This is a genomic window from Delftia sp. BGA-UO-ETr-SB1 (assembly GCF_059567865.1).
In genome coordinates this window covers 614453-669172 of the sequence record NZ_JCAQOW010000005.1, presented here as the reverse complement: position 1 = coordinate 669172, position 54720 = coordinate 614453, and the positions used below count along the sequence as shown (strand labels likewise).

Genomic DNA, 54720 nt, shown 5'->3' with positions numbered 1-54720 from the left:
CGGTGCAGACCAGGCTGCTCCATTTGTGCAACCAGGCCCAGGTCTTGATCGTGTGGCTTTGCATGGGGTGTTTTTTCTCTGACAGAAGGGGGCCTGCGGCCCCCGCCATCACCCCGCCCCCGGCGCCATGCCGGGGGCGGGGCGGTTGCCGGTGGCCGGGGGCTTAGAAGTCCACTTGTGCCGACAGCATCAGCGTGCGCGGCGCGCCCGTGGTGGTGTAGCCGGCGGCAGTCACCCAGTAGCTCTTGTTGCTGACGTTCTCCAGGCTGGCGCGCAGCACCACCGGCTTGCCGGCCACGTGGGTGCGCAGGCGTGCGCCCAGGTCCAGGCGTGTCCAGCCGGGCATGCGCAAGATGTTGGCCGCGTCGTAGTACATGGACGAGGTGTGGATCACGCGGCCGTTCAGGCTCAGGCCCTCCACCCAGGGCGTATCCCAGTCCAGGCCCAGGTTGAAGGTGCGCTCGGGCACGCCATTGGCATCGTTGCCCTGGTTCACGCCGCCTGCCGTGCGCGAGAGCTTGGCGTTGTTGAAGGCCGCGCTGGCCAGCAGGCGCAGGCCCTTGTGGATCTCGCCGTAGGCGGTCAGCTCCAGGCCGCGGTTGCGCGTCTCGCCGCCGAAGCTGTAGACATTGGTCACCGGGTCGGTCATGGAGCCCGGGCGCTGGATCTGGTAGAGCGCGGCCTGCGTGGTCATGCGGCCCCAGTCCACCTTCACGCCCACTTCGTACTGCTTGGACTTCTGCGGCGCGAACACCTGGCCGGCATTGGCCGTGTTGGGCCCGGCCGTGCCGCCTGCCGACAGGCCAGCCGTGTAGTTGGCGTAGACCGAGACATTGTTCTGCGGCTTGAACACCACGCCGGCCAGCGGCGTCACGGCGCTGGCCTTGTACAGCGTGGTGCCGCTGGCGTTCTTCTGGTCGATGGTCTGGTCGCGCAGGCCCACGGTCACCAGCACGCGGTCGCTGAACAGCGCCATGGTGTCGGCCAGCGCCAGGCTGTGCTGCGTCAGCTCGGCGTTCTTCGTGGGCGCGCCGCGCACGAAGTCGATGGCCGGCAGGGGCGCGGGGTTGTAGATGTTGGAGGGGACGGCTTTGGTGGTCAGCTGGTAGAAGTAGCCGCTCTCGCGGTCCATGTAGTTGGCCGCGGCCACCACGGTGTGGCCGATGGCGCCGGTCTTGAAGCGCGTGCGCAGGCCCACGTCGGCCGAGGTGGTCTTGTTGAACTCGTCGTAGAAGCCGTTGCGCACCGTGAAGTTGCCCAGCGAGTCGATGCGCTGCACGGCCGTGGGAAAGCTCTGGTCGCTGGACACATCGCTGTAGCCCACGCCGCCGTAGACGGAGGTGTTGGCGTTGATGTCGTATTCCACGCGCGAGATCACGGTCTTGGCCTTGTCCAGCAGCTCCGTGCCCGGGTTGAAGTTGGTGCGGCTGTCGGGCACGGCGGGCACCTGGGTGATGCCGGCCAGGAAGGCGCTTTGCGGGCGGAATTCCGTGGTCTTGCCGCTGGTGGTCAGCGCGTCCAGCGACCAGCGCAGGCCCTGGCCTTCGTAGTCCAGGCCGACCGATGCCAGGCCCAGGCGCTGGCGGCCGCCGTCGATATTGCCTTCGCCGTTGCGCCACACGCCATTCACGCGCACGCCCCACTGGTTGTCTTCGCCAAAGCGGCGGCCCACGTCCAGGTGGGTGCCGAACTGGGCCTTGCCCATGTAGGTGGCGGTCAGGCGGTTCAGCGGCACGTCGCCCGCGCGCTTGGTCACCACGTTGATGCTGCCGCCGATGCTGCCGCTGGGACCCACGCCATTGGTCAGCGAGCCGGGGCCCTTGAGCACTTCCACGCGCTCGATCACCTCCAGCGGCAGGCGCGTGGAGGGCGACAGGCCGTACAGGCCGTTCACCGACACATCGCGCATGGACAGGGAAAAGCCCCGCACCTGGAAGTCGTCGCCATAGCCGCCGCGCGCCTGCAGGGTGCGCACCGAGGCGTCGTTCATCACCACGTCGGCGATGGTCAGCGCCTGCTGGTTCTCGATCAGCTCCGAGGTGTAGTTGGTCGTGCTGAAGGGCACGTTCATCTGGTCGGTCTTGCCCAGGATGCCCAGGTCGCCGCCGCGCGCGATCTGGCCGCCGGCATAGGTCTTTTGCAGTCCGCCAATGGCCTCGGCCTGGTCGCTCACCGTCACCTCCTTGAGGGCCGGGCCCTCGGCCGTCTGGGCCGCCACGCCCACGGCGGCCAGGGCCAGGCCGGCGCCCAGGCATTGGCGGATCAGGCGCGTGAGGGGATGGGGAGCGAAGCGGAAGTCCGCAGGAGTGCTGTGGTGCGTCATGGCAGTCATGTGCAAAGGTTGGAAAAGGCGGGAGGAAAAACCGTGAAGAAAAACCGGGAAGAAAAGCCGGGAGGAAAAGTCGGGATAAGAGGGCAGGCCGGCCGTGGCCCTAGAAGCGCGCGCGCAGCGACACCGTGACGTTGCGCGGATCGCCGTAGTAGTTGTTGAAGTAGGTGGTGTTGGGCGAGAACTTGGCGTAGTAGCGCTTGTCCAGCAGGTTGCTCACGTTCAGCTGCAGCGAGTAGGTGTCGTCCAGGCGGTAGGCCAGCAGCGCGTCAAAAAGCGCATAGCCACCCTGGCGGGTGGTGACATCGCCCACGCTGGCGTAGGCATCGCTTTGCAGCCGCACGCCGGCGCCTGCGGTCCATCCCTGCAAGGGCCCCTTGAAGCGGTGGCTGGCAAACAGGCGCAGCGCATGGCGCGGGTCCACGGGCCGCAGCGGCTGGCCCACGTTGGCCTCGGAGGCGTCGCGCAGGTACCTGGCCTGGGTGTAGGTGTAGCCGGCCAGCACCTGCCAGCCTGGCGCGGGCTCGCCGGACAGCTCCAGCTCCCAGCCCTGGCTGCGGCTCTTGCCGCCGGCCATGAAGCAGTGGCTGGTCGGGTAGTACGGCAGGCAGGGCATGGCCGATGCCGTGTCCTGCATGGCGCTGCCCACGCGCTGGATGCGGAACACCGACACGCTGGCCTGCAGCCGGCCGTCCATGAAACTGCCCTTGAGCCCGGCCTCCAGGTCCTCGCCCCGGGCGGGCGCCAGGATGCTGCCGTTGGCGGCCTTCTTGTCCTGGGGGCTGAAGATCTCGCTGTAGCTGGCATAGGCGTCGAGCGTGTCCGACAGCGCATGCACCAGGCCCGCATAGGGCGTCAGCTCGCGGCGCACGCTGTAGCCGCTTTGGGCATTGCCGGGTTCGAGATAGCTCCACCAGCTCAGGCGCGCGCCGGCAATGGCGGTGAGCGAGTCGGTCAGCGACAGCCGGGCCCGCGCGAATCCGCCGTACTGGTGGATGTGGGACACGGGCGATGAATAGGCGTTGCCGTTGCCCTCGCTGTAGAACGGCTCGGGGTAGCTGGTGTACGGATTCCAGCCGCGGATATCCACATTGCGCAGCGGGCTCACGCCCCAGTAGCCCGTGGCGCCCGTGCTGCGGATGCGCTGCAAGTCGGCGCCCAGCGACAGCTCGTGCCTGCGGCCCAGGGCCTCGAAGGGGCCGCTGGCCAGCAGGCTCAGCGCGTTCTGCGTGCTGCCGTCGCCGCCATAGATGGAGGTGCTCACGTCGAACAGGTAGGGATTGCTGTCGCTGGCCCTGGAAAACGAAGTCTGCTTGAACCCGTCCGACCGAAAGCGCGTGTGCGCCGCCTGGGCCTTCAGTTGCCAGCCGCTGTCCAGCCGGTGCTCCAGCTCGGCAAAGGCCTGCTGGTTGTGGCGATTCCAGGTATTCCAGGGCGTGCCCAGGTAGGTGCTGCGCGGCAGGCCGAGCTGGCTGCCATCGGCGGCGGCGGGCAGGCCGCCCCAGGAGCCCGTGGCCTGCAGGTCCGTGTGCTGCAGGCCGGCCGTGAGCGTGGTGCGCGGCCCCAGGTCCGCCTCCAGCACGCCGTACAGGCCCAGGCGCTTTTCCTTGCGCGCGGTCTGGAACGATGCCTTGTCGTCCGCCAGCGCCACCAGCCGGCCGCGCAGCGTGCCGGCTGCGTTCAGAGTACCGGACAGGTCGGCCTCCATGCGCTGGCGTTCCCAGGAGCCCAGCGTCAGCGCGGCCGAGCCCTGCCATTGCGCCGTGGGCCGCTTGCGCACCATGTTCACCATGGCCGAGGGCGAGCCCGCGCCACGCAGCAGGCCCGTGGCGCCGCGCAGCACCTCAACGCGGTCCAGCATGGCCGTATCGGGCTGGATGAAGGTGGAGGCCGAGGCCACCTGGTTCACATTGAGCCCGTCCACCTGCAGCGAATCGATCTGGTAGCCGCGCGAGTAATAGGCGATGCGCTCGCTGTCGATGTACTCCACCGTCACGCCCGGCGTGTGCTGCAGCACGGCATGCAGGTCGGGCAGGGCCTGCTCGTCCAGCCACTGGCGCGTGAGCACGGTCACGGGCTGCGGGATGTCGCGCACCGACTGAAGCCCCTTGTAGCCCGTGACCAGGCTGGCCGCGTAGCTGTCCGATGCCTCGGTCGTGGCACTGGCCGGCGCCGTGGCCCGGACCGTGACCGTGCCCAGCGTCTGCCCGCCGATGCCCGAGGCCGCCGCTGGCAGCGGCCGCAGCGTATAGACGCCGCTGGACTCGCGCACGGCCTGCAGCGCCGTGCCCTGCAGCAGCCTGGCAAAACCGTCTTCCACGCCATAGCTGCCCTGCAGCCCCGGGGACTGCAGCCGGCCCAGCTGCGCGGCATCAAACGACAGCGCAACGCCAGCCTGGTTGGCGTACTGCGCGATCACATGCGTGAGCGGGCCGGCCGCAATCGAAAAGCTGCGCTGGGCTGCCTGGCCGGCCTGGGCGGACGGCGCCGCATGGACGCAGTCCGTTGCCGTGGCAACCAGCATCGCCACCCCCAGCACCGCTGCCACCCCAGCCACCCCCATGGACGCAGGCCAGCCCCGGGCGGCTGCAAGGCCGTCCTGGGGCTGGTGGGGGTGGGGGCAGGGCATGGGGCTGGGAAAAGTGGTGTGACTCCCCGTATGCCGAACAAGCCTTGCCGATCCTGCAAGTTCGGCTGGATTTTTTTTGCGCCTTGGCCTGGATTCAGACCTTGTTTTTGCCTTCATCGTTAGATAAGGCAAAGACTGGCTGCTATGTTTTTATTTTTCTCTGCCCGGGATTTCGGGGGCCGCGCCCTGGTGACGCCGGTACATGGCTGGAGAAATGCCCAGGTGCTTGGAAAAACTGCGGCGCAGGGTGTCCGCGTTGGCAAAGCCGCACTGCGCCGCGATCTGCTTGGGCGCGTCATGGCCGGCCTCCAGCAGTTCACGGGCTGCGGACACGCGCATGGTTTCCACCCAGGCGGCTGGTGTCACGCCGACTTCCGCCTGGAACAGCCGCGCGAAATGCCGCGCGCTGAGACCGGCGCGCTCAGCCAGCGCACGCACCGAGAGGTCCTGCGCGGGATGCGCCACGGCCCAGCGCTGTATTTCCTGCAGCGCAGAGCGGCCAGCCGGTCCCGCATGGCCCTTGCGGCTGAACTGCAGCTGGCCGCCGGGACGCTTGAAGAACATCACCAGCTGCGAAGCCACGCGGGCCGCCACTTCGCGCCCGCAGTCCTCCTCCACCAGCGAAAGGGCCAGGTCCAGGCCTGCCGTGACCCCGGCCGAGGTGCGCAGCTTGCCATCGCGCACATGCAGCGCGTCGTCCAGCACGGTGGTACGTGGATGGGCGTGCCTGAGCGTGTCGGCCACGGCCCAGTGCGTGGTCACCCGCCGGCCGTCGAGCAGGCCGGCGGCCGCCAGGAACAGCGCGCCCGAGCACACCGATCCGAAGCGCCTGGACTGCCTGGCCATGGTGCGCAGCCATTGCAGCGTGGGCTCGCCCAGCAGCATGTCCATGGCATGGGGGGCACCTGCGACCAGCAGCGTGTCCAGCCGGGGTAGCGCATCTCCCATGGCCCAGTCGGGCACCAGACGCACGCCCGACGAGCTGTGGATGGGCGCATGGTCGCGGCCCACCACCTTCAGCGCATAGAAGGGGCGGCCCAGTTCTGCGTTGGCCTGCGCGAACACGTCCAGCGGTCCCGAGACATCCAGCAGCTGGACGCCTTGCAGCGCAAGGATCGCAATCGTTCTTGTCATGGAAAAGCCCCGGTGTCCGCATCGCGCGTGAAATGGCAGAAATCGACGGTATGCGTCGATTGATGACGTGGCAGTGTATCCCCAGAATCGAATCGAGCACTTTGAAAGGAGCCACCCATGCGTCTCGATATCGACGGAATCCGCATCCCCGACAGCCGGCTTGCGCGCGAGGTCACGGAACTGGTCCGTGACACGGCATCGCCGCTGCTGTTCCACCATTCCAGCCGCGTCTACTACTTCGGCGCCCTCGCGGGCGCCAGGCGTGGCCTGGCGTTCGACCCCGAGCTGCTGTACTGCGGCTGCATGTTCCACGACATGGGCCTCACGCACCGGCACAGCAGCGATTGCTGCCGCTTCGAGGTGGATGGCGCCAACGCAGCCCGCGAATTTCTGCGGGGCCACGGAATCGCCGCGCAGGACATCGATCTGGTCTGGACGGCCATTGCCCTGCACACGACGCCCGGCATTCCCGAGTTCATGCATCCCGTCATCGCCCTGGTGACGGCCGGGGTGGAGATGGATGTGCTGGGACTGACCTACGGTGACTACGCCGATGCCCAGCGCGAGGCCATCGTGCAGGCCCATCCGCGCGGTCCGCGCTTCAAGGAGGAGATCATCCAGGCCTTCTACGACGGCATCCGGCACAAGCCCCAGACCACCTTCGGCAACGTGAAGGCCGATGTGCTGGCGGACAAGGAGCCGGCTTTCAGGCCGATGAACTTCTGCAGCGTGATCCGCCATTCGGCCTGGCCCGGCTGAGCAGGCGCAGGCTCCGCGTCACAAGCCATCGAGGTCTGCGGCCTGATCCAGCGTCCACAGCCGCTCGGTCACCTGCCGCAGCCGGTCCGCGCCCAGCACGGGTCCGGCCAGCTCGGCCAGCTTGGTCTGCAGATCGGCGTCGCTGAGCGGCATGTCGGGATCGCCCTTGCGCGTGGGCTGCAGCCAGGCATGCACACTGCCGTCGCGCAGGGTGATGCGGACCTGCGCGGCGCGTTGCGCCGGGAACTGGCGGTCCAGCTCGGGGTGCCGTTCCAGCGTGATGCGCTGCATCAGCGCGCGGGTCTGTGCATCGTCCAGATGGGTATCGTCGAAGGCCGCCAGCCGCACGCTGCCCCTGCGCAGCGCATGGGCCACCACGTAGGGAATGCTGAAGCGTGCCTCGGCGGCCGTGCGTGGTGCGCGGTTGCCGGCCACGGTGAGGGCCGGGCCATAGGTGGCAACCTGCAGTTGTGCGATGTCGTCGGCAGCGAAGCCATGCACCTGCTGCAGATGCAGGGCGCCGTCGATGGGCGCGAAGGTGTGGCCGCAGCAGGCGTGGTTCTTGAACGTCATGGCAGTGATGTTGAAGACCTGGCCCAGGTCCGCCAGCACGGGCTGCCAATCAGGCGCATCGCTCATGGCCGTGCCCAGGCCCATGGCGCCTTCGAAGACATCGAGTGATCCCGTCACGCCCTGGCCGGCCATCAGTGCTGCGGCGACGCCGGCCTCGGCCGCGCGACCGGCGTGCAGCGGCTTGGACATGGAGTCCATCTGGAAGGCCTGCTGCAGTCCCGCCGCAAAGGTGGCCGCCGTGCACAGCGCATGCGTGAAGCGCTGCGCATCCAGCCCCAGCAGACAGGCCGCCGCCGCAGCAGCGCCAAAGCTGCCCACCGTGCCCGTGTTGTGCCAGTAGCGGTAGTGCGCACGTCCCAGTACCTGGCCTATGCGGGTGGAGATCTCGTAGCCCGCAATCACGGCCTGCAGCAATTGCAGGCCGCTGGCCCTTTGCTGCTGCGCCACCGCCAGGGCCGCCGAGATGGTGGGTGCGCCCGGGTGGTAGATGGCGTGCTTGAAGATGTCGTCCACCTCGGCTGCATGCGAGGCCGTACCGTTGATCAGCGCCGCCGCCCGGGCGGTGGCGCGCCGGCCCAGGGCCAGCCGTGCGCCGCCCCGGTCCAGGTCTTCGGCCATGGCGCGTTCCAGCCGGGGCGTGGGGTCCATGCCGTAGCCGGCGATCAGCGCGGCATACCAGTCCACCACGGCGCGTCGGGCATGGTGGAGAACGCTGGCCTCGACAGGCGCTTGCTGGAATCGGGCGCCGAACTGGCCCAGGGTTTCGCTGACATACATGGCGTGGACTTGTTGGGAGTGAGGGTGGCGGGCGGGGCTGGGTGGGGCTGGTTGGTGCAAGGATGCAGGCTTTCACGATAGCGGTGCGCCGGCGCGATAGACATATCCTTTTGTCATGTCTTGAGGCGTGATTGGAAGAACTTGAGCGGCGGGCTGGAGCCAATGATCCAGGCCATCGTCAACCCGCTTTCCGATCACCATGGATTTCACCCTTTCCGAAGAACACCAGGCTTTCGCCGACAGCGTGGCCCGGTTCGCCCAGGACAAGCTGGCGGCCGGCGCACTGGAGCGTGCGCATTCCCCGCATTACCCCTGGGAGACTGCCAGCCTGCTGGCCGAGCAGGGCTTGCTGGGCATTGCCTTTCCCGAGGCCGACGGCGGGCAGGGCGGCTCGCTCATGCACGCCGTGCTTGCCATCGAGCAGGTGGCCCTGGTCTGCCCCAAGAGCGCCGACATCGTGCAGGCCGGCAACTTCGGCCCCATACGCACCTTCGTGGAGTACGCGGACGCCGCGCAGAAGGCGCGCTTCCTGCCGGATCTGCTGGCTGGAAAAAAGCTCATTTCTCTGGGCATGACCGAGCCCGATGCAGGCTCGGCCGTGACCGAGCTGAGGACCACGGCCACGCTGGAGGGCGATCACTATGTGATCAACGGCAGCAAGGTGTTCTCCACGCACAGCCCCGAAGCCGGCCTGTTCCTGGTCTACGTGCGCTTCGGGCCGGGCGTGGACGGCATAGGCTCGGTGCTGGTGGAGCGCGGCACGCCCGGCTTCGAGGTCGGCCAGCCTTCGGCCTTCATGAATGGCGAGCAATGGGCGCAGCTGTATTTCGAGAACTGCCGCATCCCGCGCGAGAACGTGCTGCTGGGCGCGGGTGGATTCAAGAAGCAGATATCGGGCTTCAACGTGGAGCGCCTGGGCAATGCCTCGCGCGCGCTGGCGCTGGGCCGGCATGCCTTCAACCTGGCGCGCGAGCACGCACGGGTGCGCCGCCAGTTCGGACGCGAGCTGTGCGAGTTCCAGGGCCTGCAGTGGAAGTTCGCCGACATGTGGATGAAGCTGGAGCAGGCCCAGCTGCTGCTCTACAAGGCCGCGCTCGAGGGTGAGCATGGCCTGCCCAGCGCGCAAAGCACGGCCATGGCCAAGCTGGCCTGCAATCTGGCGGGCTGGGAGGTGTCCAACGAGGCCATGCAGGTCATGGGGGGCCTGGGCTTCAGCCAGGAGGCCCTGGTGGAGTACTGCGTGCGCCGCACGCGCGGCTGGATGATCGCCGGCGGCTCCATCGAAGTGCTCAGGAACCGCATCGCCGAGGGCGTCTTTGGGCGGACCTTCTCCCAGAAAGCCTCCCAGCCCGCACCCCGGCAGTAAGACCGGCACCACCCGGCACCACTACAAAAGGAGACAAGGAATGCATCGTCGTACATGGATGGCCGCGCTCGCGGCGGCAGCGGCAATGGGCTGCGCAGGCATGGCAGCGGCCTCGGACAAATATCCGTCGCGGCCCGTGAAGATCATCGTGGGCTTTCAGGCCGGCGGACCCACGGACGTGGTGGCGCGCCTGGTGGCCAAGGCACTGCAGGATGAACTCAAGGGTGCCTTCATCGTGGAGAACAAGCCCGGTGCCACCAGCAACATCGCCTCGGAGACCGTGGCCGTGGCTGCGCCCGACGGCTATACGCTGCTGGTGGCGGCGGCGCCGCTGACCATGAACAGCTTTGTGTTTCCCAGGCAGAAGTTCGACCCGCTCAGGAGCTTCGAGCCCATCTCCAAGATCTCCTCGGCACCCGGCGTGCTGGCGGCCAGCCCCCAACTGCCCGTGCGCAGCTACAAGGAATTCGAGGCGCTGGCGCGGGCCCGGCCCGGTGCGCTCAGCTATGGCACCACGGGCGCGGGCGGCTCCCAGCACATGGCCACGCTGCGGCTGGAGCAACTGGCCGGCCTGCAGATGCTGCATGTGCCCTATTCGGGCGGCTCCAGCGTGCTCACCGACCTGATAGCGGGCGTGGTCGATGTCGCGTTCATGACATCCACTGGCGCCATGCCCAACCTGGAAGCAGGCAAAGTGCGTCCGCTGGCCGTGGCCGGCCCCGTGCGCCTGCCGGGCCTGCCCGCTGTGCCCACGTTTGCCGAGCTGGGCCTGCCGGGCATGGTCTCCGATTCGTGGAACGGGCTGCTGGCGCCAGCGGGCACGCCCAAACCCATCGTCGACCGGCTGGCCGCCGCCGTGGCCAGGGCCGTGAAGTCCCGCGAGTTCAAGGAGGCCCTGGTCCCGCAGGGCGCGGTGCTGATTGGCAATTCGCCCGCCGAATTCAAGGCGCAGTTGCAGGCCGAGGTGGTCCACTGGTCCGAGCAGTTCAAGAAAGTCAAGATAGAGAAGTAAGCCGAACCATGAACGCCTCCACTTCCATTGCCGCCGCCGCTGTCTCAGGCGCCACGCAGTCCTCCCGCCGGTCCTTGCGCCAGCTCCTGCTGGAGCCTGCAAGCATCGCCCTGGTGGGTGCCTCCGACGACGTCGGCAAGACCGGCGGGCGGCCGCTGCAGTTCCTGCGGCGCGCGGGCTTTGCCGGCACCATCTACCCCATCAATCCGCACCGCAGCCAGGTGCAGGGCGAGCCCGCCTGGCCCAGCCTGGCCGCCTTGCCCGAGGTGCCAGACCATGTCTTCGTGCTCTCGCCCACCGGGACCGTACTGGAGACCGTGCGCGAATGCGCGCGGCTGGGAGTGGGCGTGGTCACCATTTTGGCCAGCGGCTTTTCCGAGTCGGGCCCCGAAGGCGCGCAACGCGAGCAGCAACTGCGGCAGATCGCGCGTTCCACGGGCCTGCGCATCCTGGGGCCCAGCAGCCTGGGCGTGGTCCATCCGCGCAACGGCCTGGTGCTCACGGCCAACGCGGCCTTTGCCGAGCCCGATGTGCCCAGCGGCAAGGTCTTCGTGGCATCGCACAGCGGCAGCATGATCGGCGCTCTGGTCTCGCGCGGCAAGGCGCGCGGCGTGGGGTTCGCGGGCCTGGTCTCTGTGGGCAGCGAGGTGGACCTGAGCGTGGGCGAGATCTGCGCGGCCACGCTGGACGATCCAGGCATAGAAGGCTATGTGCTGTTCCTGGAGAGCCTGCGCCATGGCGATGCGCTGCAGGCCTTTGCGCGCGAGGCCGCGTTGCGCGGCAAGCCCGTCATCGCCTACAAGCTGGGCCGCTCCAGCGCCGCTGCCGAGATGGCAGCCACGCACACGGGCGCGCTGGCGGGCGAGGACGATATCGCCGATGCCTTCCTCAAGGGCCTGGGCGTGGCGCGCGTGGACATGCTGGAGACGCTGTTCGAGGTGTTCCCGCTGGCGCGCAAGCTGCCCCTGGCCGGCGCCAGCCCTGCCTGCGGCCAGCGCGTGGCCGTGGTCACCACCACGGGCGGCGGTGCGGCCATGGTGGTGGACCAGCTGGGCCTGCGCGGCATCACCGTGCAGCCCGTGGCCGGCGAGACGCTGGCCCGCCTCAAGGAGGCCGGCATCCCCGGCAGCGCAGGTCGCGTGCTGGACCTGACCCTGGCCGGCACGCGCTACGAAGTGATGAAGAAGGCGCTGGACATCCTGCTGCAGGCCCCCGAGATCGACATGGTGGTGGCCGTCGTCGGCTCGTCCGCCCGCTATCAGCCGGACCTGGCGGTGCGTCCCATCATGGACAGCGCCGACCATGCCAAGCCCCTGGTGGCCATGCTCGTGCCCGAAGCGCCGCAGGCCCTGGCCGCGCTGACCGAGGCACAGATTCCCTGCTTTCGCACGCCGGAGAGCTGCGCCGACGCCATTGCCAGCGTGCTGGCACGGCGCGTTCCGGGTCCGGTGGCCGCTGTCCCTGCGCTGCGGGGCGCGGGCCGTGCGCTCAGCGAGGCCCAGGCCTATGCGCTGTTCGACGCGCTGCAGATGCCGCATGCGCCCTTTGCCTGCCTGCCTTTGCAGGGGCCGGTCGGGGACCTGCCGTTTGACTACCCCGTGGTGGCCAAGCTGTGCTCGCCGGCCATCGCGCACAAGACCGAGGTCGGTGGCGTGGTACTGGGCGTTGGCACGGCGCAGGAGCTGGACGGTGCCCTTGCCACCCTGCGCTCCAACCTGGCGCGCAATGCGCCGGGCACGGCCTGCGACCAGGCGCTGGTGCAGCCCATGTGCAAGGGCCTGGCCGAGGTGCTGGTGGGCTACCGCATCGACCCCGATGCAGGCCCCGTCATCATGCTGGCCGCTGGCGGCATCTGGGCCGAGGTGTTGCGCGACCGCAGCATCCGCATGGCCCCCGTGTCGGTGGAAACCGCCCGGGAAATGGTCGCCGAGGTCCGGCTGCTGCAGACCGTCTCCGGCCTGCGCGGCAGGCCCCGGGGTGACCTGGAGGCGCTGGCACATGCCATCGCCGCCCTGTCCCGCCTCGCCCTGCGTCCCGAGCTGGGCGTGCTGGAGGCCGAGGCCAACCCGCTCATGGTCCTGCCCGAAGGGCAGGGCGTGGTGGCCGTCGATGCACTGGTGCTGCAGGCGTGCTGAACCCGCGCCACAGCCTCCTGCAGGCGCTGGACTCCACGGCGCGTCACTATGTGCTTGCCGCCACCTGGGGGGACGAGGGCGTGGACCTGCACTGGCGTGAATGGGGGCAGGGCCGCCCCCTGGTGCTGCTGCACGGGGGCCACGGGTCGTGGATGCACTGGGTGCGCAACATCGAAGCGCTGTCGCGCCAGTTCCGCGTGCTGGTGCCTGATCTGCCGGGCTTCGGTGATTCGCAGGACTTCGCGCTGCCCGCCCATGACCCCGCACGCCTGCCGGCCCTGGTGCAATCGCTGGAGCAATGCCTGGACCTGCTGGTGCCCGAGCAGGGCGTTCTCCTGGCGGGCTTTTCCTTCGGCGCAGCGATGGCAGCCCAGCTGGCAGCGCGCGTGCAGCGGGTGGAGCGCCTGGTGCTGCTGGGCACTGCCGGCCACGGCGGCAGGCGCCGCGAGATGGCCCCGCTGCTGGACTGGCGCGTGGACGACCTCGCCGCGCGCGAGGCCGCGTGGCGGCAGAACCTGGCGGCCTTCATGCTGTCGGGACCGGAGGCCGTGGATGCGCTGGCCCTGTGCGTGCATGGCCTGTCCTGCGAAGCCACGCGCTTTCGCAGCAAATCCATTTCGCGCGGCAGCGCGCTGCAGGCATTGCTGCAGGGCTACCGGCGCCCCGTGCTGCTGGTCTGGGGCGAGGCCGACGTCACGGCCGAGCCCATGGAGGCCGCCGAATCCCTGGCGCAGGGACGCGCCGAGCGCGACTGGACCATCGTGCCGCGTGCCGGCCACTGGGTGCAGTACGAATGCGCACCGGAGGTGAACCTGCTCATGGCCCGCTGGCTGCAGGCGCAATCCTAGAATCCGCGCATGCATGGAAGAATCCCGCCGCTCAACCCCCTGAAGGTCTTCGAAGTGGTGGCGCGCACCCGCAATCTCACCCAGGCGGCGCGGGAGCTGCACATCAGCCAGTCCGCCGTGAGCAAGCAGCTGAACGTGCTGCAGACCTATCTGGGCGTGGAACTGTTCCGGCGCGAGCGCCACGGCATCAACCTGACCCTGGCCGGCCAGCGCTATGGCGACGCCGTGGCCCCTGCCTTCGAGGGCATTGGCCGCGCCACGGACGAGATCATGCGCAGCGGCTCCGACAACACGCTGCGCCTGCAGACCTACACCACCTTCGCCGCCAAGTGGCTGATTCCGCGGCTGCAGGACTTCAACGCCCGCCATGGCGACATCGCCGTGGTCATCACCAACTCGGTCAAGGACGTGGACTTCGATCGCGACCATGTGGACCTGGCCATACAGATGGGCCATGGCGCCTGGCAGGGCGTGGACACTGAATTCCTGTTCGAGGACGTGATCGAGCCCGTGTGCAGCCCCGCCTTCCTGCATGCCAATGCCCCCGAGATCGCCTATCCCCAGGCCCTGCTGCGCAAGCGGCTGCTGGTCTCGCACTACCGCAAGGCCGACTGGCAGACCTGGGCCCGGCTGTGCCGTTACGAGGACGAGATCGACGGCGTGGAGACCATGCGTTTCAGCAGCTCGGTGCTGACCTGGCAGGCCGCCGCCGATGGCCTGGGCATCGCCATTGGCCAGACCGCGCTGCTGGTCGACGACATCAACGGCGGCCGCTTGGTCGCGCCCTTCGGACTGCCTGTGCGCACCGGCGCCTCCTACTACCTGGTCACGCCCAGGCTGCAGCGCCAGTCGAGGAAGGTGCAACTGTTCAGCGACTGGCTCAAGGAGCAGATCTAGGCCGTGCACAGGCCACCGGCCTGGGCTGGCGCGTCCCCGCCAGCGCCAGGCCCGCGAACAGCATCAGCATCAGGCCGTAGGCATAGGTGACCGGCAACAGGCCGAAGCGCGCGGCGGCCATGCCCGCCGCGATGGCCGGCACGCTGAACGCCAGGTAGCTGGCGATGTAGATGGCCGAGATCAGGGCGCCGCGCTCGTGCGGCTCGGCCAGCGGGATCACGCTGCGCAGCGCGCCCTGGAAGCCCACGCCAAAGCCCGCGCCCGCCACCACCGAGGCGCCCAGCACCAGGGGCAGGCTTTGCAGATGGGCGCCGACCAGCAGCAGGGCCACCCCGGCCAGCAGTCCGCTGCCGCCGAACTGCAGCATGGCGCGCGGCGCGCGGCTGCGCAGCGTCCAGATGGCGGCGGCGGCGCTCAGCGTGTTGATGCACACGGCAAAGCTGGCGGCGACCTCCGAGCCCGTGACCGAGCGGATCATCGACGGGCCCAGCGACAGGTAAAAGCCCCCCAGCGCCCACACCGTGATGCTCATGGGCAGCACGCGCATGAAGTCGGCCCGGGCCTGGCCCGGAATCCGCACGCGCGGGCGCATGGCGGCCAGTGCGCCGGGGCGGCGCGCGCCCGTCTCGGGCAGCACGGCCATGGCGGCGGCCACGGCCACGAAGATCAGCGCCATGAGCCAGAACACCAGGCCCAGCTGCTGGCGCCACAGCTGCGCGAACTCGCCCGCCACGACAATGCCCGCCGCCATGCCGACCATGGGCGCCATGGTGCTCACCAGCGTGCCGCGCTCGCGGTGCAGGTCCAGCAGCGCCGCGCCCATGGCCGCACTGGCCATGCCGGTGGCAAAGCCCTGCAGCACGCGCGCCAGCACCAGGGCCTGCACGTCGCCCGCGCGGGCGAACACCGCCAGCGAGACGATCTCCAGCACCAGCGCCGCCAGGATCACGGGCTTGCGGCCCAGGTGGTCCGACAGCGCGCCCGTGGTGAGCAGGGCCAGCAGCAGGCTCAGCGCATAGACCGCGAAGACCAGGGTCAGCATGCCGGAGGAAAAGCCCCAGTCCTGCTGGTAGAGCCGGTACAGCGGCGTGGGCGCGCTGGAGGCGGCGAAGAAGCTGCCCAGGCCGAAGGCCAGGACGGCCAGGCTGCGGCCGGGCCGGGCAGCGGGAGTGGAGTTGGATGGTTGCAGTACCGACATGGTTAAGAGCCCTGCTGCACAATTAATGCAAAGTTTTTGCGTTAGCGAATTCTGCGCTTGTGCGCTGCTAATGCAAATTTTTAGCTTTAATAACCATGAGCACGCAAGTCCCATCCCTTTCCAAAACAGGCGGTCCCGCCCGTCCCGGCGGACGCAGCGCGCGCATCCAGGCCACGGTCTACCAGACCGTCAAGGGCCTGCTGGAAACCATGCCGCGCGAGGAACTGAGCTTTCCGCTCATCGCCGCCCAGGCGGGCGTGACGCCGTCCACCCTCTACCGGCGCTGGGGCGACATACAGCAGCTGCTGGCCGATGTGGCCGTGGAAATCATCCGGCCCACGGCGCCGCCGCTGGACACGGGCACGCTGGAGGGCGACCTGCTGGCCTGGGCCGAGCAGTTCCTGGAGGAATCGGCCTCGCCGCTGGGCCGCACCATGCTGCGCGACATGGCCGCCGCAGCGGGCAACGAGCACACGCCCTGCGCCTGCGTGGAAATCCTGCGCGGGCAACTGGCGCAGATCGGCGAGCGCGCAGCGCGGCGTGGCGAGGCGATGCCCGCTGCGGACACCCTGATCGACGCGCTGGCCGCACCCATCGTCTACCGCGTGCTGTTCGACCTGCCGCCGTCACTGGAACACGTGCAGGCACGGGTGCGCGGCCTGCTGCAGGCTGAAACGGCCTAGCCCTTCAGCGCCCGCGCCAGCACCTCGAAGATCCGCGCATCCGAGCACTGCGCCACATTGAAGCGCAGGAAATCGCCCGCGCTCTGCGACTGGCTGAAGGCATTGCCGGGCGCCAGCACCACGCCATCCTCCAGGCAGGTGCGCGCAAGCGCCGTGGCATCCATGCCCCCGGGCAACTGGCACCACAGGAACATGCCGGCCTGCGGCACCAGCCAGGGCTTCATGCCCAGGGCCTGCAGCCGCGCGGCCGTGCGTTCCATCTCCTGCGCCAGCCGCAGCCGCACGGACTCCATGTGCCTGCGGTAGCCGCTGTCGGTCAGCGTGCGCAGCACGATGTCGGCGGCCATGCGCCCGCCGCCGAAGTTGGTGGCGATCTTCAGGTCCGCCAGGTCCTGCGTCCAGTCGGGCCGCGCCGCGATGAAGCCGCAGCGCAGCGAGGCCGACACTGTCTTGGAGAAGCTGCCGATCTGGATCACGCGCGACAGGCCGTCGAAGGCCGCCAGCCGGGGCGCCGCATGGGTCTCCAGGTCGCAGAAGATGTCGTCCTCCACGATCACCAGGTCCGAGCTGTCGGCCAACTTCAGGATGCGGTGCGCCACCAGTGGCGACAGCGTGGCGCCCGTCGGGTTGTGGATGGCCGAATTGGTGATGTACAGGCGTGGCGAATGGGCCTGCAGCGCGTCGGCGAACCGGGCCACGTCGGGCCCCTGCGGCGTGTAGGGCACGCTCACGGCCTGCACGCGGTGCGCCTTGAGCAGCGCATGGAAATTGAAATAGCAGGGGTCGTCGATCAGTACCGTATCGCCGGGCTCCAGCAGGAAACGGCAGACCAGGTCGATGGAGTGCGTGCCAGACTCCGTCAGCAGGATCTGCTCGGGCGAAGTCTCCAGCCCCATGGCGGCCATGCGCCGCGCCAGCAGGCGGCGCAGTGCCGGGTGGCCCAGCGGCGTTGCGTACTCCGTCAGCTCCAGCGTGCCCGAGCGCGCCAGGGAGCGCAGCGCGCGGCGCACGCCTTCCTCGTACAGCCATGAAGGCGGCAGCCAGCCGCAGCCCGGCTTGAGCGCGTGGGCATCTGCCTGCAGCGACTGGCGGGCCAGCCACAGGGGGTCGACCTGCCTGTCCACGCGCGGCCCGATACCGCCCAGCGCCAGCGGCGCCACCGGCCCCGCCACATAAAAGCCCGAGCCCGGGCGCGAGGCGATCACCCCCTCGGCCGCCAGCCGCTCATAGGCCTCCACCACCGTGGACACCGACACCTGCATGGCCTGCGCCTGCGCGCGCACCGAGGGCAGGCGCGTGCCGGGCAGATAGGTGCGCGCGGCGATGCGCGACTGGATCTCTTCCATCACCGCCTGGATGCGTGTGCCGCTGCGCATGGCTGCTTTCTCTTCTGTAGTGGATTTTTGTGCATAACAGTTCTTTTGAATTGTATTGGACTGTCTATGGAAGATCCGGCCGTGCAATGGCCCACTGCCTGCTGCAAACCAAGGAGCTTTTTGATGGACAAGACAAGCAGCGGGTGGATCAACGGATTCATCGGCGTGGCGATCTTTGCGGGATCGCTGCCGGCCACCCGCGTGGCGGTCGCCGACCTGGACCCCACCTTTCTGACCTGTGCGCGCGCCAGCATCGCGGCATTGCTGGCCCTGGCCATGCTGCTGGCGCTGCGCCAGCCCCGGCCCGCGCGTGCCGACATGCCTTCGCTGGCGCTGAGCGCGCTGGGCGGCGTGGTGGGCTTTCCGCTGCTGACCGCGCTGGCGCTGCAGTACGTCACCTCGGCGCATTCCATCGTCTTCGTGGGCCTGCTGCCCCTGTCCACAGCCGTGTTCGCCGTGCTGCGCGGCGGCGAGCGCCCGCGCCCGGCCTTCTGGCTGTTCTCGCTGGCGGGCGCGGCCTTCGTGGCCGGCTATGCGGCCGTGGGCGGGGCCGGGGGCTCGCTGCGCGGCGACCTGCTCATGCTGGCCGCCATCATCGTCTGCGGCCTGGGCTATGCCGAGGGCGCGCGCCTGTCGCGCACGCTGGGCGGCTGGCAGGTCATCAGCTGGTCGCTGGTGCTGGCCCTGCCCGTCATGCTGCCGGCCGCCCTGATCAGCATGCCGGCATCGCTGGCCGATGTGGGCCGGCCCGCATGGCTGGGCCTGGCCTATGTTTCGCTGTTCAGCATGCTCATCGGCTTTGTGTTCTGGTACCGGGGCCTGGCCCAGGGCGGCATTGCGGCCGTGGGCCAGATCCAGCTGCTGCAGCCCTTCATGGGCCTGGGCCTGGCGGCCCTGCTGCTGCACGAGCAGGTGAGCTGGGGCATGGTGCTGGTCACCATGGCCGCCGTGGTCTGCGTGGCCGGGGCGAAGAAGTACGCGCGCTGAGCCCGTCCGGCGTGGTGCGGGAGCGTGGTGCGGGGGGAGCGATGCAGGGCGGTCAGCGCCCGGCCTCGCGCATCACCTGCTGCGCGAACTCTGCGGCCGAACCCTCGAACGGCTGGTTGCTGGCCGCCTCCAGCCGGCTGCGGATGGCCGGCGCGCGCAGCGCCTGGGCCACCGCGGCATTGATGCGCTGGGCCAGCGCTGGCGCCATCTGCGGCGGCGCGAACAGGCCGAACAGCGAATCCAGGTTGGCCTGCGCATGGCCCAGCTGCGCCAGCGTGGGCACATCGGGCAGGGCTGCCAGCCGCTGCGGCGCGCCCACGGCCAGGGCCTTGAGGCGGCCCGCGCGCAGCGCCTGCAGCTGCAGCGGCGCCACATTGGTGGACAGCAGCTCGAAATGCCCGGCCAGCGCATCGTTGAGCTGCTGGCCCCCGCCCTTGTAGGGCACATGCACGATGGGAATGCGCGTGGCCTGCTCTATGCGCTGCAGCACGGCGTGGCCCGTCGTGCCCTCGCCCGTGGTGGCCCAGCGGATGCCGCCGGGCATGCCGCGTGCCTCGGCCAGCATGCCTTCGAAATCTGCGGCCTTCAGCGCCGGTGTTCCCACCAGCAGCATGGGCGTGCGCATCACGCCGGCGACGGGCGTCACGGAGGCTGCGGCCAGGCCCACGGCGGTGGCGGCGGCAAAGACCAGGGTGCGGCCGTCGGGCGCGCTGCGCGCCAGCAGCTCCAGCGCCACGGTGCCGCTGGCGCCGGGGCGGTTGTCCACGACCACGGCCGTGCCCCATTGCTGCGCCAGTTGCTCGGCCAGGGCGCGGGCCACCATGTCGCTGACACCGCCTGCGGGGTAGGCCACCACGATCCGCACGCTGGCGCCCGGCCAGGCGGGCCGGGCCGGCAATGCCTGGGCGGGCCAGGCCAGCGCGCAGGCGCCCGCCGCCAGCAGGGCGCGCCGGCCGGTATCGGTGCCTTGCGGTGCCCGCATGCCTCAGCCGCCCGGCGCCTGGTGGCGCTGCGCCAGCTCGCGCGCCAGGGCGATGAAGGTGGCCGCGGGTCCTGCGCCGCCGGTTTCCGTGCCGGCCTCGCGGTGCACCAGGGTGAGCGGGGCGCTCAGCCGCACGGCGGGCTCGAAGGCGCGGTAGACCACGGCCTCGGGATGGGCGCCGCGCACCGAGGCCGGCACGATGGACAGGCCCACGCCCGCCGCCACCAGGTTCACATTGGTCATCATGCGTTCCACCTCGGCGGCCACCTCCACCTGTACCTTGTGCCGGGCGCACAGCGCCAGCAGGTTCGCATACAGCCCCGGCGCGCCCGTGCGCCGCACAAGGATCAGGCGCTCGCCATCGAGCTGCCTGAGCGCCACGGGCCGCGATGCATCGCGCGCCAGCCGGTGGTCCACGGGAATGGCCAGCAGCGCGGGCTCCTGCAGCAGCGTTTCGAACACCAGGCCTTCGGGCCGGGCCACCGGCACGCGCAGAAAGCCGCAGTGCATGCGCCCGGCCTGCACGGCCTCGGTGATCTCGGCGGCATTGTTCTCGCTCACATCCAGCGCAATGTCGGGATGGCGGCCACGGCACAGGCGCAGCACCTCGGGCGTGAAGGCATGTGCCGCCGCCGAGCTGGTGAAGCCCACATGGATGCGCCCGCGCTCGCCGCGCGCAAAGGCCTGCATGCGGTCGCGCATGGCGGTGAAGTCGGCCAGCAGCCGCGTGGCCTCGCCCTGCAGCTCCAGGCCCGCGTCGGTCAGGTCCACGCCCTTGGGGTGGCGCCGGAACAGGGCAATGCCCAGCTCCTCCTCCAGCGCGCGGATCTGCTGCGACAGCGGCGGCTGCTGCATGTCCAGCAGCTCGGCCGCGCGCGTGATGTGGCCGGTATCGGCCACGGCCAGGAAGTAACGGAGATGGCGCAGTTCCATATATGTGAAAAGTATCCAGCCGATATCCTAAAAATCTTTGAAATATTGGACAAGCCTCTACAGAATCCGATCCAGTCACCGATGCGACCGCTTGCCGCGGCGCGGCAGGTGACTTCCAAAAAGAAGCCAAGACAGGAGACAAGACATGCAAGCATCCGCGTATTTCCCCCTGCGTCCCGCCAGCGCCTCGCTGCTGGCCGCGCTCGCCCTGGCCGGCTGCGGCGGCGGCTCGGCCGTGCTGCACGGGCCGGTCACCTCCATCGAGACCGCGCCCAAGAGCACGGCCTGCCCCGCCGAGATTCCTGCGGGCATCAGCTGCTGGGCCGGGCAGGACTCCAAGGGCGCCTACTACCTGATCGCCAAGCCCGCGCAGTGGAACGGCACCCTGGTGCTGCACGCCCACGGCGGCCCGGACCTGGCCGCGCCCACCGCCGACCGTGCGGCCGAAGACCTGGTGCGCTGGTCCATCATGGTGCGCGCAGGCTACGCCTGGGCCGGCTCCACCTACCGCCAGGGTGGCGTGGAAGTGCGCGCCGCCGCCGAGGACACCGAGCGCCTGCGCGGCATCTTCCGCCAGCATGTGGCCAAGCCGCAGCGCACCATCCTGCACGGCCAGTCCTGGGGTGCGGGCGTGGCGGCCAAGGGCGCGGAAATGTTCAACGAGCAGACCGTGGGCGAGCGCCCCTACGACGGCGTGCTGCTCACCAGCGGCGTGCTGGGCGGCGGCACCCATGCCTATGACTTCCGCACCGACCTGCGCGTGGTCTACCAGTACCTGTGCGGCAACCACCCGCGCCCCAATGAGCCGCAGTACGCGCTCAACCTGGGCCTGCCCGCAGACGCCAAGATGCGCCAGGCCGACGTGGCCCTGCGCGTGAACGAATGCCTGGCGCTGGACAAGCCCGCCGCCCAGCGCACGGCCGCGCAGCAGGCGAAGATCGACACCATCACCAAGGTCATCAAGATCCCCGAAAGCGCCATCCAGTCGCACATGAACTGGGGCACCATGCACTTCCAGGACATCTCGGCCAAGCGCACGGGCGGCGCCAGCCCCTTCGGCAACGAGGGTGCGGTCTATGCGGGCTCGGCCGACGATGCCGCGCTCAATGCCGGCGTGCTGCGCTACCGTGCCGACCCTGCGGCCTACCGCAAGTTCGCCGATGACACCGACCCCGTGGGCAAGATTGGCGTGCCGGTCCTCTCGGCCAAGTGGATCAGCGACCCCACGGCCTTCGTGGAGCTGGATGCGCGGTTTCGTGCGGTGATGCAGCAGGGCGGCAGTGGGGACCGGCTGGTGCAGACCTTTACGCGGCAGGGGACGCACAGCTATATCAGCGATGCGACCTATCCCACGTTGATGACTGCGTTGATGCAGTGGGTGGAGGCGGGGGTGAAGCCGACTGCGGCGGGGATTGCTGCTGCTTGTGTGGGGAATGAGGCCAAGTTTGGGGTGGGGTGTAGTTTTGATGCGGCTTATGTGCCGGCTGCGTTGGGGGCTCGGGTGCCTGAGAGGGCGCGGCCTTCTTTGCAGTGAGCTGGTTTTTTCCCTGCAACGGGTTAGTTTTTGACCCTGCCGGGTGGTGGTTTTTCGAGGCCGGGTCTCGGCCCGGCAGCCGACCTACCTTTCTTTGATTCGTCAAAGAAAGGTAGGCCAAAGAAAGACGACCTGAATGTCCGCGACCCCTTCGCTTCGCTGCGGGGCAACCTGCGTCGTGGCGGTTGCGGGGTTCGCCGTGAAACTCACTTCGCGCTGCGCGCTACGTTCAAACATCACGGCGAGTCAGATCACGAAGCAAGCCTGTCCTTCGGCAGGCTTGCAACCCCGCAACCGCCACGACGCAGGCGCTGACATACGGGGAGTTTGCTCGGGCCTTTGCTGCGCTCGGCCTGGTGTTTTTAGCGGGGCATGTTGGTTCTGGTGGCGGGGGCCAGTTGCGCCGCGAACTCGCGCGCCGCTGCACTGTAGCTGGCGCCTCGGCGCCACAGAAGGCCTGCCGTGCGGATGAGTTTGGGGGCGACCAGGTGGATGGCCACCATGTCTGTGGCCTGCTGGGCGGCGCGCTCGGGGACGATGGTGGCCATGTCGCCCCAGCGGCACAGCGCGATCAGCGATTCCACCGAGCCCATTTCCGCGCGCAGCAAGGGCGTGACGCCTGCGGTGCGCAGTCCGTCCTCGATCAGGCTGCGCGTGTAGAACGTGCGCGGCAGCAGGGCCAGGGGCACGCCGGCCAGCGACTTGACGGACAGCGTGCGGCGCCCGGCCAGCGGATGCGATGGGTTGACCAGCAGCATCATGCGTTCGTCGAACAGCGGCAGCGCGTCCAGCTCGGCGCGCTGGGGCGGGTGAAAGCTCACGCCCAGGTCCAGGCTGCCGTCCAGCAATCCCTGCTCCACGGGCGGGGCCAGCAGCTCGATCACCACCACGTTGACCTTGGGATAGGCACGCATGAAAGCCGCCACGGCCGGGGCGACCAGGGTGTTGAGGAAGGTGGGAATCACGCCGATGGTCAGCGTGCCGGTCTGCAGCTCGCTGAGGTCGGCCAGCGCCATGCGCCCGGCCTCCACCTCATGCAGCGCACGCTCCGCATAGTTGCGGAACACCACGCCGGCCTGCGACAGCTTCAGCCCCCGGCCAATGCGCTCGAACAGCGCCATGCCCAGCTCCTCTTCCAGCTGGCGCAGCCCATGCGAGAGCGTGGACTGCGTGACATAGAGGTTTCTGGCCGATGTCGTCAGGTGCTCGGTCTTGGCGATATCGACAAAGTAGCGCAGCTGGCGCAGTTCCATGGGTGAAGGCAAGGGGGTGTTCGGCGGACCAGTTTCTCACAGAGATACGGGCACGCCGCACAGTTCACTCGCCGTCGTCCTGGTCCACGAACTCCACCAGCTCCGGCAGCATCTCCAGCTGCTGGATGGCATCCTTGAGCCGCAGGCCAAAGCGTGATTCCGGCCGCCCGAAGGCGCCCTGCGCCAGCCGCAGCGCCGCCGTTGCCTTGATCCATTCCACCTCGAAGGCATAGCGGTCCGCGTGCTGCTGGTCACTCATGCGCTTGATGTGCTCCAGCGCCAGCTCCACGGCGCAATCCACATCGACTTCGCTGTCGTCCCTGTCGGGGTCGTCGACCATCAGTTCGATCAACTGCTGCAGCGTGCTCTGCACCAGGCCCAGCGAGGCGTGCATGGCCTGCCGCCAAGTGGGCAGAAGGGGTAGTTGGGGAGAGGTCGCCTGAGCGGCGATGAGAGGGTGCATAACTTGGTTCCTGTATGAAACAAAGGCCCCGCTCTAGGTGGGGGCTGCAACCTCTACGTGCTGGTGTTACGACACACCAAGCCTTTCGGCTCGCCGCAAGTTTAACGGCCGCGTATCAAGAAGCCAGGCCGAGCGCAGCGAAGGCCCGCAACAACTCCCGTATGTCAGCGCCTGTGTCGGGCCGCCTGCGGGGTTGCAGTCCTGCCGAAGGACAGGACTGCTTCGTCATCTGACTCGCTGCGGTTGTCTGAGCGGAGTTCACGCAGTGAACGCAGCGAGTTCCGCAGCGAACCCCGCAGGTGGCCCGACGCAGGTTGCCCCGCAGCGAAGCGAAGGGGTCGCGGACATTCGGGTCGTCTTTCTTTTGCCTCCTTTTCTTTGACGAATCAAAGAAAAGGAGGTCGGCCGCCGGGCCGAAACCCGGCCTCGAAAAACACCCCCCGGCAGGGACAAAAAACAGCACCAGACCAAGACCAGAACAAGACCCCCTCACCTGTCACACCCCTGTAAACCCCCACCACCACACTCACCCCCTTCACCACCCCCACAAAAACCACATGCCGCTGAGCAACCTCCCCACATTGCAATCCCTGCTCCTGTCCCGCCGCCTGGCGCTGAGCGTCCTGGCCAGCGCCGCGCTGGTGGCCGCCTGCGGTGGCAGCGACAGCAACGACAGCACGACGCCCCCGGTGGCCAGCCAGCCCGCGACGGCCACGCTGGCCGTGCTGGAGACCACGGATCTGCACTTCAATGTGCGCAGCTATGACTATTTCAAGCTGGCCGAGGATGCCTCCTACGGCTTCGAGCGCACGGCCACGCTGGTGCGTGCGGCGCGCAAGGAGTTTGCCAATACGCTGCTGGTGGACAACGGCGACACCATCCAGGGCACGGCCCTGGCCGATTACGAGGCCGAGGTGGCCAAGATCCCCTGCACGCAGCAGCTGTCCATGTACAAGGCCATGGGCGCGCTGGGCTTCGATGCAGGCACGCTGGGCAACCATGAGTTCAACTACGGCCTGCCCTTCCTGAACCAGGTGCTGGGCGGCGGCCTGGACGTGGACGGCGTGGACAAGGCGCTCAAGTGCGCGGGCAATGGCTTTCCCATGGCGCTGTCGAATGTCTACAGCAGCAAGACCAAGCAGCCGCTGGTGCAGCCCTACGTGATTCTGGAGCGCAAGATCGCGGCCAAGGACAAGGATGGCAAGGCGGTGGAGCTGCCCATCAAGATCGGCGTGATCGGCTTCACCACGCCGGGCATCATGAACTGGGACAAGCGCTATCTGGAAGGCAAGCTCTACACCGAAGGCGCCGTGGAGTCCGCCCAGAAGTACCTGCCCGAGATGCGCGCCAAGGGCGCCGATGTGGTGGTGGCCATGCTGCACGGCGGCCTGGACGGCGCGGCCTACTCGCCGACGATGGAGAACCCCGGCCTGCACCTGAGCAAGGTGGCCGGCATCGACGCCATGGTCATGGGCCACCAGCACAGCGTGTTCCCCGATGCGGCGGCCACGCCGGCCTTCACGCAGGCGGGCGTGGACAACAAGGCGGGCACCATCAACGGCGTGCAGTCGGTGATGGCCAGTTCCTGGGGCAAGGCGCTGGGCGTGATCCAGCTGGCGCTCAAGTGGGACGGCAAGCAGTGGAGCGTGGACAAGAGCGCGGGCAAGAGCGAGCTGCGCAATATCCAGACCGGCAAGGACGCCGCAGGCAAGGCCACCTACGTGGCCGTGGACCCGACGGTGGCGCCGCTGATCGAGAGCCAGCACCAGGCCGCCATCCAGTACGTGAAGACGCCCATCGGCAGCACGGACTTCCGCATGAGCACGCTGTTCGCCGATGTGGGCGACCCGGGCGCCATCCAGATCGTCAACCAGGCGCAGCGCGACTATGTGGCCGACTATGTGAAGGCCAGCCTGCCGCAGTACGCGCAGCTGCCCGTGCTGTCGGTGAGCGCGCCGTTCAAGTCGGGCTTCCAGGGCGGCGCCGACTACACCGACGTGGCTGTGGGCCCGCTGGCCATCTACAACGCGGCCGACCTGTACCTGTACCCCAACACCGTGTATGCGGTGAAGGTGAATGGCGCCGACATCAAGGACTGGCTGGAGGCCGCTGCCAAGCGCTTCAACCAGATCGACCCGGCCAAGACGGGTGAGCAGCAGCTGATCAGCACCTTCCCGGGCTACAACTTCGACATGTTCACCACGGCCGATGTGCAGTACGAGATCGACGTGACCCAGCCCGTGGGCAGCCGCATCAAGAACCTGCAGTACCTGGGCAAGGCCATCGACCCGGCGCAGGAGTTCGTGATCGCCACGAACAACTACCGCGCCACCAGCGGCAAGAGCTTCATCGCCAAGCTAGACGGCTCCAGCGCCATCTGGGCCTCGCCGGACGCCAACCGCGACGTGGTGATCGGCTACGTGCGCAAGAACGGCAGCATCACGCGTGCTGCCAATGGCGCGGCCAAGAGCTGGCGCTTTACCAAGGTGGCCACCTCGGCCAACGTGGTGTTCAGCTCCGGCGCCAACGCGCTGCCGGTGGCGCAGGCGGCGGGCCTGGCCAACATCTCGCTGGTGGCCGCCGATGACGGCTCGGGCAAGGGCACGTCCAAGTACCGCCTGGATCTGTCGAAGTAAGTTCCGGCAGGCAAGCAACAAAAAAGCCCCGTGCATCTGGCACGGGGCTTTTTTGCTTGTGCCGAACGGGCTTCAGCGCGCAGGAGGCATCTCGAACACCAGGCAGGTGGTCGTGGCATGGGCGTAGAGCGTGCCATCGGGGCCGACCAGGCGCGCCTCGGCCGTGGCCAGCTGGCGGCCGCAGTGCAGCACGCGGCCTTCGGCGCGCACGCGCGGCACGCGCGGGGTCAGGGCCTTGACCAGGTTCACGCCCAGCTCGGCCGTGGTGTAGCCCCGGCCCGGCGGCATGCAGGTGTGGACGGCGCAGCCCAGCGCCGAGTCCAGCAAGGTGGCGAACCAGCCGCCGTGCACCGTGCCCATGGGGTTGAGGTGGTTGGCGCCGGGGCGGCCCTGGAAGACGGCGCTGCCTTCGCCCACGGAAATCAGCATGAAGTCCAGCGTGCGTGCAATGGGCGGGTAGGGCAGTTCGCCGCGCAGCATGGCCTGCATCAGCTCCAGCCCGCTGCGGCCTGCGACCTGGTCGGGGCGCGACACGCCTGCGCCGGGGCCGGCGTCCAGCCGGAGGGTGACCGCCTGTTCCTCGTCCAGCCAGGCTTGCAGGGCAGGGGAGATGGCGCCGGAGGTGGCGCTGGAGGTGAGGCTGTGGGCGGCCTGCTCTGGGGAGTGGGTGCGGGTGTCCATGGAATGTCTCTCTTTCATTGGGAAAAATGCGGGCGCCAGGCTGTCTGGGATGGCGGTGTGGATATTATTGTATCTACAACAGTTGTATATGCAATAATCTGCGCCATGCCAGTGAATCCAGACATCCTCGCCGTGCCCCAGGGCTGCACCAACCACCGCGTGCGCCAGCTCATGCGCAGCGTGGGCCAGGTGTATGACGCCCATCTGAACGAGACGGGGCTGCGCATCACGCAGTACTCGCTGCTCAGCCATGTGCTGGCCGCCGGTCCGGTGCGGCCCTCGGACCTGGCGCGGCGCATGCGCATGGACGCCTCGACGCTGACGCGCAACCTCAAGCCGCTGATCGACGCCGGCTGGGTGCGCATGGGCCAGGGCGAGGACCAGCGCAGCCGCCTGGTGCACATCACCGACGCGGGCCAGGCCAAGCGCGAAGAGGCCAAGCAAAGCTGGAAGACCGCACAGAACGAGCTCAACGCCCGCGTGGGCCTGGAGCGCGTGGCGGCCCTGCATGCGCTGATCGATGAATGCCTGGTGCTGCTCGATGGCGGCAATGGCAATGGCGATGGCGCTGGCGATGGCAACGCTGCAGACGGCCCGCAGGCGTAGGCCCTACCGAATTCCCAACCCCCGAAGAGACTCCCATGCTCTCCAACTCCACGGCGCGCTGGCTGCAGCGGCGCGGCATCCACTACGGCTGGCTGGTCGCGGCCATCACTTTCCTCACCATGCTGACCATGTCGGCGGCGCTGGGCCTGCCGGGCGCCATGCTGCAGCCGCTGTCGCGCGAGTTCGGCTGGAGTACGGAGCAGATATCGAGCAGCCTGGCGCTGCGCTTTGCGCTGTTCGGCCTGCTGGGGCCGTTTGCGGCGGTGATGATGGAGCGCTTCGGCCTGCGTGCCGTGATGTGCATGGGCCTGGCCCTGGTGGGTGGCGCCATGGCGATGGTGACGCAGGCCACGCAGCTGTGGCATCTGTTTTTGCTGTGGAGCCTGCTGCTGGGCATGGGCACGGGCCTGACGGCGCTGGTGCTGGGCGCCGTGGTGGCCAACCGCTGGTTTGCGGCGCGGCGCGGCCTGGTCATCGGCGTGCTCACGGCCAGTGCGGCCACGGGGCAGCTGGCCTTCCTGCCGCTGGCCGCCTGGATGATCGAGCACTGGGGCTGGCGCTCGGCCACGGTGCCGGTGTTCGTGGCCAGCGCCTTGATTGCCGTGCTGGCCCTGCTGTTCGTGCGGGACCGGCCTTCGGACCTGGGCCTGGCGCCCTTTGGCGGCGATGCCTCGGCCCCGCCGCCGCCGGCCATGGCCATGAACTTCGGCACGACCTTCAAGGTGCTGGCCGAGGCCGCGCGCAACCGCACCTTCTGGCTGCTGGCGGGCACCTTCTTCATCTGCGGCCTGTCCACCAATGGCCTGGTGCAGACGCACTTCATCTCGCTGTGCGGCGACAACGGCATGGGCGCGGTGCCCGCCGCGTCGGTGCTGGCCATGATGGGGGCCTTCGACTTCGTGGGCACCGTGCTGTCGGGCTGGCTGTCGGACCGCTACGACAACCGCAAGCTGCTGTTCTGGTACTACGGGCTGCGCGGCCTGTCGCTGTTCTGGCTGCCGCATTCGGAGTTCACCTTCTACGGCCTGGGCCTGTTCGCCATGTTCTACGGGCTGGACTGGATCGCCACGGTGCCGCCCACGGTCAAGCTCACGGCCCAGCATTTCGGGCCGCAGAAGGTGGGGCTGGTGTTCGGCTGGATCTTCGCGGCCCACCAGCTGGGCGCGGCCACCGCTGCCTGGGGCGCGGGCCTGACGCGCACTTTGCTGCTGACCTATACGCCCGCGCTGTATGCGGCCGGCCTGGCCTGCCTGGTGGCGGCGGTGATGGCGCTGGTGATAGGGCGGGCGCGCAAGGCGGCGGCGGTGGCCGCGGCCTGAACACCATCACCGTTCACGCCATCCACGTCCTCAGTACAACTGGCGCTTGCCCGGCTGCAGCAGGACGACCAGGGCGCCCGCGCCACCTTCGGCCGGGCGGGCCTGCACAAAGGCCAGCACTTCCTTTTTCTGCACCAGCCAGCGCAGCACGCGGCCCTTGAGCACGGGGGTCTTGCCGGGCGAGCCCAGGCCCTTGCCGTGCACCACGCGCACGCAGCGTATGCCGGTGCGGTGGGACAGGCGGATGAACTGGCCCAGCGCCTCGCGCGCCTCGTCCACGCGCAGGCCGTGCAGGTCCAGCTGGCGCTGGATGCTCCACTGGCCGGCGCGCAGTTTGTGCGTCACGTCCAGGCCGATGCCGGGGCGCCGGAAGCTGAGCTGGTCGTCGGTGTCCAGCAGGGTGCTGACGTCGAACTCGTCGCTCATGGCCTCCTGCAGCACGCGCTGCTCGTCCAGCTCCAGCTGCAGGGGCAGCGGCTCGGGGGGCTCGGGGGCATGGAGGTGGCGGGCGTGCGCGGACTTGAGCGCATGCACCGGGCCCACGGTGTTTTCGAACAGCTTTTGCTCGGCCAGGAGGCGGCGCGCCGCCTCGGCGCGCTGCTGCTGGAGCAGGGCCTCTTGGGCGGCGGCTTCGGCCAGTGCGCGGCGCACTGGCGCGAGGTCCTGCAGGCTGGTGGCTTTCAAAGTCATGGTGACGCCGGTTGTACCGCAATTTCGGCACCCCGGCGGCCATGGCGCCCTCTCAAGGCCTGGTGGCTCTAGAAGCGATAGCGGGCGCTGACCTGGACATTGCGCGGCGCGCCGTACATGCCCGAGTACCACCAGCCGGACATGGCCGCGATGTACTTGCGGTCGAACAGGTTGTTGACGTTCAGCGTCAGCGACAGCTGGTCGCTCACGTCATAGCGCGCCATGAGCCCGACCACGGCGTAGGAGGCCTGGCGTGCGCTGACCTGCTTGCCGACCTGCCAGGCTTCGCCGCTGTACTCGATGCCGCTGCTCCAGTTGACGCCACCGCCCAGGGTGAGGCGGCGCCATTCACCGGGCATGCGGTACGTGGTCCACAGGCGGGCCATCTGGCGCGGGAAGGTGGTGTTGATGCGCTGGCCCGTGGCGTCTTCGGAGGCGCTGAAGTTGTAGGAGGCGGCAATCGACCATTGGCGGTTGATGGCGCCGTTGACTTCCAGGTCCAGGCCCCGCGTCTTGGCGCCCTTGATGGCGCGCGAGGCGGTGGTGGTGGTGCCCGGGATGAACTGGCCGGGATCGGACTCGGCCAGGTTGTCCTGGCGGATGAGGTAGACGGCGACGCTGGTGGCCAGGCGCCCGTCCAGGAATTCGCTCTTGATGCCGGCCTCGTAGGTGTTGCCTTCCTGCGGGTCCAGGAAGGCGCCGTTGCGGTCGCGCGAGGTCTGCGGGCTGTAGATGGTGGCAAAGCTGGCGTACAGCGTGTGCTGCGGGTTCAGCGTGTAGACCAGGCCTGCGTAGGGCGTGAACACGCGGCGTTCGGACGAGGGCGAGGTCTGGTGGTATCCGTCCGTGGTGTCGGTGCGGTAGTCGCTGTCGTAGTTGAACAGCTTGCCGCCCACGATGAGCTTGAGGTCGTCGGCCAACGCAAAGCGGCCGGCGCCGTACAGGCTGGTCTGGCGGCGCGTGCTGTCGAAGACCACGAAGCGGTCGCCGAACACCGGGCTGCCGCTGCTGTCCCACTGGTAGATGTTGACGGGCTTGTTGCGCAGGCCCGTGATGTCGAAGCTGCCGTCGGTCAGGCTCTGGAAGTCGGTGTAGTCGAAGCCCAGCACCGCCTCGTGCTCGCGCCCGCCCAGGTTGAAGGGGCCGCGCAGGTTGATGTCCACGGATTTGTTGCGCAGCCGGTAGTCGCGCCGCTCGGCGTTGAGCGACAGGCCATCGCCGGTCTCCCGGTCGAACAGGCTGTTGTTGACGGCCAGGTAGACCGCATCTTCGCGCTGGTTGGAGCGCAGGTAGTTGGCCGAGAGCTTGAGCTGCCACCGGTTGGCCAGCGCCTGCTCCAGCGTGACGAAGGCGCTGGTGGAGTCGGTGTTGAAGCGGTTGTCGCGGCTGGCCGGGTTGAAGGAGACGGGGAAGTCGGTCTGCCGCCCGTCGCTGCTGAACAGCGGAAAGCCCAGGTAGGCCATGGAGCCGCGCGAGCGGCCGCGCTGGTGGTCCAGCCCGGCGGTGAGCTTGAGCGTGGAGGTGAGGTCGGCCTCGATCACGCCATAGAGCACGTCCTTTTTCTTGCTGTAGAAGTCGATGTGGCTGTCGCCCTCCTGGTGCACGGCGACCAGGCGGCCGCGCACGCTGCCCGAGGCGTTGAGCGGCGAGGACAGGTCCAGCACGCCGCGCCGGTTGCCCCAGGAGCCCACGCTGGCCTCGGCCGAGCCCTGGAACTGCGCCGTGGGCTTCTTGCGCACCATGTTGACGATGCCGGACGGATCGCCCGCGCCCGTGGTCAGGCCCGAGGCGCCGCGCAGCACCTCGATGCGGTCGTACAGCGCCATGTCGGCAATGCTTTGCGTGGGCAGGGCGTCCAGGCCCAGGAATTCGGTGTGCGTGCTGACGCCGTCGAGCTGGTAGTTGGTGATGGGGTAGCCGCGCGCATTGGCGTTGCTGCGCTCGGTGCCCAGCGCCGAGGTGGAGATGCCCGGCACGCGCGCCAGCACGTCGCTGATGCTGGTGAGGTTTTCGTCCTCCATGCGCTGCTGGGTCATCACGCTGACCGACTGCGGCGTGTCGCGCACGCTCAGCGCCAGGCCCGTGGCCACGCCGCTGGGGCCGCGCGCGGTGTAGCTGCCCGTGCCTTCGGTCGTGCCTGCCCGGTCGGCCTGGGCGACCACCTTGACCTCGGCCAGCGCATGGTCCTGGGCGCGGCCCGGCGCTGCGGTGGCCGGTGACGCTGCGGGCGCGGCGACGGAGGCCAGCACCGTGAGCGTGCCCTGGGGCGTGCGTGCCAGCCGCAGCCCGCTGTCGGCCAGCGCCAGCTGGGCGGCCTGCTCCACGCTGTAGCTGCCCCGGATGGCAGGCGCGCGCTTGCCGGCCAGCAGGGCCGGGTCGGCGCTGATGCTGCGCTGGGCCTGGCGGGCGATGCGCGCCAGCGAGTCGTCCAGCGCGCCGGCGGGCAGGTTCCATTCCAGGGTGGCGGCTGCCTGCGATGTGCTGGCCGCCACCGGCTGTGCCCAGGCCTGCGGCGGTGCGGACAGCGACCAGGCCAGCGCGGCGGCCACGGGCAGCAGCAGCGAGGGCGGGCTCGGCCTGCGATGTGCGGGCGTGCTGCCAGGCTGCGGGATACGGAGAGGGCGGCGTGCGGAGGCCATGGAGTCGGAGGTCCTTGTCGTTGCGGTGGAAATGAAGGGCTTTCATTCCGTATGTGCGACAAGGGCGGCAAAACCCCTCACGCGGCGCAAAAAAGATTCAAGCGGGCCGGTCTCGCACGTCGATCACCGTGAGCCAGTCCCCCCAGCGGCGCACGCTGACGGGATGGGTGTCCACCAGGTCCTGCAGCACCTGGTCGGGCCGGGCCAGCTGGAACACGCCGAAGATCCGCAGGCGCGCGGCCTCGGGGCTGATGCGGATGATGCCGGCCTGGTAGGGCCGCAGCGCGTCGATCACCTCGCCCAGCGGCTGGTCGCGCACGTCGATGACGCCGTCAGCCCAGGCGGCCGACGCCAGGTGGGCGGTGTCCTGCGTGCGGATGCCGTCGGCGTCGATCCAGGCGCTGCGGCCCTCCTGCAGCCGGTGCTGCCGGCCGTTCAGGCTGGTGAGCAGCACGCTGTGCTCCAGCACATGCACCAGGGTGCTGCCTTCTGCCTGGCGCACCATGAAGCGCGTGCCCAGCGCCTGGGCCGTGCCCTGGGCGCTTTGCACGACAAACGGGCGCAGGGGCTGGCCCGGCGCGCTGGCAGCCACCTGCGCCAGCAGCGCGCCTTCGCGCAGGCGCACCAGGCGGCGGGTGTCGCTGTAGGCAATGTCGGCGGCCGAGCGGGCGTCCAGTTCGATCTCGCTGCCGTCCGGCAGCCGGTGGTGGCTGCGCTGGCCGGTGCCCGTGCGCAGGTCGGCGGCCAGCGTGGTCAGCGGTGTTTGCCGGTGCACCAGCCAGGCCGTGGCGGTGCTGGTCAGCAGGGCGGCCAACCCACCGCGCAACAGGCCGCGCCTGCGCGCGGCCTTCGGGATGGGCGCCACCAGCGCCTGCAGGCCCAGGGCCGCCGTGCCCCCGCCCTGCCGGCGCAACTGCACGAGGGCGGGCTCCACCCCGGCGGACAGGCGTTGCTGCACCATGGCCCAGGCCTGGGCATGGCAGGGCGACTGGCGCAGCCAGTGGGCGAAGGCGCGGCGGTCGTCATCGCTGGCGTGGCCCGAGTCCAGGCGCACCAGCCAGTCGATGGCCTGATCGGTGGCGGCATCCATGCAGGCGATCAGCCGGGGAAGGCCTGCGGCGAGAGGTACAGGTGCACCAGGGCCTGCTTCATGTAGCGCTCCACCGTGGCAATGGACACGCCCATGGCTTCGGCGATCTCGGCATGCTTGAGGCCGTCGAGCCGGCGCAGCAAGAAGGCCTGCCGCACCTTCGGGGGCAGGCCGTCCAGCCATTGGTCCAGGGCCTCGATGGCTTCGCGCACCAGGGCGTAGTCCTCGGGGGAGGGCGCCACTTCCTCGGGCAGCGTGGCCAGCGCATCGAGCCAGGCCTGCTCCAGTTCGCGCCTGCGCCAGAAGTTGTAGAGCACCCGCTGGGCCAGCGTGGTCAGGTAGGCGCGCGGCTCCTGGATGGCATGGGCCTGCCGGGACGCCACCACGCGCTCGAAGGTGTCGTGCGCCAGGTCCTCGGCCTGGTGGGAATTGCCCAGCTTGCGCCGCAGCCAGCCGTGCAGCCAGTCATGGTGGGCGACGTAGAGCGTGTGCACCGGGTCGGCGGTGGACGGGGAGGGCATGGTGCAGCGGTTTTGCAAATGAGAATTTTTCTCATTTTACAGAGTCTGCCTACATCAGCCCCTCGCTGGCCATGGACAGCGAGGCACCGGGCGCCACGATCACATGGTCCAGCACCTGGATGTCCACCAGGCCCAGGGCGGCCTGCAGGCTCTGCGTGACGGCCTTGTCGGCAGCGCTGGCCTGGACCTGTCCGCTGGGATGGTTGTGGGCCAGGATGACGGCGCCCGCATGGTGGTGCAGGGCGCGCAGCACCACCTCCCGGGGGTAGACGCTGGTGCGCGTGAGCGTGCCTCGGAACATTTCTTCCAGCGCGATCAGCCGGTTCTGGCCGTCCAGGAACAGCACGGCGAACACCTCATGCTGGCGCGCCGCCAGGTGCAGCTGCAGGTAGCGCGCCACGGCCTCGGGCGAGGCCAGGGCCGGGCGCTCGCGCAGTTGCTCGGCCATGGCGCGGCGCGCCAGTTCGAGCACGGCCAGGAGTTGTGCGCACTTGGAAGGCCCCAGCCCCTTGATGGCCTTCAGGTCGGCGTGCCCGGCCTGCAGCAGCCCGGACAGGCCGGCCCGGCCGGGCAGCTGCAGTAGTTCCTGGGCCAGCTGCAGCACGCCCTTGCCGGCCATGCCGGTGCGCAGCACGATGGCCAGCAGTTCGATATCGGAAAGCGCCGAGGGGCCGTGTGCCGCGAGCTTTTCGCGCGGCTGGGCCTGGGCGGGCAGGTCTTTGAGAGCCATGGTTCAGCCAGGTGGGGGCGCCGCAGGGACACCGTTGCACGGGGCGTGGGGGCATGGATGTTTTTCTACAATACGGGCCAGTTTATCGGGACTTCCATGACCTCTAGCGCTTCTTCCCCGGCCCACCCCACGGTCCAGGCCGGCTCGTTCCTCACGCTGCACTACCGCCTGTCGGGGCCTGCAGGCGATGTGATCAACACCTTCAACGACAAGCCCGCCACGCTGTCCCTGGGCGCGGGCGAGCTGTCGCCCGCCGTCGAGCAGCGCCTGCTGGGCCTGGCCGAAGGCACGCGCACCACGTTCGAGATGCCGGCCGGCGAAGCCTTTGGCGAGCGCAACGGCGACATGATGCAGTGGGTGGCGCGCAAGCTGATGAACGAGCTGGGCGACCCGCACGAGCAGTACGCGCCCGGCGACGTGGTGCAGTTCCCCACGCCCGACGGCCTGGGCAGCTACGCGGGTGCCGTGGTGCAGGTGCGCGAGGACGGCGCCGTGCTGTTCGACTTCAACCACCCGCTGGCGGGCCAGCCGGTGACGTTCGAAGTGCAGATCATCGGGGTGCTCTGAGGTGCTGGATTCGACCTCGCCCCAGGAAATCCTGCTGGCCGAGCCCCGGGGCTTCTGTGCCGGCGTGGACCGCGCCATCGAGATCGTGGAGCGTGCGCTGGCCAAGTTCGGTGCGCCCATCTACGTGCGCCACGAGATCGTGCACAACACCTTCGTGGTCAACGATCTCAAGGCCAAGGGAGCGATCTTCATCGAGGAGCTGGACGACGTGCCGCCCGGCTCCACCCTGGTGTTCAGCGCCCATGGCGTGAGCCGGGCGGTGCAGGAAGAGGCGCGCAGGCGCGGTTTCTCCATCTTCGACGCCACCTGCCCGCTGGTGACCAAGGTGCATGTGGAAGTGGCCAAGCTCGCCAAGGAAGGCTACGAGTTCCTGATGATCGGCCACAAGGGGCACCCCGAGGTCGAGGGCACCATGGGCCAGCTGTCCGAGGGCATCCACCTGGTCGAGGACGAGGCCGATGTGGCCCGTGTCACCCCCCGCCAGACCGAGAAGCTGGCCGTGGTCACGCAGACCACGCTGTCGGTGGACGATGCCGCCGGCATCACGGCGGCCATCCGCGCCCGCTTTCCGCAGGTGCGCGAGCCCAAGCAGCAGGACATCTGCTACGCCACGCAAAACCGCCAGGACGCCGTCAAGGTGCTGGCGCCGCAGGTGGATGTGCTCATCGTGGTGGGCAGCCCCACCAGTTCCAACAGCAACCGGCTGCGCGAGCTGGCCGCGCGCCTGGGAACGCCCGCCTACATGGTGGACAACGCGGGCGAGCTGTGCGAGGAATGGTTTGCCAATGCCGGGCGTGTGGGCCTGACGGCCGGGGCCTCCGCCCCCGAGGTGCTGGTGGACGAGGTCATCCAGCGCCTGCGCCAGCTGGGCGCGCTGTCGGTGCGCAAGATGGATGGCATCGAGGAGACCGTGAAGTTCCCGCTGCCCAAGGGCCTGAAGATCGACGCGGCCACGGGGCTGGAGATCTCCGTGGGCAAGCAGCCCGAGACGGGCGGCTGAGCCGCAGGCGCAGCGGGCATTGGCCAAAAAGCAAACGGGCGCCTGGCGCCCGTTTTGCATGGTGGGGCCGAAAGCCTCAGCTCCACAGATCCAGCGGCGGATCGGAGGCCACGGCGCGCAGGATGTCGGTGCGGCTGATGAAGCCGGCCAGCAGGCCCTGCTCATCGGTCACGGGCAGGCCCGGCAGGCCGGTCTCCAGCAGCACGCCGGCCACGCGGCGCAGGTCGGTGGTGGTAGCCACCGTGGGAATGGGGGAGATCATGACCTCGTTCACGGGCCGGCGCGCCAGGGCAATGGCGTCCTTGATCGCACCGGGCTCGGGCAGCAGGTCCAGCGGCGCCATGTCGGCGCGCAGCAGCAGCCCGACCACGCGGCCACCGGCATCCAGCACGGGCGCCTGGGCCACGCCGTGCTCGGCCAACACGCGCCAGGCGTCGTTGACACCGGCCTCGGGCGATACCGTCACGGCCTCGTGGCTCATCACGTCGGCCACGGTCTGCAGGGGCTGGCGTGGCTGGCTGGGGCCTTTTTCCGTGGAAAGGTAGGCATCGACCGCTCCGCGCAGCCGCGGAGCGGGCTCCGGCGCGCCGGCAGGCTGGCCCGCGAGGTCGGCCAGGATGGCGGGGAACGAGGCGGCGGCGTCGCCCGCCATCACATCGGCCGAGCGCGTGCGCAGGGCCTGCGGGCGTTGTACGCGGCGCACGGGCGCCACCTGGCCCAGCCGCTCGGCGGGACCGCGAAACATCTGTCCGTTGGGACCGAAGACAAAAAACATGGGTGCTCCCGGGTGCGCAAACCGCTGTGGGCGGCATATCGGAAGTATCGGCGCTGGCGCGGGATTTCTGTAGCGGCAAGACCCCCAACGCCCAGGGGCGGGCGCTGCCATGGCGATACCGCCTAAAATTGCCGGCTATGCTCGATATCCTTCTTCTTCGCAAAGACCTTGACTCGGCCGTCGCACGGCTGGAGACCCGCAAAAAGCCCCAGGCCTTCCTGAATGTGGAGGCCTTCCAGTCCCTGGAAGCAGAGCGCAAGTCCCTGCAGACACGGACCGAGGAGCTGCAGTCCAAGCGCAACCAGCTGTCCAAGCAGATCGGCATGCTGATGGGCAAGGGCGAGAAGGACGCTGCCGAGGCCGCCAAGGCCGAAGTCGGCAGCCTCAAGACCGAGCTGGACCAGTCGGCCACGCGCCTGGAGCAGATCCAGGGCGAGCTGCAGACCATGCTGCTGGCCGTGCCCAACCTGCCGCACGACAGCGTGCCCGTCGGTGCGGACGAAAGCGGCAATGTGGAGGCGCGCCGCTGGGGCACGCCCAAGACCTTTGATTTCGAGGTCAAGGACCATGTGGACGTGGGCCAGCCGCTGGGCCTGGATTTCGACATGGGCGTCAAGCTGTCGGGCTCGCGCTTCACCGTGATGAAGGGCCCCATCGCCCGCCTGCACCGCGCCCTGGCGCAGTTCATGATCGACCTGCAGACCGACTCGCATGGCTACACCGAGTGCTATGTGCCCTACGCCGTCAATGCCGACTCGCTCAAGGGAACGGGCCAGTTGCCCAAGTTCGAGGGCGACCTGTTCGCCGCCAAGAAGGGCGGCCAGGATGGCGAACCCGTGCCCGACAACGCGGCGCTCTACCTGATTCCCACGGCCGAAGTGCCGCTGACCAACTTCGTGCGCGACGTGGTCGTGGCCGAGGACCAGCTGCCCATCAAGCTCACGGCCCACAGCCCCTGCTTCCGCTCCGAGGCCGGCAGCTACGGCCGCGACACGCGCGGCATGATCCGCCAGCACCAGTTCGACAAGGTCGAGATGGTGCAGATCGTGCATCCGGAAAAGAGCTACGAGGCGCTGGAAGAAATGACCGGCCACGCCGAGGCCGTGCTGCAGAAGCTGGGCCTGCCCTACCGCGTGATGAGCCTGTGCACGGGCGACATGGGCTTTGGCGCGGCCAAGACCTATGACCTGGAAGTCTGGCTGCCTGCGCAGAACACCTACCGCGAGATCAGCTCGGTCTCCAACTGCGAGGCCTTCCAGGCACGCCGCCTGCAGGCACGCTTCAAGAATGCCCAGGGCAAGAACGAGCTGGTGCACACGCTCAACGGTTCCGGCCTGGCCGTGGGCCGCACGCTGGTGGCTGTGCTGGAGAACTACCAGAACGCCGACGGCTCGGTGACCATCCCCGAGGCGCTGCGCCCGTACATGGGTGGACAGACTTTGCTGAAGGTCTGAATTTTTAGGCTATAATTTCAGCTTCGACGCTGCGGAGAGGTGGCAGAGTGGTCGATTGTACCTGACTCGAAATCAGGCGTACGTGCGAACGTACCGAGGGTTCGAATCCCTCCCTCTCCGCCAGAAACATGAAACCCAGTGCTGTGAAAACGGCACTGGGTTTTTCTGTTTCTGGCGTGCCGGTGGCCGCCTGCAATGGGAATGGGAAGGCCTTGCCCGGTTGCTTACTTGCAATCGCGCCTGACAAGTGAGCCATGCTCCGCTGAGGCAGCACGCCGCTTCCAAATCACCCCGTCCACCAGGTAGTGATGAAAACCAAGGGTGAAGTGCGCTATCAGCACAGTGGGCAGCCCCAGCCAGAGCAGTTGTGTGCCTGCCCAGTCGATGGCCAGGTAGAGCATTGAGCCCAGTGCCAGGCACACACCACCATACCGGGCCGCGTTCTTCCACAAGCCGGTCTCCGACGCTTTGTCGGCTTGTGTCTGTCGCTCGCGGCGGATGTTCTGCACCCAGACGAATAGCAGGTATTGCAGGTTGTGCCACAGATTGATCAGGAGCCATCCGAGCGTGATGTCGGTGATCCAGATGTAGGCCACGAAGCAGGTGAATGCATGCGAGGCCACAAAGCCATCGTGACGCCAATCGATGTTTCCCGTCAGAGCCAGGCGAGCCTGTCGCCATAGCCAGCAGGCGCTGCAAGCGATGGCCGCAACGCCCATCGCATTGGCCGCCTGGGCGGGTACGGCAGGCAGTTGGATGGGATAGCCCAGAAAGGTCTCGGGCGCCTGGGCGCAGCGGGCAAGCAGCCCCCACGCGGCAACGAGGTAGATGACGGCTTCTGCGAGCCGGTCCTGGCGAAAGGGATGCATCCCCGAGCGCCGATAGGCCCTGGCGATGCCGAAGGACTGCCTCGCCACGTGATAGCTCTGCGCGCAGAAATAGAGCGTGAACAGCCCGGCGACCTCGAATGCCAGCACGGTCGCCACCACACCGCCGAGCACGATCACGGGCAGGCCAAAGATCAGGAAGCGATGGCGTCGGATATCGGCCATGCTGGCTCCGATCCGGGTCAAGGTGGCCATGACATGAGGATTGGCGAAAAGCCAGGTATCCACCAGCACGATGGCAAGCAGCATGGCAGGCGATATCGAAGCCATGGCCGTCATGCCGAGGGCCAATGCCAGCGTGCCGGCAATGAACAGGCCGTCGAACCCTGGATGCCGTGCCAGCAGGCCGGCACGCATGGCGTTTGCGTGTGGCAGGGCAGTCATGTGACGATGGGTGGCTGGATCTGCGGCCGGGGCGACCCGAGCGGTGCGGGCTTTGGCGGGATGGTGAAAACGGTTTCCGGGCGCAAATAGTGCTCGGTGCCACTCTTGAGCTTTTCAAGCGCCTGCATGCGGGCAGCGGTAAAGCGTGACTCGAGCGTCAGCCGGCTGGACATGCCAGACAGGCCCGCTGCCGGCAGTCGCTGGTGAGGGTCATAGACCTCACTGATCTCACAGGGATAGCAGCGATTGCTTGCGTCGAGTTGGCTTGCCAGAGAAATCTTGTAGACAACACCTTCGGTCTGATCTGGAGCGATGGGAAAAGAGAAGGTCAATTCGGAAAGGATGGAATTCTTCGTTGTATCGCCTGCAAGCTTGAAACCGGCAACGCTGTATGCGTCGATGATCATGGTCTTCAGACTTGATGGATCAATGCCGACAAATGAGTTTTCGTATAGATTTTTTTCTCCTCGCCACTTGTTTCTATAGTTGAACCCGAAATCCGCGTCCATGGATTTTCGCCCGAGATCGTGAATGCTGGCATAGGCTTGATCGATGGCCGAAAAAACCTGGCGACTCAGATCGTACTGAAGCATCCACGAAGAAGATTGAAGGCTGGGGAGATCTGGAATCATGGTCAGCCGCAAGAAGCAGCTGGCGCATCTCTTGCTCTTGTCAAGGTTCTCGTCCACCCGCAGGACCACATCAACGCGCTGAATTTTTCCACCCGTCGCCACGGAATAGAAGAATTTGTATTGCGCCGTTCCATCCTTCGATTTTTCAATGGACGTATGGGAAAACCGGGCGCTTTCGAAAGCACTGATCACCAGTCTTCTGAAATCATCCACCTTGATGCCACGATAAATGGCGACTGGAAAAGCAGTGGGCGATGTTCTTTCATGAAGCAAGATCGGTGATTGGATGTTTTGCCCTGATGCACCATGGACCATGGTGATCCAAAAGAAAGCAATCATCACCAGTGTTTTTGATCCATCAAGCATGATGTCTTTTCGATGCAGTATGAATAATGATCGCTGAAGCCGCGCGGTGTGGGCCGATTTGCATGAGATCGGATGTGCTGCGCAAAGGCATCTTGGCTTGCGGCGGAGACTCCTGGCAGGGGAGCGTCTTTGCCAAAGGCCCTGTGAGTTGCTCAAGGCTCTGTTGCCTTTGCAGAACAACGCAATGATGGTAGTGCAACTGCAGCCTGTGCTGACGCAGCAGGCAGTTGCGGCCATAAAAAAGGCCCGCGTTGGCGGGCCGTGCTCAGATCTCGAGGGCCTTGCGGTCCTTGCCTTCAATCCAGCGCGGCGGTTTGCCCCGGCCTGTCCAGGTGGCTCCGCTGGCGGGGTCGCGGTATTTGGCCACGCCAATGCTGGCGGACTTGGCCTTGCCGGTGCTGAAGATGTCATCCTGGGTCAGACCGAACTGCTCGACGAGTTCGCGGACCTTGGCGATGACTCCGCCTTTTTCCGCCTTCAGGGTGGCGGCGATCTTTGCCTCAAGCTCGGCCTTCTGCTGGAGGAGGGTTTTGTAATCTGCTGTCATGTATTCCTCATGGATAGTGTGCTACACAATGACGCATTCTATGGAGACAGGGCCCATGTCGCATGTGGGACATCGTTGGTGTTTGCACTTAGCCTCTGCTCCGACTGCCCCCATGCGCTGTGCGCGGACCGGGCCTAGGCCTCGGCAAATTCGCGCCTGGCGCTGAAGTGCAGGATTTCGGAATCCTGCGCTCCCCCCTGTCTTTGAATGACGATGGTGCCGTTGGAATGCAGATAGATGCGGATGCCCGGCAGGGTGTCCGAATCCAGATGGCAAGGGCTCTTGTCGAGGTTTTTCCAGCCATGTTCTGCGCACAGCGTGCGTTGCCGCATGCGGTTGAGCAATTCACGGCGAGCGCCGGCGCCTTCGCAGATGCGCATCCAGAGCAGCAACAGCATGTCGTGTGCCTCCTGGCGGGATGAGCAGGGAGGCATGTGCTTCAACTGGTTCAGCAGGGTGAAGAACCGTTCCTCTGCGCTGATTTCGAGTGCCATGTTTGCTTCCTGTGTGCCTGGATATGCATCAAAGTGTAGGCAGGCCCGGTTCCGCGAAGGCGCGGCGTTTGGCGACAGCGCCGGTGGCGTTTTTTCCTGCGTGTTTGCAGGATTTCTGCCAGGGCGGCTGTCATGGCCCATGCCAGCCGTGTCAGTGCGACTGCATGCCCATGAGATTGCACGACATGGCGCATTGCTGGCAGGCTGCCGCGCAGGTCTGGCAATGGTCGTGGGAATGCTTGCTGCATTCGTCGGCGCAGGCCTGGCAGATCTGGGCGCACAGGCGGCAGATGTCCGGCGCATGCGGGCTCTGGCGCGCCATTGCGGCCACGGCCAGTTCGCAGATCTGCGCGCATTCCAGGTCCTGGGCAATGCAGGCGGCCATCATCTGGACGTCTGACTCCTTCAGGCAGGCGGCGGCGCAGGTATTGCAGGCAATGACGCAGGCCTGGCAGGCGTCCATGCAGGCCTTGTAGTCGATGGCAGGTGGGGTGGTATTCATGGCAGTTCTCCAGGAATGAGGGAGTGAAGTCGCGCAGGGCGTTCTTCCTTGACCATTCGCTGGCAGCTATCCGCACCAAAGAAAACGCCCCGCGAACGGGGCTGTGTCAAAGACCGCAAGGGTCGGGATTTACAGGTAGGGCACGCCGTAGTAATCGTTCACGCGGCGACCATATTCATCGGTGTATGCCGGAGCCGTATCGCGCTCGTAGCGTGGAGCGTTGTCCAGTTGCTCACGCGTCAGCGACACCACGTAGCCATTCATGTTGGGCTCGTACTTGAGGGATTCCCAGGGCAGCGGATAGCGATCCGTGCCGATGCCCAGGAAGCCGCCGAACTCCATGACGGCGTAGCGCACCTTGCCGGACAGCTTGTCGATCATCAGCGTGTCTATGGTCCCCAGCTTGTCGCCTGCCGGGTTGTAGACATTGGTGCCGCTGACGGTTTCGGAAGAAATGACGCTCGATGCGGTGTTGGGTGTGACCATGACGTTCTCCAGTGAGTGGGTTTGTGCTGACCCGCCAGCGCGGTGCGTCTGGCGGCTGAGCGATGCGGCTTTGAATGGGGCGCGGTAGCCGGCCTGTCAAGAAAACCTGTGCATCGCCTGGCGAAGTCGAAGCCTGTGTGCTTCTGGGTTCTAGCTTAGGACGGCATCTGCGGGCACCGGGTAGTCGGGCCGCCGCGACGGGCGTAGGAGGTGCCTTGGGCGGCGGAGGCCAGGTCCTACGAGCCCCTGTAGTCAAGGTCGGCGAGGCTGCGGGCCTTGGCTGACGCGGGGCAGCAGCCTGGGCCGGCTGCGGCGCGGCAGGGCGAGGCGTACAACAAAAACCACAGGGCAATGAAGCGCATGCAGTCCCGCATGCGTGTGGCATGCCCCGAAGGAGAGCCCCATGAATGCAAGCAACAAGCCATCCATCCAGCCCATCCAGCCGGTGTCCACGGATGCCCCCGAGGATGAAGACCTTGCCGAGCAGGCACGCCCCGGCCACGGTGTTCCTTCGCAGGACCCCGATGCGTCCGCGCAATTCGAACTGTCGCCCGAGGATGCAGAGCGCGAGTCGCGCTCGGTATTCATCGGCGGCGGCGTGCTCGCCGGAGCCGCTGCAGGCGCTGCGGCGGGTGCTGCGATTGCCGGCCCGGTGGGCGTGGTGGTCGGCGGCACGGTAGGCAGCGTGGCCGGTGCGCTGGGCGGTGCGGCCGCTGGCGCCGTGGCACCTGCGCAGGGCGCGGAAAAACCGTCGCACCCCGGCAGCAAGTCTTCCGGGTGACAGGGAAGGGGTGATGGCAGGCCCTGTGTAGCGCAGCGGCCATGGACGGGTGTGGGTGCATCCCGTATACAGAGGCCTGTCCACTTTCTTCTCACCCCAGATGGCCAACGTACTCATCGGCATCGTCGCCGCAATCCATGTCTACATCCTCGTGCTGGAGATGTTTCTCTGGGACAAGCCGGCCGGACGCCGCGCGTTTGGCCTGACGCCCGAATTTGCCCAGCAAACCAGGACACTGGCCGCCAACCAGGGCCTGTACAACGGCTTTCTCGCCGCCGGGCTGATCTGGGGGCTGGCGCAGGGGGCCGATGGCCTGGGCTTCAAGTACTTCTTCCTGATCTGCGTGCTGGTGGCCGGCGTGTATGGCGCCGCCACGGCCAGCCGCAAGATCCTCTGGGTGCAGGCCGTGCCGGCTGCTGTGTCGCTGGTTGCGCTGTACCTGGGCCTTTGAGCGCGCCCGAAGCGCCCAAATCGCCCAAAGCGCTCAGGGCGAGCTGGCCGTGAAGGTGACCTGCCCCGTGTAGGTGCCTGCCCTGCGGGAGGCCAGGTTGGCATAGGACAGGGTCCAGTTCGCCGTGCGCTGGGTGACCAGCCCCGCAAAGGCGGTGGCCACCACGTTGACCGCTGCGCCCGTTCCCGTATTGGGTATCAGCGGTGCGGGCAGGTTGCTGTCGCTGGTGGCGATGGTGATCTCCGACAGCGGAATGGTATTGGCCCCACTGGCCAGCGCCGTGGTGGCGGTGGCGCGCAGCGTGACCTGGCCTGCGTTGCTGCGCACCTCCACCGGCAGCACATTGCCGCTGGGCGTGATGCTGAAGCTGGGGGCCACGCCGCTCCAGTTCACCGAGGTGTTGCTGCCCGCCACGGGCGTGGTGGGCACGCCAGGGATGGACGGGGCGAGCACAAAGGCCACGCTGCTGGTCGTGCCGCCGGGCGTGGGCCAGGTGCCGTCGCCTATGCGAAAGAAGATGAACTTGTCGATGGCGATGGTGAAGTCCAGGTTCACAGAGGTGCTCAGCGGCACCAGCAGGCTGGGGCCTGTGGTGCTGGACGCCGCATGCACGGTGTGGCCCAGGCCGCCCAGCGCCATGGACAGGGCCATGGACAGGGCCAGCCACGCCATTGGCCTGGTTGCCATCACTTCAGTTCCACATCGATCTTGAAGCTGCCTTTTTCCCAGTCCAGGCTGCCCTTGGCCTTGACCGGATACGCGGGCTGCGGGGCGGGCTGGCCGTCTTCGCCCTTGGGCATGAGGGCCAGCGTGCGTGTCTGGCCGGGCAGTATGGGCGTGCCTTCCGGCACCAGTTCGAAGCGGCGGCCCTTGTTGTCCACGGCGTCCAGGCTGCCTTCCAGCCGGCCATGGGCATCGCCGGCGTTGCTGACGGTGACCAGGGCGCGGCGCGTCTTGCCGTCTTCGGCCATGGAAAGCTGGCGAATGTCCAGCTGGGGCGCAGCACCTCCCAGCGTCACGTAGACGGCTACCGCGATGCGGCCCGTGACAGGCAGGCTCAGGCTGGCGCCGCCGCTGCGTATGACGGTCTGCTGCGCGGGCTCCACGCCTTCGATGGCAATCATGAAGCGGCATTCGCCGCGCGGCGCATCGGCAGGCGGCTCCACCTGGAAGCGGAAGGCCTTCTTGCTGCGGCCTGCAATGGTGACGCTGCGCCGCTCCAGCAGCACCCAGGGCCGGCAACTGCCGGGCAGCAGTTCGTCGTGGTAGGTGATGTCGCCCGTGTCGGAATAGGTCCAGTCGATGGTGCGCATGGCCACCTCGGTGGGTGCCGAGGCCAGGTTGTGGATGTCCAGCGATTGGCCCGTGCGCGCACCCGGCTTGGCCGACAGCTCGAAACGCGAGGGCGCCACGGCCAGCTCGAACGGTGCGGCGGCGGCGCCGCTGCAGGCGATCAGCAGGGCCAGTGAAACGGCGATGGGAGGAGCTTTCATGGCAGGGTCTCGATCTCGAAGTAGGACTCGAAGCTCAGTGCCGAGCCCCGGGTCAGGCGCAGCTCGGCAGGGTCGATGTGCAGCGTGAGGTCGAAAACCTCGGCCATCCAGGGCGTGCGGACCACGCCGTTCCAGACCTGGACCCGGTCGCCGGGCCGGCCCGTGCCGCCCGCAAAGACGCCATTGCCGCGCCACTGCACCTGCATGCCCGCAGGCGAGCGCAGGCCCGTGACCAGGGCGGGAATCACATAGAAGATGCGCGCCGTGCGGCCGACATGGGGCGCCGTGGCCAGCCGGTATTCGATGCGTCCCATGGGCAGCTCCAGCAGCCGCTCGCCGACGACCCTGGCCCGGGCGAAGTCGCTGCGGACCTGGGACCGGGGCGAAGCCGAGTCGTCCAGCCGCGCCACTTCGGCATGCGCCGCGAGGGCCGTGGCCCAGGCCAGCGCCATGCACAGGAGCGGCCACGCCAAACGCCTCATACCATCGATGCCGTGAAGCGCACGGTGCCCTTGTAGTTGCCGCCCGGGTAGACCACGTCGTTGTCGTAGGTGAACTGCAGCACGGTGCCGGTCAGTTGCCGTGACTGGACGGTCCAGCCAGCGACCGGGCACAGCGCGCCAGAACAGACGGATGCGTTGGCGTTGTAGCTGGCGATGGACTGGCCGGCGCTGGCGGTGAAGCGCCCGTTCTGTATGTCACCGGACGCAGCATTGCCGTTGTTCGATGCCACCCAACTGATCTTGCTGAACGGAATGGTCGCGCTGCCGCAGCCACCCGACTGGCAGGAAAGTGCGGTGGATGAATCGACGACCAGGGTGACTGGCCGGGCCACGGCGGTGCCCAGCGCGGGACGTGTGGGAGACACCGAGACACTGATGCTGGGCGTGCCCGTCACGGCCACGGGCGTGAGGCCGGCGTTGGCTCCCGTCACGCTGAAGGCCACGGTGTCCACGGTTGCCCCGGTCGTTCCCACGCGCAGTGTCAGGCTGTAGTTGAGCAGGTCTGTGTCGGTCACGATGGTGAACACGGCCTGCGCGGGCGGCTGCACAACGCAGAGGGCTGCTGCGGCCAGCAGGCGAGGCAATGCCTTGTCCATCAGATGCCCTGGGCCGTATACGTGATGACGTTGGTATAGGTATTGGCAGCCCAGCTGGCCGGCGTACCTCCCAGCGCATACGCCCAGGTTCCCGTCGCAACCACGTTGGAGGGGAACGAGGTGGATGCGCAGGCACCCAGATTGGGCCCGGGGTGGGGCAGGTTACCGGTGGTCGTGACGGTGAAGTCCGCGTTGGCGGGGCCGCCCGTGGCATTCCAGGCGCCGACCGCGCAGTTGATGGTGCCGGCGCCGGCATTGGTCCAGGCATAGACCGTGAGCGTGGCGGCAGCCGAGGCGGTGGCGACGGTGGGCGCGGCGCCGTTCCAGTCCACGTTGGTGTTGTTGACCGAGGCCAGCGGCGTGGTGGGCACGCCGGGGATGCTCAGCGTCGAGGTCCAGGTCACCGTGTCCACCGTGGTATTGGTCGAGCCCACGCGCAGCAAGATGAGCTTGGGCACGGTCACGCTGAGGTTGACCTTGGCCTGGGCCGTGATGGTTCCGGTGCCCGATCCGTACTGGCTCTCGGCCATGGCAGGCAACGCGGTCAGGGCCAGGCCGAGGCCGCCGAGCAAGGCGGCCAGCAGGCGTTGGGCGATGGATGTTCGTTTCATGGAATCTCCTTGGATGGAACGGGTTGCCTGGGAAGCCTGTGCGCCTTAATCAGTCATTCATTCACTCATTCACTCATTCACTCACTCGCCCACCTTGACCACGGCAATCGACGCCGAGGCCTGGCCGCGCAGGGGCACATGCACGCTGCTGGTGTTGTCGCCGGAGGCGCCCCAGGGCAGCGGCACGCTTTCCTGGGTGAGCGACAGCCGGTGGTGGCCCGTGGGTACCACCGGGAATTCGAACTGGCCATCGCGGTCGGTCACCGTGCGGTAGCGGCCGTCAAGCACTACCTCGACGCCGGCCACGCCCACCTCGCCCGCCTGCTGTTCGCCGTCGCGGTTGGCGTCGTAGAACACGCGGCCGGACAGGCTGCCGCCGCCCACGCCTTCACCGGGTGCGCCTGCGGCCGCATAGGCCGTGCCCGCGCTGCCTTCCCAGCGCAGGTAGACATAGGCGGTCTTCTCGTCGCTGCGGTAGAGGTTGGGCAGGGAAGAGGGCGTGGGCAGCAGCGAGGACCGGGCCTGGTTGAAGTGCGCCATGAAGCCCATGCGCCAGCCCCGGCCCAGTTCCTTCTCGGCCGACAGCGAGCCCGACAGGCCCCGGCTGGTGTAGAGGCTGCCGCTTTGCGAGGTGTAGCGCAGGTTGCCGGCCAGCTGCAGCCCGCTTTCCAGCCAGTAGCGCCATTGCAGCCCGGCCGTTGGATAGTTGCGCGACATGCCGCCGCTGCGGTCGCGCGCATAGCCCAGCGTGGTGGTGAGCTCGGACCGCAGCGTTGCCTGGCGTGCACCGGCCCAGTCCTGCTCCCACTGCACCTCCTGGCCCGTGGCGGAGGAGTCGCCCAGCACAATGAGCTCGTTGCGCCGAACGGTCAGCATGAAGCGGCTGCGCGGCCAGTCGAAAAAGCGGGTCTGGTAGAACGCGCTGCCATAAAGGCTGCGCGATTGGCCACCGCCTGCGGTGCCCGCATCGTTGCGCGTCTGGTAGGCGCTGAAGCTGCCGCCCACGGCCGTGTGCCGGTCGAACTGGTATTGGGCATTGCCATTCGCTCCCAGGCGGCGGTAGCCCGACAGTTGAAAGCCTGCATCCTGCGCCGTGGTTTGCGGCGTGCGTTCGTAGTCCAGCCCCATGCCCCAGCTCAGGCGGGTGACATGGCGGTCCACGCGCCAATAGGCGCCGCGCGCCGCGCTGGACAGCGCGTAGTCGCCAAAGTGCAGTTGGGGCTGGGCTGCATGCAGGCCGAATTCATGGCGGTAGGCGCCCGCGCGCGCGCTGGCCTCGATGAACAGGCCCTGGGCGCTGCGGCCCTCCGTGCCGGCGGTGCCTGCCGCTGGAGAGGACAGGGGCGCGCTGGTACGGCTGCCCAGCAGCGTGGTGCGGAGCCTGAAGTCGCCATCGCGCAGCACGCCGCGCCCGTAGCCCAGCGAGGCGGCCCAGCTGGTCACGCGCTTGCTGCCCACGCCCAGGGCGGAGCCGGGGTCGTATTGCGTGTCATCGCCGGGGTAGTGCCTGGGACTGTAGTAGGCGGGAATATCGTCGGCCTGGTCCAGCTGGAAGGCGGCAAACCAGGGGCCATCCAGCCGCACGGTGGCGCCCAGCCAGCCCAGCGTGCCCTGGTTTTTCTCGAACCCGGGGTAGGGCCCTCCCGTGAGAAGGCCGCGCTGGCCGTAGCCCGCGCGCAGGTCCAGGTCCGGGCGGAAGATGCGCGCCGAGGCGCCGCGCACCGTGGTCGAGCCCAGCGACAGCCGGTAGTTGCGCGCCAGGCCATCGGTCAGCTCGCTGTAGAGGTCGCCCATGGCCGTGTCGGCGAAGGTCTGCGTGGTCAGCGGAAAGCCAAGGTTGCGCAGCGTGAAGCGCTCGCTCGTGGCTTGCCGGGCATAGCCCAGGCCGCCAATACTCAGGCCGCCCATACCCAGGCCATTGCCAAAGTTGTCGCCGCTCAGGTGCCGGCCTTCGGCCTGCAGGGTGAACTCGCCGTAGTTCAGTGTCTCGCGGCGGTATTCGAGGCGCTGGCCGATTTCTGTGGCGCGCTGGCGGCCATGGCCGGTGGTGCGCGATTCGCCCAGGCCCAGGCGGCTTTCCACCACCCAGGCGCGAAAGCCCTCAGGCTGCTCGGCTTCGGGCTCGGCGGCGGCGGACTGTGCGATCTCGTCCGGATCCATGAAACGGTCCTGGTAGGCGGGGGCGGCCCCTTCGGAGAGTGCCTTGAACCGGGCCTGCTCGGCTTGGTCGCGGTCCAGGGATTCGATGCGTGCCTCAGCCATGGAGGTACCGGCAACGGCCGCCGAAGAAGGTGTTTGCGCCTGTGCGCCGCACAGAAAGACGGGAGCGGCTGCCAGGCTCCACCCAAGGCACGCGAGCGGCAGGCGCGACCAGACTCCAGCGGGGCCGGCAACGGTCCGCGGCAGCGTTCGAATCATCAACCAAGATCCCTGCTTTATTCATCGGATGCCAAGCCATCTGGCCAAAACAACTGATCACAAAACTGCGGAAAATGGCTGAATGCGTGCAGCCATCGATTGGGCCCTGCAAATACCGGCGCTGCACTTCAAAGACCGGCCGTTGTCAATGGTGTGCCGAATGAGAGGTATTCAGGGTGAATATCATCGTTCCCTAAATGGCATGGTTTATCCAGTAGGACGACACGCTGCCGGATGGTAGGGGAAAGGGTGATGCCATTCGATGTTCATCTGTGGCGCTGCGGTGCCTGGCTGGCATTGCCCAGGGGGCAGTTGGCGGGCTTTGCTTTTTTTGCCATGGATGGATTTCAGGTTTTCTATTGATAGCAATGAATCATTTGTTTTTCATGCGGCAATAGAGGCTGCTGGGCGTTATCTCCGTAATTCAGGCAATGCATCTGTTGGAAAACGAGGGTTCTCATCAGATTCCGGCTGCTGGAGAATCAAGGAATGGCGCAACTGAAGTGCGCCAGGTTCTGATTGGTTTTTGGACTGGTATCCGGCCAGGTTCATTGATGCAGGCTAAAGCACCTGCACCAATGCAAGCTGCCGCAATCATTTGCCCTGTCTTCATGAACTCTCAGGCGCATCACAGGCAAGGCCAACGCAGACCCCGGGCACCCTGGAGGGCGCTCGTGGTCATGGTGTTGGCTGTCGTTGTGACCCTGGTGGCAGGCCTGTACCCCTGGAATGCCCCGCAGCATGGCAAGGCGGCAAGCCGCATGGAAGGCTTTGCAGGCGGCGCGTCCCTCATGGCCAAGAAGCGCCAGTTCCATGTGGTCCAGCGGCTGAAGACCCACCGCCTGGCAGAAGCCGAGCGGCGCCAGTTGCTGGCCCGTGACACCGGCGCGCGGAATGTGCGGGAGGCGTGGCCGGCACGGGAGGTGCGAGAGTTGCGTGCGTTGTCTGAGTTGCGGGAAGTGCGGGAGGTGCGCGCGATGGCCGGCCCGCTCTCAGTCCACCAGCGCCTGTATGGCCTGCAACTGCGCCGCCAGCCCGGGCCGCGCGGCTGGAAAAGTCTCCTCGAAGGCGGCGGTGCCTACCGTGAAACCCGCGGCACCGCTGGCAAGCACGGCCGCGATGCGTTCGCTGCGATCAATGGAGCCGGCCACGACCACGGGTTTGTCCACCGCATCGCAGACCGCCTTGATCAGGGCCGGCACGTCGCCCCGGAAACGGTAGGCCAGCAGGTCCAGGCCATGAACGCCCTCCAGCCCCGCGATGCGGCGCGCGCTGGCCACGATGTCCTCGGCCGGCCCTGAAAGCACGCTCGGATGCCCGCTGATCCTGCCGGGAAACGGATAGTAGGCAATGCCGCTGCCGCGCAGCACGGGCAGCACCGCCTCGGGGCGCGTGCCGCCCATGAGAACGTCCACACCGAGCTCCACCGCCGCGCGGGCCGAAGCCACCTCGCTGGCCTCGTCCAGGCTGACGACTTCCAGATAGACCCTGGCACCGCCTGCGCGGATGTCCCGGGCCAGCTCGCGCAGCTGTGGCAGGGGCAGGCCTATGTCCTTGAAGCCCACATGGCGCACGCCCTGGGCCAGCACTTCGCGCAGCCGCTCGCGCGCATCGGCAATGGTCTTGTCCTGCTGCGTGAGCATGAAGATGAAGTCCGGGCGCTGCGCCTGTCCGCTGGCGCCGGAGCGGCCCGCCTGCACCATGGCCGCCGCCTGGCGCAGCGCGCAGGCCAGGCTGGCATGGTCCGCACGGCCCGTGCCGGCGATGTCGAAGGCCGTGCCGTGGTCCACCGAGGTGCGCACGAAGGGCAGGCCCACGGTAATGTTCACACCCTGCTCGACGCCCAGGTACTTCACGGGAATCAGCCCCTGGTCATGGTATTGGGCGACCACCACGTCGAACTCGCCCCGGCGTGCCCGCATGAAGACCGTGTCGCCCGGCCAGGGGCCGTTGGCGTCTATGCCTTCGGCCCGTGCGGCCGCAATGGCGGGGATGATCACCGAGCGGTCCTCGTCCCCGAACAGCCCGTTCTCGCCGGCGTGCGGATTGAGTCCCGCCACGGCCACACGGGGCCGGGCGATGCCGAACGCCCGGCAGGCCCGGTGCGCAAGGCGGATGGCACGCAGTTCGTTGTCCGGCGTGACTGCGGCAATGGCCTGCTGCAGCGGCACGTGGATGGAGACCAGCAGCACCCGCAGCTCGTCATTGGCGAGCATCATGGCGAAGTCGCGTGTGCCCGAACGCTCGGCCAGCATCTCGGTATGGCCGGGGTGGGGGCAGCCCGCCGCGCGCAGCGCCTCCTTGTGGATGGGAGCGGTCACCAGGCCTGCGACTTCGCCGGCCAGGGCCAGGTCGATGCCGCGCTGTATGTAGGCATGGCAGGCGGCCCCGGCGCGCGCATCGATGCGTCCCCAGGCCAGGTCCTCGGGCAGCCGGTCCCCGGTCTGGAGCACGAAGAAGGTGGCGGGTGGCACGGTGGCGGGAACCTGGGCCGGCGTGTCGATGACTTGGATGCGCGGGTGCACGCCCAGCATGTCGGCTGCCCGCTGCAGCCGCCCCGTGTCGCCGATGACGAAAAAAGGCGCACGGGGCCGGGCAGGGTCCATGGCCAGCTTGACGATGATCTCGGGGCCTATGCCCACGGGATCGCCCATGGTGATGGCCAGGGGTGCGGGGGCGATGGCGGGGGCTTCGTTCATGGTCATTGCTGAAAGCTCAATCGATGGAGGTACTTTGCATGAAAATCGCACTGCAGAAAATCGATATGGATTCAGTATTCAGTTGATCAAAAGTCAATTGAAATCTCTCCCACTCCCTTTCTTCGATGTGTCCGATGCCGCCCTCCAGTCCCATGGCCCCACCCACCCATATGCCGCCGCTGTCCGCCCTGCGTGCCTTCGAGGCCACGGTGCGCCATGGCAGCGTTTCCAAGGCCGCGCGCGAGCTGCACCTGACCGATGGCGCCGTGAGCCGCGCCGTGCGCGACATGGAAGAGGCGCTGGGCTTTGCGCTGTTCCAGCGCAGCAACCGCAGCATCATTGCCACCCCTACGGCGCGTGTGCTGGCCGAGGAAGTGGCCCTGGCGCTGGAGCGCCTGCGCGGCGCGCTGGGCCGTGCGCGGCAGGCCGCCGGGCCGGACCGGCCGCTGGTGCTGTCCTGCGAGCCCACCTTTCTGATGCGCTGGCTGATTCCCCGCCTGGGCGGTTTGCAGGAAGCGATCGGCACGCAGCGCGAGCTGCGCCTGGTGTCGGCCGGCGGCTCGGTGCCCTTTGCGCGCGAGGGCATCGATCTGGCCATACGCCGCGCGGATTTCGACATGGGCGCCGATGTGGTTGCCGAGCCCTTTTTGCAGGAGCACGTGGGTCCCGTCTGCCGGCCTGCACTTGCGAAGACGCTGGCACGCTCCGGGCCGCTGGGCGGCGTGCTGCTGCACACGGCATCGCGCCCGGACGCATGGCGGCATTGGAGCGAGCTGACCGGCGTGCCGCTGCAGCCCGGGCGCGAGGCCCGCTTCGAGCATTTCTACCTGAGCCTGCAGGCCGCCGTTGCCGGGGCGGGCATTGCCATCGGGCCGCTGGCGCTGGTGGCCGACGATCTGGCCAGCGGCACCCTGTGCGCGCCGCGCGGCTTTGTGGCCGACGGCTCGCACTACGTGCTCATGTCACCCAGGCCGGTGCATGACGAGGCCCGCTTCGCCCTGGTGCTGGAGTGGCTGCGCACGCAGACATTGCCGCTGGCGCGGGCCGACGCATGACTTGCGCCTGCCCGGCTTCACTGGTCGTGCTCGGACAGCTCCCGCCAATGCGTGCGGGTGAATGCATAGACGGTTTCCAGCGCCGGTGACAGGCTGCGCGCGCCCATGCGCGCCATGCCGTAGCGGCCGCAGCGCCGGGGATCGGCGGGCAGGGGCACTTCGGCCATGGTGCCGCTGGCGCGCTCCTGGCGCGTGATGGACAGCACGCCGAACAGCAAGGTGTCCGTGGCCAGGGTCACGCTGCGCAGCAGTTCCAGGTTGTTGCAGTGCAGGGTGAACAGCTTGTCGGGCTCGGCGCCCTCGCCCCACAGCTCGGCCAGCTGCCGCGCCATGGCCGTGCTCAGCGTGGTGGTGGCCAGGGGGTAGCGGCGGATCTCGTCCATGCCGGGGTTTTGCAGCACGGGGTGGCCCGCGCGGCAGACCAGGCCGGCGGGCAGCTCGCCCAGCAGCTCCATGTCCACGTCATCGGCGGCGCGCAGCACATAGGCGTCGCCGACGATGGCGTCTATCGATTCATTGCGCAGCAGCTCCAGCAGGGCGCTGGTGGCACCCATCTCGGTGCGCACCTTGATGCGCGGATGCGCCTGCGCCATGTGGATCAGAAAGGGCTTGAGCAGCAGTGCCGCGGGGGCCGGCGCCACGCCAATTGCCAGTGCGCCCTCCTGGCCGCCGCGCAGCAGCTCCAGGTCGCGCCGCAGCTGGGTTTCCTCCAGCCGCATGCGGCGTGCGCGCTCGGCCACCAGTTCGCCGAAGACCGTCAGCCGGGCGCGCCGCGCGCCCCGGTCGAACAGCTGCGCCCGGAGCTCGTCTTCCAGCGCGCGGATGCTGCGGCTCAGCGCCGGCTGGGTCAGGTGCACGGCGCGCGCCGCGTCCGAAAAAGTGCCGTGCTCGACGATGGCCAGCAAGTGCCGCAGCTTCTGGGTATCCATGCGTGATCCTCATGGTTTGTTGGCAAATTTCTCATTTGAATTATAGGTAGGCACTTCCTAAGATCGCATCCATGGACATTGAAACGTCCTATAGAGCGGCCACAACCGCCAACTCTTTCATCGGAGCAAAAGGAGACAAACCATGCTCAAGCTGTTCATCGGCATAGGCATCCCGTACATCGCGGTGATCGGCCTGCTTCCCTGGGTCGCGTCCGTCGATCGCCATCTGCTCGGCGTGCCCTTCATCTACCTGTGGATCTTCATGTGGTTCGTGCTGACGTCGCTGTGCATGCTCGTGTGCTGGCTGATG

General features: G+C 67.9%; 51 protein-coding genes and 1 tRNA gene (2 of these 52 only partly in view). 20 read left to right on the top strand and 32 right to left on the bottom strand.

Annotation, left to right across the window (positions count from 1 at the left end):
* From AC57B5_RS13155 to AC57B5_RS13140, 4 genes are all read right to left on the bottom strand, one after another.
* Nucleotides 1-64: the start of a PepSY-associated TM helix domain-containing protein gene (locus AC57B5_RS13155; RefSeq protein WP_230356411.1), read on the bottom strand. The gene continues 1079 nt to the left of window position 1, outside the view; the window shows 64 of its 1143 coding nt (coding positions 1-64); its start codon is at nt 62-64; its stop codon lies off the left edge, out of view.
* A 99-nt stretch (nt 65-163) separates the two neighbouring features.
* A complete protein-coding gene (locus AC57B5_RS13150; RefSeq protein ID WP_373806892.1) occupies nt 164-2332 on the bottom strand; it encodes a TonB-dependent receptor in 2169 nt (722 codons plus the stop codon).
* A gap of 100 nt (nt 2333-2432) precedes the next feature.
* Complete coding sequence (locus tag AC57B5_RS13145) at nt 2433-4958, bottom strand: TonB-dependent siderophore receptor (RefSeq protein ID WP_496399699.1); 2526 nt, start codon at nt 4956-4958, stop codon at nt 2433-2435.
* A 150-nt stretch (nt 4959-5108) separates the two neighbouring features.
* Nucleotides 5109-6092 (bottom strand): GlxA family transcriptional regulator, encoded by a 984-nt coding sequence (locus AC57B5_RS13140; protein WP_012203805.1) that lies wholly within the window; start codon nt 6090-6092, stop codon nt 5109-5111.
* 117 nt (nt 6093-6209) lie between these two features.
* On the opposite strand from AC57B5_RS13140, the gene AC57B5_RS13135 reads away from it, so the two are divergent.
* A complete protein-coding gene (locus tag AC57B5_RS13135) occupies nt 6210-6851 on the top strand; it encodes an HD domain-containing protein (protein ID WP_012203806.1) in 642 nt (213 codons plus the stop codon).
* A gap of 18 nt (nt 6852-6869) precedes the next feature.
* Here AC57B5_RS13135 and AC57B5_RS13130 read toward each other — a convergent pair whose 3' ends face one another.
* Complete coding sequence (locus AC57B5_RS13130) at nt 6870-8201, bottom strand: MmgE/PrpD family protein (protein ID WP_496399698.1); 1332 nt, start codon at nt 8199-8201, stop codon at nt 6870-6872.
* A 199-nt stretch (nt 8202-8400) separates the two neighbouring features.
* On the opposite strand from AC57B5_RS13130, the gene AC57B5_RS13125 reads away from it, so the two are divergent.
* From AC57B5_RS13125 to AC57B5_RS13105, 5 genes are read left to right on the top strand one after another with little or no spacing between them, the layout of a single operon-like run.
* A complete protein-coding gene (locus tag AC57B5_RS13125) occupies nt 8401-9567 on the top strand; it encodes an acyl-CoA dehydrogenase family protein (RefSeq protein ID WP_016454279.1) in 1167 nt (388 codons plus the stop codon).
* A gap of 40 nt (nt 9568-9607) precedes the next feature.
* Nucleotides 9608-10579, top strand: a complete 972-nt coding sequence (locus AC57B5_RS13120) for a Bug family tripartite tricarboxylate transporter substrate binding protein (protein WP_016454280.1) — start codon at nt 9608-9610, stop codon at nt 10577-10579.
* Nucleotides 10580-10587: 8 nt separating this feature from the next.
* Nucleotides 10588-12714 carry an acetate--CoA ligase family protein gene (locus tag AC57B5_RS13115; protein ID WP_496399697.1) on the top strand — a complete coding sequence of 709 codons (2127 nt, stop codon included), beginning with the start codon at nt 10588-10590 and terminating at the stop codon, nt 12712-12714.
* Entirely contained in the window at nt 12708-13562 is an 855-nt protein-coding gene (locus AC57B5_RS13110) for an alpha/beta fold hydrolase (RefSeq protein ID WP_496399696.1), read from the top strand. Before AC57B5_RS13115 ends, AC57B5_RS13110 begins: the two co-directional genes overlap by 7 nt.
* A gap of 9 nt (nt 13563-13571) precedes the next feature.
* Complete coding sequence (locus AC57B5_RS13105; protein WP_496399695.1) at nt 13572-14459, top strand: LysR substrate-binding domain-containing protein; 888 nt, start codon at nt 13572-13574, stop codon at nt 14457-14459.
* Here the strand turns inward: AC57B5_RS13105 and AC57B5_RS13100 are convergent.
* A complete protein-coding gene (locus AC57B5_RS13100; protein WP_496399694.1) occupies nt 14443-15657 on the bottom strand; it encodes an MFS transporter in 1215 nt (404 codons plus the stop codon). The genes AC57B5_RS13105 and AC57B5_RS13100 overlap by 17 nt on opposite strands.
* A gap of 95 nt (nt 15658-15752) precedes the next feature.
* On the opposite strand from AC57B5_RS13100, the gene AC57B5_RS13095 reads away from it, so the two are divergent.
* Nucleotides 15753-16340, top strand: a complete 588-nt coding sequence (locus AC57B5_RS13095; protein WP_012203814.1) for a TetR/AcrR family transcriptional regulator — start codon at nt 15753-15755, stop codon at nt 16338-16340.
* Here the strand turns inward: AC57B5_RS13095 and AC57B5_RS13090 are convergent.
* On the bottom strand, nt 16337-17716 hold the full coding sequence (locus AC57B5_RS13090; RefSeq protein WP_071954537.1) for an aminotransferase-like domain-containing protein: 1380 nt from the start codon (nt 17714-17716) through the stop codon (nt 16337-16339). The genes AC57B5_RS13095 and AC57B5_RS13090 overlap by 4 nt on opposite strands.
* A gap of 123 nt (nt 17717-17839) precedes the next feature.
* On the opposite strand from AC57B5_RS13090, the gene AC57B5_RS13085 reads away from it, so the two are divergent.
* Nucleotides 17840-18703 carry a DMT family transporter gene (locus AC57B5_RS13085; RefSeq protein WP_043825296.1) on the top strand — a complete coding sequence of 288 codons (864 nt, stop codon included), beginning with the start codon at nt 17840-17842 and terminating at the stop codon, nt 18701-18703.
* 52 nt (nt 18704-18755) lie between these two features.
* Here AC57B5_RS13085 and AC57B5_RS13080 read toward each other — a convergent pair whose 3' ends face one another.
* Nucleotides 18756-19685 (bottom strand): tripartite tricarboxylate transporter substrate binding protein, encoded by a 930-nt coding sequence (locus AC57B5_RS13080; protein ID WP_496399693.1) that lies wholly within the window; start codon nt 19683-19685, stop codon nt 18756-18758.
* A gap of 3 nt (nt 19686-19688) precedes the next feature.
* Entirely contained in the window at nt 19689-20618 is a 930-nt protein-coding gene (locus AC57B5_RS13075) for a LysR family transcriptional regulator (RefSeq protein WP_496399692.1), read from the bottom strand.
* Nucleotides 20619-20763: 145 nt separating this feature from the next.
* On the opposite strand from AC57B5_RS13075, the gene AC57B5_RS13070 reads away from it, so the two are divergent.
* Nucleotides 20764-22152, top strand: a complete 1389-nt coding sequence (locus AC57B5_RS13070) for a hypothetical protein (protein ID WP_486640432.1) — start codon at nt 20764-20766, stop codon at nt 22150-22152.
* Between the two features lie 362 nt (nt 22153-22514).
* Here the strand turns inward: AC57B5_RS13070 and AC57B5_RS13065 are convergent, their stop codons facing one another.
* The gene (locus tag AC57B5_RS13065) at nt 22515-23405 is read right to left on the bottom strand and encodes a LysR substrate-binding domain-containing protein (protein ID WP_496400113.1); all 891 of its coding nucleotides are present in this window, start codon (nt 23403-23405) and stop codon (nt 22515-22517) included.
* Nucleotides 23406-23469: 64 nt separating this feature from the next.
* Nucleotides 23470-23799, bottom strand: a complete 330-nt coding sequence (locus AC57B5_RS13060) for a hypothetical protein (protein ID WP_496399691.1) — start codon at nt 23797-23799, stop codon at nt 23470-23472.
* 626 nt (nt 23800-24425) lie between these two features.
* Between AC57B5_RS13060 and AC57B5_RS13055 the strand changes: the two genes are divergently transcribed.
* Nucleotides 24426-26504 (top strand): bifunctional 2',3'-cyclic-nucleotide 2'-phosphodiesterase/3'-nucleotidase, encoded by a 2079-nt coding sequence (locus tag AC57B5_RS13055; protein WP_088166282.1) that lies wholly within the window; start codon nt 24426-24428, stop codon nt 26502-26504.
* A 72-nt stretch (nt 26505-26576) separates the two neighbouring features.
* On the opposite strand, the gene AC57B5_RS13050 is transcribed toward AC57B5_RS13055, so the two are convergent.
* On the bottom strand, nt 26577-27185 hold the full coding sequence (locus tag AC57B5_RS13050) for a PaaI family thioesterase (RefSeq protein ID WP_315532774.1): 609 nt from the start codon (nt 27183-27185) through the stop codon (nt 26577-26579).
* A gap of 105 nt (nt 27186-27290) precedes the next feature.
* Here AC57B5_RS13050 and AC57B5_RS13045 point away from each other — a divergent pair, with 105 nt between their 5' ends.
* Together AC57B5_RS13045 and AC57B5_RS13040 are read left to right on the top strand one after the other, a co-directional pair.
* Nucleotides 27291-27791, top strand: coding sequence for a MarR family winged helix-turn-helix transcriptional regulator (locus AC57B5_RS13045; RefSeq protein WP_202758765.1), 501 nt, complete (start codon nt 27291-27293; stop codon nt 27789-27791).
* Nucleotides 27792-27826: 35 nt separating this feature from the next.
* Entirely contained in the window at nt 27827-29110 is a 1284-nt protein-coding gene (locus AC57B5_RS13040) for an MFS transporter (protein ID WP_496399690.1), read from the top strand.
* A gap of 30 nt (nt 29111-29140) precedes the next feature.
* On the opposite strand, the gene AC57B5_RS13035 is transcribed toward AC57B5_RS13040, so the two are convergent.
* The 5 genes from AC57B5_RS13035 to radC form a co-directional block, all read right to left on the bottom strand.
* On the bottom strand, nt 29141-29800 hold the full coding sequence (locus tag AC57B5_RS13035) for a Smr/MutS family protein (RefSeq protein ID WP_013803859.1): 660 nt from the start codon (nt 29798-29800) through the stop codon (nt 29141-29143).
* Nucleotides 29801-29868: 68 nt separating this feature from the next.
* Nucleotides 29869-32439, bottom strand: a complete 2571-nt coding sequence (locus AC57B5_RS13030; RefSeq protein ID WP_496399689.1) for a TonB-dependent siderophore receptor — start codon at nt 32437-32439, stop codon at nt 29869-29871.
* Nucleotides 32440-32536: 97 nt separating this feature from the next.
* Nucleotides 32537-33529: a FecR family protein gene (locus AC57B5_RS13025; protein ID WP_496399688.1), complete on the bottom strand. Its 993-nt coding sequence runs from the start codon at nt 33527-33529 to the stop codon at nt 32537-32539.
* Between the two features lie 8 nt (nt 33530-33537).
* Nucleotides 33538-34050, bottom strand: coding sequence for a sigma-70 family RNA polymerase sigma factor (locus AC57B5_RS13020; RefSeq protein ID WP_043824830.1), 513 nt, complete (start codon nt 34048-34050; stop codon nt 33538-33540).
* Between the two features lie 49 nt (nt 34051-34099).
* Nucleotides 34100-34780: a RadC family protein gene (radC, locus tag AC57B5_RS13015; protein ID WP_492906668.1), complete on the bottom strand. Its 681-nt coding sequence runs from the start codon at nt 34778-34780 to the stop codon at nt 34100-34102.
* Between the two features lie 96 nt (nt 34781-34876).
* On the opposite strand from radC, the gene AC57B5_RS13010 reads away from it, so the two are divergent.
* A complete protein-coding gene (locus tag AC57B5_RS13010) occupies nt 34877-35347 on the top strand; it encodes an FKBP-type peptidyl-prolyl cis-trans isomerase (protein ID WP_016450099.1) in 471 nt (156 codons plus the stop codon).
* Nucleotide 35348: 1 nt separating this feature from the next.
* Nucleotides 35349-36347, top strand: coding sequence for a 4-hydroxy-3-methylbut-2-enyl diphosphate reductase (gene ispH / locus AC57B5_RS13005; RefSeq protein WP_012203831.1), 999 nt, complete (start codon nt 35349-35351; stop codon nt 36345-36347).
* Between the two features lie 76 nt (nt 36348-36423).
* Here ispH and AC57B5_RS13000 read toward each other — a convergent pair whose 3' ends face one another.
* On the bottom strand, nt 36424-37122 hold the full coding sequence (locus AC57B5_RS13000) for a CBS domain-containing protein (RefSeq protein ID WP_034390850.1): 699 nt from the start codon (nt 37120-37122) through the stop codon (nt 36424-36426).
* A 137-nt stretch (nt 37123-37259) separates the two neighbouring features.
* Here AC57B5_RS13000 and serS point away from each other — a divergent pair, with 137 nt between their 5' ends.
* Together serS and AC57B5_RS12990 are read left to right on the top strand one after the other, a co-directional pair.
* Complete coding sequence (gene serS, locus AC57B5_RS12995; protein ID WP_496399687.1) at nt 37260-38576, top strand: serine--tRNA ligase; 1317 nt, start codon at nt 37260-37262, stop codon at nt 38574-38576.
* 33 nt (nt 38577-38609) lie between these two features.
* A tRNA-Ser gene (locus AC57B5_RS12990) sits at nt 38610-38699 on the top strand.
* 101 nt (nt 38700-38800) lie between these two features.
* On the opposite strand, the gene AC57B5_RS12985 is transcribed toward AC57B5_RS12990, so the two are convergent.
* The 6 genes from AC57B5_RS12985 to AC57B5_RS12960 form a co-directional block, all read right to left on the bottom strand.
* Nucleotides 38801-39820, bottom strand: coding sequence for a hypothetical protein (locus tag AC57B5_RS12985; RefSeq protein ID WP_496399686.1), 1020 nt, complete (start codon nt 39818-39820; stop codon nt 38801-38803).
* Nucleotides 39821-39843: 23 nt separating this feature from the next.
* Entirely contained in the window at nt 39844-40845 is a 1002-nt protein-coding gene (locus AC57B5_RS12980) for a hypothetical protein (protein WP_496399685.1), read from the bottom strand.
* A 265-nt stretch (nt 40846-41110) separates the two neighbouring features.
* On the bottom strand, nt 41111-41392 hold the full coding sequence (locus AC57B5_RS12975) for an H-NS histone family protein (RefSeq protein ID WP_012203893.1): 282 nt from the start codon (nt 41390-41392) through the stop codon (nt 41111-41113).
* A 134-nt stretch (nt 41393-41526) separates the two neighbouring features.
* Nucleotides 41527-41886, bottom strand: a complete 360-nt coding sequence (locus AC57B5_RS12970) for a hypothetical protein (protein WP_012203894.1) — start codon at nt 41884-41886, stop codon at nt 41527-41529.
* A gap of 151 nt (nt 41887-42037) precedes the next feature.
* Nucleotides 42038-42388, bottom strand: a complete 351-nt coding sequence (locus tag AC57B5_RS12965) for a four-helix bundle copper-binding protein (RefSeq protein WP_013803851.1) — start codon at nt 42386-42388, stop codon at nt 42038-42040.
* A gap of 129 nt (nt 42389-42517) precedes the next feature.
* A complete protein-coding gene (locus AC57B5_RS12960) occupies nt 42518-42874 on the bottom strand; it encodes a PRC-barrel domain-containing protein (protein ID WP_013803850.1) in 357 nt (118 codons plus the stop codon).
* 403 nt (nt 42875-43277) lie between these two features.
* Here AC57B5_RS12960 and AC57B5_RS12955 point away from each other — a divergent pair, with 403 nt between their 5' ends.
* Together AC57B5_RS12955 and AC57B5_RS12950 are read left to right on the top strand one after the other, a co-directional pair.
* Entirely contained in the window at nt 43278-43655 is a 378-nt protein-coding gene (locus AC57B5_RS12955) for a hypothetical protein (RefSeq protein WP_012203897.1), read from the top strand.
* 100 nt (nt 43656-43755) lie between these two features.
* Nucleotides 43756-44106: a DUF1304 domain-containing protein gene (locus tag AC57B5_RS12950; protein ID WP_071954550.1), complete on the top strand. Its 351-nt coding sequence runs from the start codon at nt 43756-43758 to the stop codon at nt 44104-44106.
* 33 nt (nt 44107-44139) lie between these two features.
* On the opposite strand, the gene AC57B5_RS12945 is transcribed toward AC57B5_RS12950, so the two are convergent.
* The 7 genes from AC57B5_RS12945 to pdxA all read right to left on the bottom strand — a co-directional run bounded on the left by AC57B5_RS12945 (nt 44140) and on the right by pdxA (nt 52432).
* The gene (locus AC57B5_RS12945; RefSeq protein ID WP_496399684.1) at nt 44140-44793 is read right to left on the bottom strand and encodes a hypothetical protein; all 654 of its coding nucleotides are present in this window, start codon (nt 44791-44793) and stop codon (nt 44140-44142) included.
* Nucleotides 44793-45599: a fimbrial biogenesis chaperone gene (locus tag AC57B5_RS12940; protein ID WP_099734489.1), complete on the bottom strand. Its 807-nt coding sequence runs from the start codon at nt 45597-45599 to the stop codon at nt 44793-44795. The genes AC57B5_RS12945 and AC57B5_RS12940 overlap by 1 nt, the downstream gene beginning before the upstream one ends.
* Nucleotides 45596-46081, bottom strand: a complete 486-nt coding sequence (locus AC57B5_RS12935; protein ID WP_043781098.1) for a hypothetical protein — start codon at nt 46079-46081, stop codon at nt 45596-45598. Before AC57B5_RS12935 ends, AC57B5_RS12940 begins: the two co-directional genes overlap by 4 nt.
* The gene (locus AC57B5_RS12930) at nt 46078-46698 is read right to left on the bottom strand and encodes a hypothetical protein (RefSeq protein ID WP_013803844.1); all 621 of its coding nucleotides are present in this window, start codon (nt 46696-46698) and stop codon (nt 46078-46080) included. Before AC57B5_RS12930 ends, AC57B5_RS12935 begins: the two co-directional genes overlap by 4 nt.
* Complete coding sequence (locus tag AC57B5_RS12925) at nt 46698-47309, bottom strand: hypothetical protein (RefSeq protein WP_192367066.1); 612 nt, start codon at nt 47307-47309, stop codon at nt 46698-46700. Before AC57B5_RS12925 ends, AC57B5_RS12930 begins: the two co-directional genes overlap by 1 nt.
* An 81-nt stretch (nt 47310-47390) precedes the next feature.
* The gene (locus tag AC57B5_RS12920; protein ID WP_496399683.1) at nt 47391-49571 is read right to left on the bottom strand and encodes an SdrD B-like domain-containing protein; all 2181 of its coding nucleotides are present in this window, start codon (nt 49569-49571) and stop codon (nt 47391-47393) included.
* A gap of 1148 nt (nt 49572-50719) precedes the next feature.
* Nucleotides 50720-52432, bottom strand: a complete 1713-nt coding sequence (gene pdxA, locus AC57B5_RS12915) for a 4-hydroxythreonine-4-phosphate dehydrogenase PdxA (protein ID WP_496399682.1) — start codon at nt 52430-52432, stop codon at nt 50720-50722.
* A 146-nt stretch (nt 52433-52578) separates the two neighbouring features.
* Here pdxA and AC57B5_RS12910 point away from each other — a divergent pair, with 146 nt between their 5' ends.
* Nucleotides 52579-53481 carry a LysR family transcriptional regulator gene (locus tag AC57B5_RS12910; protein WP_063327993.1) on the top strand — a complete coding sequence of 301 codons (903 nt, stop codon included), beginning with the start codon at nt 52579-52581 and terminating at the stop codon, nt 53479-53481.
* Nucleotides 53482-53498: 17 nt separating this feature from the next.
* Here AC57B5_RS12910 and AC57B5_RS12905 read toward each other — a convergent pair whose 3' ends face one another.
* Nucleotides 53499-54410: a LysR family transcriptional regulator gene (locus AC57B5_RS12905; protein ID WP_012203907.1), complete on the bottom strand. Its 912-nt coding sequence runs from the start codon at nt 54408-54410 to the stop codon at nt 53499-53501.
* Nucleotides 54411-54552: 142 nt separating this feature from the next.
* Here AC57B5_RS12905 and AC57B5_RS12900 point away from each other — a divergent pair, with 142 nt between their 5' ends.
* Nucleotides 54553-54720: the 5' portion of a DUF3311 domain-containing protein gene (locus AC57B5_RS12900; RefSeq protein WP_012203908.1), read on the top strand. Its footprint extends 39 nt past the window's final position; only the first 168 of its 207 coding nucleotides appear in the window; its start codon is at nt 54553-54555; its stop codon lies off the right edge, out of view.

Bases quoted from the DNA above. Each gene is read 5' to 3' on its own strand.
- AC57B5_RS13150 (WP_373806892.1), bottom strand. From the start codon at position 2,332: ATGACTGCCATGACGCACCACAGCACTCCTGCGGACTTCCGCTTCGCT.
- AC57B5_RS13145 (WP_496399699.1), bottom strand. From the start codon at position 4,958: ATGCCCTGCCCCCACCCCCACCAGCCCCAGGACGGCCTTGCAGCCGCC.
- AC57B5_RS13140 (WP_012203805.1), bottom strand. From the start codon at position 6,092: ATGACAAGAACGATTGCGATCCTTGCGCTGCAAGGCGTCCAGCTGCTG.
- AC57B5_RS13135 (WP_012203806.1), top strand. From the start codon at position 6,210: ATGCGTCTCGATATCGACGGAATCCGCATCCCCGACAGCCGGCTTGCG.
- AC57B5_RS13130 (WP_496399698.1), bottom strand. From the start codon at position 8,201: ATGTATGTCAGCGAAACCCTGGGCCAGTTCGGCGCCCGATTCCAGCAA.
- AC57B5_RS13125 (WP_016454279.1), top strand. From the start codon at position 8,401: ATGGATTTCACCCTTTCCGAAGAACACCAGGCTTTCGCCGACAGCGTG.
- AC57B5_RS13120 (WP_016454280.1), top strand. From the start codon at position 9,608: ATGCATCGTCGTACATGGATGGCCGCGCTCGCGGCGGCAGCGGCAATG.
- AC57B5_RS13115 (WP_496399697.1), top strand. From the start codon at position 10,588: ATGAACGCCTCCACTTCCATTGCCGCCGCCGCTGTCTCAGGCGCCACG.
- AC57B5_RS13105 (WP_496399695.1), top strand. From the start codon at position 13,572: ATGCATGGAAGAATCCCGCCGCTCAACCCCCTGAAGGTCTTCGAAGTG.
- AC57B5_RS13100 (WP_496399694.1), bottom strand. From the start codon at position 15,657: ATGTCGGTACTGCAACCATCCAACTCCACTCCCGCTGCCCGGCCCGGC.
- AC57B5_RS13095 (WP_012203814.1), top strand. From the start codon at position 15,753: ATGAGCACGCAAGTCCCATCCCTTTCCAAAACAGGCGGTCCCGCCCGT.
- AC57B5_RS13090 (WP_071954537.1), bottom strand. From the start codon at position 17,716: ATGCGCAGCGGCACACGCATCCAGGCGGTGATGGAAGAGATCCAGTCG.
- AC57B5_RS13085 (WP_043825296.1), top strand. From the start codon at position 17,840: ATGGACAAGACAAGCAGCGGGTGGATCAACGGATTCATCGGCGTGGCG.
- AC57B5_RS13080 (WP_496399693.1), bottom strand. From the start codon at position 19,685: ATGCGGGCACCGCAAGGCACCGATACCGGCCGGCGCGCCCTGCTGGCG.
- AC57B5_RS13075 (WP_496399692.1), bottom strand. From the start codon at position 20,618: ATGGAACTGCGCCATCTCCGTTACTTCCTGGCCGTGGCCGATACCGGC.
- AC57B5_RS13070 (WP_486640432.1), top strand. From the start codon at position 20,764: ATGCAAGCATCCGCGTATTTCCCCCTGCGTCCCGCCAGCGCCTCGCTG.
- AC57B5_RS13065 (WP_496400113.1), bottom strand. From the start codon at position 23,405: ATGGAACTGCGCCAGCTGCGCTACTTTGTCGATATCGCCAAGACCGAG.
- AC57B5_RS13060 (WP_496399691.1), bottom strand. From the start codon at position 23,799: ATGCACGCCTCGCTGGGCCTGGTGCAGAGCACGCTGCAGCAGTTGATC.
- AC57B5_RS13055 (WP_088166282.1), top strand. From the start codon at position 24,426: ATGCCGCTGAGCAACCTCCCCACATTGCAATCCCTGCTCCTGTCCCGC.
- AC57B5_RS13050 (WP_315532774.1), bottom strand. From the start codon at position 27,185: ATGGACACCCGCACCCACTCCCCAGAGCAGGCCGCCCACAGCCTCACC.
- AC57B5_RS13045 (WP_202758765.1), top strand. From the start codon at position 27,291: ATGCCAGTGAATCCAGACATCCTCGCCGTGCCCCAGGGCTGCACCAAC.
- AC57B5_RS13040 (WP_496399690.1), top strand. From the start codon at position 27,827: ATGCTCTCCAACTCCACGGCGCGCTGGCTGCAGCGGCGCGGCATCCAC.
- AC57B5_RS13035 (WP_013803859.1), bottom strand. From the start codon at position 29,800: ATGACTTTGAAAGCCACCAGCCTGCAGGACCTCGCGCCAGTGCGCCGC.
- AC57B5_RS13030 (WP_496399689.1), bottom strand. From the start codon at position 32,439: ATGGCCTCCGCACGCCGCCCTCTCCGTATCCCGCAGCCTGGCAGCACG.
- AC57B5_RS13025 (WP_496399688.1), bottom strand. From the start codon at position 33,529: ATGGATGCCGCCACCGATCAGGCCATCGACTGGCTGGTGCGCCTGGAC.
- AC57B5_RS13020 (WP_043824830.1), bottom strand. From the start codon at position 34,050: ATGCCCTCCCCGTCCACCGCCGACCCGGTGCACACGCTCTACGTCGCC.
- radC (WP_492906668.1), bottom strand. From the start codon at position 34,780: ATGGCTCTCAAAGACCTGCCCGCCCAGGCCCAGCCGCGCGAAAAGCTC.
- AC57B5_RS13010 (WP_016450099.1), top strand. From the start codon at position 34,877: ATGACCTCTAGCGCTTCTTCCCCGGCCCACCCCACGGTCCAGGCCGGC.
- AC57B5_RS13000 (WP_034390850.1), bottom strand. From the start codon at position 37,122: ATGTTTTTTGTCTTCGGTCCCAACGGACAGATGTTTCGCGGTCCCGCC.
- serS (WP_496399687.1), top strand. From the start codon at position 37,260: ATGCTCGATATCCTTCTTCTTCGCAAAGACCTTGACTCGGCCGTCGCA.
- AC57B5_RS12985 (WP_496399686.1), bottom strand. From the start codon at position 39,820: ATGCGTGCCGGCCTGCTGGCACGGCATCCAGGGTTCGACGGCCTGTTC.
- AC57B5_RS12980 (WP_496399685.1), bottom strand. From the start codon at position 40,845: ATGCTTGATGGATCAAAAACACTGGTGATGATTGCTTTCTTTTGGATC.
- AC57B5_RS12975 (WP_012203893.1), bottom strand. From the start codon at position 41,392: ATGACAGCAGATTACAAAACCCTCCTCCAGCAGAAGGCCGAGCTTGAG.
- AC57B5_RS12970 (WP_012203894.1), bottom strand. From the start codon at position 41,886: ATGGCACTCGAAATCAGCGCAGAGGAACGGTTCTTCACCCTGCTGAAC.
- AC57B5_RS12965 (WP_013803851.1), bottom strand. From the start codon at position 42,388: ATGAATACCACCCCACCTGCCATCGACTACAAGGCCTGCATGGACGCC.
- AC57B5_RS12960 (WP_013803850.1), bottom strand. From the start codon at position 42,874: ATGGTCACACCCAACACCGCATCGAGCGTCATTTCTTCCGAAACCGTC.
- AC57B5_RS12955 (WP_012203897.1), top strand. From the start codon at position 43,278: ATGAATGCAAGCAACAAGCCATCCATCCAGCCCATCCAGCCGGTGTCC.
- AC57B5_RS12950 (WP_071954550.1), top strand. From the start codon at position 43,756: ATGGCCAACGTACTCATCGGCATCGTCGCCGCAATCCATGTCTACATC.
- AC57B5_RS12945 (WP_496399684.1), bottom strand. From the start codon at position 44,793: ATGGCAACCAGGCCAATGGCGTGGCTGGCCCTGTCCATGGCCCTGTCC.
- AC57B5_RS12940 (WP_099734489.1), bottom strand. From the start codon at position 45,599: ATGAAAGCTCCTCCCATCGCCGTTTCACTGGCCCTGCTGATCGCCTGC.
- AC57B5_RS12935 (WP_043781098.1), bottom strand. From the start codon at position 46,081: ATGAGGCGTTTGGCGTGGCCGCTCCTGTGCATGGCGCTGGCCTGGGCC.
- AC57B5_RS12930 (WP_013803844.1), bottom strand. From the start codon at position 46,698: ATGGACAAGGCATTGCCTCGCCTGCTGGCCGCAGCAGCCCTCTGCGTT.
- AC57B5_RS12925 (WP_192367066.1), bottom strand. From the start codon at position 47,309: ATGAAACGAACATCCATCGCCCAACGCCTGCTGGCCGCCTTGCTCGGC.
- AC57B5_RS12920 (WP_496399683.1), bottom strand. From the start codon at position 49,571: ATGGCTGAGGCACGCATCGAATCCCTGGACCGCGACCAAGCCGAGCAG.
- pdxA (WP_496399682.1), bottom strand. From the start codon at position 52,432: ATGACCATGAACGAAGCCCCCGCCATCGCCCCCGCACCCCTGGCCATC.
- AC57B5_RS12910 (WP_063327993.1), top strand. From the start codon at position 52,579: ATGGCCCCACCCACCCATATGCCGCCGCTGTCCGCCCTGCGTGCCTTC.
- AC57B5_RS12905 (WP_012203907.1), bottom strand. From the start codon at position 54,410: ATGGATACCCAGAAGCTGCGGCACTTGCTGGCCATCGTCGAGCACGGC.